This is a genomic window from Shewanella oncorhynchi (assembly GCF_012584455.1).
Classification (GTDB): domain Bacteria; phylum Pseudomonadota; class Gammaproteobacteria; order Enterobacterales; family Shewanellaceae; genus Shewanella; species Shewanella oncorhynchi.
The window spans coordinates 296,126-353,796 of the sequence record NZ_JABAEB010000006.1; the positions used below are offsets into that span (position 1 = coordinate 296,126).

The 57,671-nt window shown below is 45.3% G+C and carries 50 protein-coding genes (2 of these 50 running past the window's edge); 30 read left to right on the forward strand and 20 right to left on the reverse strand.

Going from position 1 to position 57,671, the window contains the following annotated elements; translation table 11 throughout:
• A protein-coding gene (locus tag HGO26_RS12060) for a Glu/Leu/Phe/Val dehydrogenase dimerization domain-containing protein (RefSeq protein ID WP_028759730.1) crosses the window boundary here: on the reverse strand, positions 1-332 show its beginning. It extends 703 nt beyond the left edge of the window; the window shows 332 of its 1,035 coding nt (coding positions 1-332); it begins with the start codon at positions 330-332; its stop codon lies off the left edge, out of view.
• Positions 333-612: 280 nt separating this feature from the next.
• Between HGO26_RS12060 and HGO26_RS12065 the strand changes: the two genes are divergently transcribed.
• Complete coding sequence (locus tag HGO26_RS12065; RefSeq protein WP_011789106.1) at positions 613-1,062, forward strand: DUF4826 family protein; 450 nt, start codon at positions 613-615, stop codon at positions 1,060-1,062.
• Positions 1,063-1,238: 176 nt separating this feature from the next.
• On the opposite strand, the gene HGO26_RS12070 is transcribed toward HGO26_RS12065, so the two are convergent.
• The 6 genes from HGO26_RS12070 to rluE form a co-directional block, all read right to left on the reverse strand.
• Positions 1,239-2,378, reverse strand: coding sequence for a ribosomal protein uL16 3-hydroxylase (locus HGO26_RS12070; protein ID WP_168825410.1), 1,140 nt, complete (start codon positions 2,376-2,378; stop codon positions 1,239-1,241).
• Positions 2,379-2,530: 152 nt separating this feature from the next.
• The gene (gene purB, locus HGO26_RS12075) at positions 2,531-3,901 is read right to left on the reverse strand and encodes an adenylosuccinate lyase (RefSeq protein WP_113940534.1); all 1,371 of its coding nucleotides are present in this window, start codon (positions 3,899-3,901) and stop codon (positions 2,531-2,533) included.
• A gap of 29 nt (positions 3,902-3,930) precedes the next feature.
• Positions 3,931-4,548, reverse strand: a complete 618-nt coding sequence (gene hflD / locus HGO26_RS12080; protein ID WP_131523325.1) for a high frequency lysogenization protein HflD — start codon at positions 4,546-4,548, stop codon at positions 3,931-3,933.
• 3 nt (positions 4,549-4,551) lie between these two features.
• Positions 4,552-5,670: a tRNA 2-thiouridine(34) synthase MnmA gene (mnmA, locus tag HGO26_RS12085; protein ID WP_168825412.1), complete on the reverse strand. Its 1,119-nt coding sequence runs from the start codon at positions 5,668-5,670 to the stop codon at positions 4,552-4,554.
• Between the two features lie 309 nt (positions 5,671-5,979).
• Positions 5,980-6,474, reverse strand: a complete 495-nt coding sequence (locus tag HGO26_RS12090; RefSeq protein WP_168825414.1) for an NUDIX hydrolase — start codon at positions 6,472-6,474, stop codon at positions 5,980-5,982.
• A gap of 45 nt (positions 6,475-6,519) precedes the next feature.
• Positions 6,520-7,305, reverse strand: a complete 786-nt coding sequence (rluE, locus tag HGO26_RS12095) for a 23S rRNA pseudouridine(2457) synthase RluE (RefSeq protein ID WP_211085895.1) — start codon at positions 7,303-7,305, stop codon at positions 6,520-6,522.
• A 343-nt stretch (positions 7,306-7,648) separates the two neighbouring features.
• On the opposite strand from rluE, the gene HGO26_RS12100 reads away from it, so the two are divergent.
• Positions 7,649-9,874, forward strand: a complete 2,226-nt coding sequence (locus HGO26_RS12100) for an NADP-dependent isocitrate dehydrogenase (protein WP_168825418.1) — start codon at positions 7,649-7,651, stop codon at positions 9,872-9,874.
• A gap of 320 nt (positions 9,875-10,194) precedes the next feature.
• Here the strand turns inward: HGO26_RS12100 and cspD are convergent, their stop codons facing one another.
• Entirely contained in the window at positions 10,195-10,401 is a 207-nt protein-coding gene (cspD, locus tag HGO26_RS12105; protein ID WP_006081937.1) for a cold shock domain-containing protein CspD, read from the reverse strand.
• A 194-nt stretch (positions 10,402-10,595) separates the two neighbouring features.
• Here cspD and clpS point away from each other — a divergent pair, with 194 nt between their 5' ends.
• Positions 10,596-10,904 (forward strand): ATP-dependent Clp protease adapter ClpS, encoded by a 309-nt coding sequence (clpS, locus tag HGO26_RS12110; RefSeq protein ID WP_006081936.1) that lies wholly within the window; start codon positions 10,596-10,598, stop codon positions 10,902-10,904.
• Positions 10,905-10,947: 43 nt separating this feature from the next.
• Positions 10,948-13,215, forward strand: a complete 2,268-nt coding sequence (gene clpA / locus HGO26_RS12115; protein WP_028759739.1) for an ATP-dependent Clp protease ATP-binding subunit ClpA — start codon at positions 10,948-10,950, stop codon at positions 13,213-13,215.
• 116 nt (positions 13,216-13,331) lie between these two features.
• On the opposite strand, the gene infA is transcribed toward clpA, so the two are convergent.
• The 3 genes from infA to aat form a co-directional block, all read right to left on the reverse strand.
• Positions 13,332-13,550 (reverse strand): translation initiation factor IF-1, encoded by a 219-nt coding sequence (gene infA, locus HGO26_RS12120; RefSeq protein ID WP_006081934.1) that lies wholly within the window; start codon positions 13,548-13,550, stop codon positions 13,332-13,334.
• Positions 13,551-13,632: 82 nt separating this feature from the next.
• Positions 13,633-14,343 (reverse strand): arginyltransferase, encoded by a 711-nt coding sequence (locus HGO26_RS12125; RefSeq protein WP_168825420.1) that lies wholly within the window; start codon positions 14,341-14,343, stop codon positions 13,633-13,635.
• Complete coding sequence (gene aat / locus HGO26_RS12130) at positions 14,330-15,043, reverse strand: leucyl/phenylalanyl-tRNA--protein transferase (protein ID WP_113940541.1); 714 nt, start codon at positions 15,041-15,043, stop codon at positions 14,330-14,332. Before aat ends, HGO26_RS12125 begins: the two co-directional genes overlap by 14 nt.
• A gap of 54 nt (positions 15,044-15,097) precedes the next feature.
• On the opposite strand from aat, the gene HGO26_RS12135 reads away from it, so the two are divergent.
• Entirely contained in the window at positions 15,098-15,568 is a 471-nt protein-coding gene (locus HGO26_RS12135) for an outer membrane lipoprotein (RefSeq protein ID WP_028759742.1), read from the forward strand.
• Between the two features lie 70 nt (positions 15,569-15,638).
• Positions 15,639-16,391 carry a Nif3-like dinuclear metal center hexameric protein gene (locus HGO26_RS12140; protein ID WP_168825422.1) on the forward strand — a complete coding sequence of 251 codons (753 nt, stop codon included), beginning with the start codon at positions 15,639-15,641 and terminating at the stop codon, positions 16,389-16,391.
• 158 nt (positions 16,392-16,549) lie between these two features.
• On the opposite strand, the gene HGO26_RS12145 is transcribed toward HGO26_RS12140, so the two are convergent.
• Together HGO26_RS12145 and metG are read right to left on the reverse strand one after the other, a co-directional pair.
• Positions 16,550-17,506 (reverse strand): AEC family transporter, encoded by a 957-nt coding sequence (locus HGO26_RS12145; RefSeq protein ID WP_168825424.1) that lies wholly within the window; start codon positions 17,504-17,506, stop codon positions 16,550-16,552.
• 271 nt (positions 17,507-17,777) lie between these two features.
• Positions 17,778-19,847 (reverse strand): methionine--tRNA ligase, encoded by a 2,070-nt coding sequence (gene metG, locus HGO26_RS12150; RefSeq protein WP_168825426.1) that lies wholly within the window; start codon positions 19,845-19,847, stop codon positions 17,778-17,780.
• Between the two features lie 160 nt (positions 19,848-20,007).
• Between metG and apbC the strand changes: the two genes are divergently transcribed.
• The 9 genes from apbC to HGO26_RS12195 all read left to right on the forward strand — a co-directional run bounded on the left by apbC (position 20,008) and on the right by HGO26_RS12195 (position 27,089).
• A complete protein-coding gene (apbC, locus tag HGO26_RS12155; RefSeq protein ID WP_006081927.1) occupies positions 20,008-21,123 on the forward strand; it encodes an iron-sulfur cluster carrier protein ApbC in 1,116 nt (371 codons plus the stop codon).
• A gap of 11 nt (positions 21,124-21,134) precedes the next feature.
• Positions 21,135-21,773: a uridine kinase gene (udk, locus tag HGO26_RS12160; protein WP_028759746.1), complete on the forward strand. Its 639-nt coding sequence runs from the start codon at positions 21,135-21,137 to the stop codon at positions 21,771-21,773.
• Positions 21,774-21,804: 31 nt separating this feature from the next.
• On the forward strand, positions 21,805-22,386 hold the full coding sequence (dcd, locus tag HGO26_RS12165) for a dCTP deaminase (RefSeq protein ID WP_028759747.1): 582 nt from the start codon (positions 21,805-21,807) through the stop codon (positions 22,384-22,386).
• A 5-nt stretch (positions 22,387-22,391) separates the two neighbouring features.
• Complete coding sequence (pabC, locus tag HGO26_RS12170; protein WP_168825428.1) at positions 22,392-23,201, forward strand: aminodeoxychorismate lyase; 810 nt, start codon at positions 22,392-22,394, stop codon at positions 23,199-23,201.
• On the forward strand, positions 23,198-24,235 hold the full coding sequence (mltG, locus tag HGO26_RS12175; protein WP_168825430.1) for an endolytic transglycosylase MltG: 1,038 nt from the start codon (positions 23,198-23,200) through the stop codon (positions 24,233-24,235). Before pabC ends, mltG begins: the two co-directional genes overlap by 4 nt.
• A 22-nt stretch (positions 24,236-24,257) precedes the next feature.
• Positions 24,258-24,884 carry a dTMP kinase gene (gene tmk, locus HGO26_RS12180; RefSeq protein ID WP_028759750.1) on the forward strand — a complete coding sequence of 209 codons (627 nt, stop codon included), beginning with the start codon at positions 24,258-24,260 and terminating at the stop codon, positions 24,882-24,884.
• Positions 24,878-25,834, forward strand: a complete 957-nt coding sequence (gene holB / locus HGO26_RS12185) for a DNA polymerase III subunit delta' (RefSeq protein ID WP_168825433.1) — start codon at positions 24,878-24,880, stop codon at positions 25,832-25,834. The genes tmk and holB overlap by 7 nt, the downstream gene beginning before the upstream one ends.
• A 6-nt stretch (positions 25,835-25,840) precedes the next feature.
• The gene (locus tag HGO26_RS12190; protein ID WP_028759752.1) at positions 25,841-26,167 is read left to right on the forward strand and encodes a PilZ domain-containing protein; all 327 of its coding nucleotides are present in this window, start codon (positions 25,841-25,843) and stop codon (positions 26,165-26,167) included.
• Between the two features lie 133 nt (positions 26,168-26,300).
• On the forward strand, positions 26,301-27,089 hold the full coding sequence (locus tag HGO26_RS12195; protein WP_168825435.1) for a YchF/TatD family DNA exonuclease: 789 nt from the start codon (positions 26,301-26,303) through the stop codon (positions 27,087-27,089).
• 241 nt (positions 27,090-27,330) lie between these two features.
• Here the strand turns inward: HGO26_RS12195 and rsmF are convergent, their stop codons facing one another.
• Positions 27,331-28,776 (reverse strand): 16S rRNA (cytosine(1407)-C(5))-methyltransferase RsmF, encoded by a 1,446-nt coding sequence (rsmF, locus tag HGO26_RS12200; protein WP_211085897.1) that lies wholly within the window; start codon positions 28,774-28,776, stop codon positions 27,331-27,333.
• Positions 28,777-29,000: 224 nt separating this feature from the next.
• Here rsmF and HGO26_RS12205 point away from each other — a divergent pair, with 224 nt between their 5' ends.
• Entirely contained in the window at positions 29,001-30,227 is a 1,227-nt protein-coding gene (locus HGO26_RS12205; protein ID WP_131523339.1) for a nucleoside recognition domain-containing protein, read from the forward strand.
• A 141-nt stretch (positions 30,228-30,368) separates the two neighbouring features.
• Here HGO26_RS12205 and HGO26_RS12210 read toward each other — a convergent pair whose 3' ends face one another.
• The 3 genes from HGO26_RS12210 to HGO26_RS12220 are packed head-to-tail and all read right to left on the reverse strand — an operon-like array spanning position 30,369 to position 34,246.
• Positions 30,369-33,008 (reverse strand): PqiB family protein, encoded by a 2,640-nt coding sequence (locus HGO26_RS12210; protein ID WP_168825439.1) that lies wholly within the window; start codon positions 33,006-33,008, stop codon positions 30,369-30,371.
• Complete coding sequence (locus tag HGO26_RS12215; protein ID WP_105252657.1) at positions 32,995-33,612, reverse strand: paraquat-inducible protein A; 618 nt, start codon at positions 33,610-33,612, stop codon at positions 32,995-32,997. The genes HGO26_RS12210 and HGO26_RS12215 overlap by 14 nt, the downstream gene beginning before the upstream one ends.
• Before the next feature lies 1 nt (position 33,613).
• Positions 33,614-34,246, reverse strand: a complete 633-nt coding sequence (locus tag HGO26_RS12220; RefSeq protein WP_168825441.1) for a paraquat-inducible protein A — start codon at positions 34,244-34,246, stop codon at positions 33,614-33,616.
• A gap of 206 nt (positions 34,247-34,452) precedes the next feature.
• Here HGO26_RS12220 and HGO26_RS12225 point away from each other — a divergent pair, with 206 nt between their 5' ends.
• The 14 genes from HGO26_RS12225 (at position 34,453) to HGO26_RS12290 (ending at position 56,483) form a co-directional block, all read left to right on the forward strand.
• Positions 34,453-34,752, forward strand: a complete 300-nt coding sequence (locus HGO26_RS12225; RefSeq protein ID WP_105252655.1) for a YebG family protein — start codon at positions 34,453-34,455, stop codon at positions 34,750-34,752.
• 17 nt (positions 34,753-34,769) lie between these two features.
• Positions 34,770-35,228, forward strand: a complete 459-nt coding sequence (locus tag HGO26_RS12230) for a GAF domain-containing protein (RefSeq protein ID WP_028759760.1) — start codon at positions 34,770-34,772, stop codon at positions 35,226-35,228.
• Positions 35,229-35,508: 280 nt separating this feature from the next.
• Positions 35,509-36,138: an RNA chaperone ProQ gene (gene proQ / locus HGO26_RS12235; RefSeq protein WP_028759761.1), complete on the forward strand. Its 630-nt coding sequence runs from the start codon at positions 35,509-35,511 to the stop codon at positions 36,136-36,138.
• 28 nt (positions 36,139-36,166) lie between these two features.
• Positions 36,167-38,212, forward strand: a complete 2,046-nt coding sequence (gene prc, locus HGO26_RS12240) for a carboxy terminal-processing peptidase (RefSeq protein ID WP_028759762.1) — start codon at positions 36,167-36,169, stop codon at positions 38,210-38,212.
• 84 nt (positions 38,213-38,296) lie between these two features.
• On the forward strand, positions 38,297-40,846 hold the full coding sequence (pepN, locus tag HGO26_RS12245) for an aminopeptidase N (RefSeq protein WP_168825443.1): 2,550 nt from the start codon (positions 38,297-38,299) through the stop codon (positions 40,844-40,846).
• Positions 40,847-40,889: 43 nt separating this feature from the next.
• Complete coding sequence (locus tag HGO26_RS12250; RefSeq protein ID WP_028759764.1) at positions 40,890-41,105, forward strand: DUF2835 domain-containing protein; 216 nt, start codon at positions 40,890-40,892, stop codon at positions 41,103-41,105.
• 338 nt (positions 41,106-41,443) lie between these two features.
• A complete protein-coding gene (locus HGO26_RS12255) occupies positions 41,444-43,486 on the forward strand; it encodes a DUF1302 domain-containing protein (RefSeq protein WP_105252651.1) in 2,043 nt (680 codons plus the stop codon).
• A 13-nt stretch (positions 43,487-43,499) separates the two neighbouring features.
• On the forward strand, positions 43,500-44,864 hold the full coding sequence (locus tag HGO26_RS12260) for a DUF1329 domain-containing protein (protein WP_105252650.1): 1,365 nt from the start codon (positions 43,500-43,502) through the stop codon (positions 44,862-44,864).
• 53 nt (positions 44,865-44,917) lie between these two features.
• Positions 44,918-45,934, forward strand: coding sequence for a WD40/YVTN/BNR-like repeat-containing protein (locus tag HGO26_RS12265; RefSeq protein ID WP_168825445.1), 1,017 nt, complete (start codon positions 44,918-44,920; stop codon positions 45,932-45,934).
• A gap of 36 nt (positions 45,935-45,970) precedes the next feature.
• Positions 45,971-48,286, forward strand: a complete 2,316-nt coding sequence (locus HGO26_RS12270) for an efflux RND transporter permease subunit (protein WP_168825447.1) — start codon at positions 45,971-45,973, stop codon at positions 48,284-48,286.
• Between the two features lie 264 nt (positions 48,287-48,550).
• Entirely contained in the window at positions 48,551-53,395 is a 4,845-nt protein-coding gene (locus tag HGO26_RS12275; RefSeq protein WP_028759769.1) for an NAD-glutamate dehydrogenase, read from the forward strand.
• A gap of 63 nt (positions 53,396-53,458) precedes the next feature.
• The gene (gene pyrD / locus HGO26_RS12280; protein WP_028759770.1) at positions 53,459-54,478 is read left to right on the forward strand and encodes a quinone-dependent dihydroorotate dehydrogenase; all 1,020 of its coding nucleotides are present in this window, start codon (positions 53,459-53,461) and stop codon (positions 54,476-54,478) included.
• Positions 54,479-54,679: 201 nt separating this feature from the next.
• Complete coding sequence (locus HGO26_RS12285) at positions 54,680-55,213, forward strand: cell division protein ZapC (RefSeq protein WP_006081901.1); 534 nt, start codon at positions 54,680-54,682, stop codon at positions 55,211-55,213.
• An 823-nt stretch (positions 55,214-56,036) separates the two neighbouring features.
• Positions 56,037-56,483, forward strand: coding sequence for a GNAT family N-acetyltransferase (locus HGO26_RS12290; RefSeq protein ID WP_006086284.1), 447 nt, complete (start codon positions 56,037-56,039; stop codon positions 56,481-56,483).
• A gap of 315 nt (positions 56,484-56,798) precedes the next feature.
• Here HGO26_RS12290 and HGO26_RS12295 read toward each other — a convergent pair whose 3' ends face one another.
• The 3 genes in view from HGO26_RS12295 to HGO26_RS12305 are tightly spaced (at most 24 nt apart) and all read right to left on the reverse strand, a layout consistent with a single transcriptional unit that may run on beyond the window.
• Positions 56,799-57,134: a YdbL family probable chaperone protein gene (locus tag HGO26_RS12295; RefSeq protein WP_106650697.1), complete on the reverse strand. Its 336-nt coding sequence runs from the start codon at positions 57,132-57,134 to the stop codon at positions 56,799-56,801.
• 24 nt (positions 57,135-57,158) lie between these two features.
• Positions 57,159-57,377, reverse strand: coding sequence for a YnbE family lipoprotein (locus HGO26_RS12300; protein ID WP_028759774.1), 219 nt, complete (start codon positions 57,375-57,377; stop codon positions 57,159-57,161).
• A gap of 13 nt (positions 57,378-57,390) precedes the next feature.
• On the reverse strand, positions 57,391-57,671 hold the end of the coding sequence (locus HGO26_RS12305) for an intermembrane phospholipid transport YdbH family protein (RefSeq protein WP_168825449.1). Its footprint extends 3,139 nt past the window's final position; only the last 281 of its 3,420 coding nucleotides appear in the window; the start codon falls outside the window, past its right edge; it ends in the stop codon at positions 57,391-57,393.

The following is a 57,671-nucleotide window of genomic DNA, read 5'->3' on the forward strand; positions in this document are numbered from 1 at the left end:
TAGTAGCGGCCACCTAGGCTGTTAATCAAACGGCCAAAGGCGCGGAATAGGGCTTCGCGATCTTGTCTTTTCGGATCGGCAATGATCACTGATTTGCCACCGCCCATGGTTAAACCTGCTAGGGCATTTTTATAAGTCATGCCACGAGAGAGGCGTAATACGTCAGTAAGGGCTTCATCATCCGATTGGTAGTTCCACATCCTACATCCACCCACGGCAGGACCAAGGTTAGTGTTATGGATGGCGACAATGGCCTTTAAGCCACTTTCTTTATCATGACAGAATACAACCTGTTCATGTTCGTCAAAGGATACATGATTAAATACAGCCACGTGAATTTCTCCGCTATACACAATGAAAAAGCCGACGAGGTGAGCCTCTATCGACTGCTTGTTATATTTATTGCAGAACCATAGCATTTAGCGATACTCTCAACCATGCATAATGACCGAATAAATACATTATTTGTGGCAATTTAGCTTTCCACTTTACGTAAACGTAAGCTTTGCGATTAAGAATGGATTGTACTGAATTTAACGTAACGAATAGAATGAATCGCGTACTGATCCCAAGAATTAGGTTCGCGTTATAACAATAAGATAGGACGGAAGTATGACTGAACAAGCTGTCGACCAAACTCAACAAAATTTATCAGCTGAAGAAATAGAAAAGCTGCGTCAAGAGTGGGTCAGAACTCAATTTCAAAAAGCCAATCGTTTTCTCGCTGAAAAAGGCGTGATCCCAAGCAAAGTCCTAGCCGATGAAAGCCGTTATCTTGCGCCTTATATGGCGATTTGGAAGATGGAATCAAAGCGTCCAAGCAACAAAACCTATTGGGTGATGTCAGGTGATTTACCGTCGGATTTTGTCGATGTGAAAGTGGCGGCTACGGCCCGTGATGCCGTGCGTCATTTCTCTATGATGTGGCAAATGCAGGCGGAAAACTTAGTGCGTTCGGGTGCAACCCGTGATGCCACTCAGGCTAAATTTGCTCAACTATTAGTATCGCGTGCCGAGAGTTTATATCGTATGCACAACGACGATAAACTGTGGAATGCTTAAACTCAAATGAGTTGAGGATTGTATTTAGATAGTATTGAGTTAATACAGTCACTTGTGTTGATTGATACTGATAATTGAAATAACAATAAGGCACTCAGTTGAGTGCCTTTTTTATACTGACTTTTATGTTGATTTCCTATGTTAAGAACAAGGTCATCGAACAAAGTCGATAGGGCTTATTCTTCGCTGTCGCTCAAGTAGTAGAAACCTTGATTGATGAGTTTCAACAGTAGGGCTTGGACTTCTTCATGCTGACATATTTCAGCCGCTTCATCGGCGTTTAAGCTGACGTTATCGCTCAACTGTGCGATTACGTCTGCCGGTGTTTGGGGCAGTTCGTGTACATCACCATTGATGAATAATCGCGGCGTGGCGTCATTTTCAAGGCGCAATACTTTCAAACCACCGATACGGCTCACTCCAGCACCTTGGGCGAAGGCATCTTGCAAATCTTCCATGCTGTAAGCTTCTTCGCCTTCACACAAATCAAGCTCGAAACGGTTTTGACTGAGTAGCTTACCTAACACGATTTGGTAGCTATTGGGATCTTGGCTCAGCTGACTCAAGAGTGACATTATGCCCACTTGATGATCTTGGCTGACAATACCCGCTGAACTCGGTTCAGTTTGCGATGTGAAACGCTGCTGACCTAAGTTATTGTCGAGCAAATAATCGGCGACTTCACTGACTAATTCTTGCTGGCTAGGAGCGCGGAAACCAATCGAGTAACTCATTGCCACAGTTAGGGTTTCGCCGCAGTGTGGGAAACCAGGTGGAATATAAAGCATGTCGCCTTTTTCTAACACTACATCGATAATGGGTGTGAAGTCTTCAACCAGCGGCGAGTTGGGATTGCCACCGCGGCGTTGTTGCGGGGTATTGTCACCCACAGTCCAGCGACGCTCACCTTCGCCTTGAATGATAAACACATCGTAGTTATCGACGTGCGGGCCGACACCGCCACTTGGGGTTGCAAATGATGCCATCAAGTCATCGAAGCGCCAGTCAGGTAAAAAACGCAGCGCTTCAACTAATGGTTGCGAATCTGGGTACCAATGGTTGACGGCTTGCACTAATAATTGCCAATGGGTTTCGCCATAGCTGTCGTAATCTTCAAACGGACCTTGCCCCACTTCCCAATCATTGTCTTTGGTGACAACGATACGTGAAGAGATTTCTTCTTCACAGGCAAGGCCAGCTAATTCATCGGCGCTGATAGGATCTTCAAATTGCGGAAAGGCTTTTTTGATCAACAGGGGTTTCTTTTGCCAGTATTCACTAAGAAACTGGGCGATATCGAGATTGAGTGTATACATAGTGTTAAAAAAGGCGACCACATCACGGTGATGTGGGTCGCCTTAATCCTTATTTCTGTTTAAGAAAGAGTATTGTCCGTCGCCAATTTCAGTTAATAACTAATTTCAGTCAATAGCTTAATATTAGTTAATCGCCAATTTTAATTAATAACTTACTTCAGTTCGTCGACAAACGTTTCGGCACGACCAATGTAGTTGGCTGGCGTCATTTTCTTCAGTTCAGCCTTCACTGAGTCTGGTAATTCAAGTCCGTCAATAAACACTGACAGTTGCTGCGCGTCGATACGTTTACCGCGCGTCAGTTCTTTTAATTTTTCGTATGGCTTTTCAATACCATAACGACGCATTACCGTTTGTACGGGTTCTGCTAACACTTCCCAGTTGTGATCTAACTCATCACGCAGATGCGCTTCGTTAACTTCTAACTTGCTGATGCCTTTTAAGGTCGCTTGATACGCGATCAACGCATGGGCAATACCCACACCTAAGTTACGCAGTACAGTCGAGTCAGTTAAGTCACGTTGCCATCTTGATAACGGCAGCTTAGACGCTAAATGTTGCATCAGGGCGTTAGCGATACCTAAGTTACCTTCAGAGTTTTCAAAATCGATTGGGTTAACTTTGTGCGGCATAGTCGATGAACCGATTTCACCGGCGATAGTGCGTTGTTTGAAGTGACCTAGGGCGATGTAACCCCAAATATCACGGTCAAAGTCAATCAGCACAGTGTTGAAACGGGCAACTGCATCAAATAATTCGGCAATGTAATCGTGTGGCTCGATTTGCGTCGTGTAGGCATTCCAGTGCAAGCCAAGGCTAGTCACAAAACGCTCAGACAGCTCATGCCAATTAACTTCAGGATAGGCTGACAGGTGAGCATTGTAGTTACCTACGGCACCATTCAGTTTACCCATGATTTCAACATTGGCGATTTGTTTGATTTGACGTTCAAGGCGCACTGCGACGTTCGCCATTTCTTTACCGAGCGTCGAAGGTGACGCGGGTTGGCCATGGGTACGTGACATTAATGGCACAGAGCGATATTCAATCGCCAGCTTTTTAATTGCCGTCAGTAACTCATTGCAGTAGGGCAGTAAAACATGCTCACGAGCTTCAGTCAGCATTAAACCGTGGCTTAAGTTGTTGATATCTTCAGAAGTACAAGCAAAGTGAACAAACTCACCCACAGCGGCTAATTCGCTATTGCCTGCGATTTTTTCTTTAATGAAGTATTCAACCGCTTTTACATCGTGGTTAGTGGTGCTTTCGATAGCCTTAACACGCAGCGCATCTTGTTCGTTGAAATTGTCTTTAATGCCATCGAGTACGGCGATAGCTGACGCGCTCAATGTTGGCACTTCGCTAATGTCTGGACAGTCGGCTAACAGTTTTAGCCAATTGATTTCAACCTGAACACGGTACTTGGTAAGACCGAACTCGCTGAAAATCCCTCTCAATGACGCGGTTTTACTACCATAACGACCGTCTACCGGAGAGATAGCAGTTAGTGCGGAAAGATCCATGTGTAGCTCCTTGATGAACGCTAATTTTATTATAGGGTAAGACTTTTCTTGGCTGTATCGACTATGGCTTTGCGGGCGAAGACTAAGTGTCGACGTTTACCGCCCAACTGACGCCACAGTACTGCGCTGCGTATAGCGGCAAGCAGCAGAGCACGAATTTTATGTTGTACAATAGGGCGCTGCAAACACACAGGATTACCCGATATTTGGATTTTTGGCCCTAAATTACTGATGATGTCACTGTAAATGCTGGCAAGATTGGCAACAACTTGCTCATCTGTGATGGCAAAATGATGTAGCTGGCGATTCACTTGATTAATACGTTCAGCCAACATGCCTAAGCCACTGTTAGAGCGCACGAGTTTACGCTCAAGGGCAAGCACGCCCACTAAATAGCGGGTGATTTCAACATCTTTTTGGCTGCTGTCACCGAGCTGATTCAGGATCAGTTTATAGCCTTTTTGCAATACGATTTTATCTTGGTAGACATCGGCCGTATTGTCAGGATTGGTGACGAGAATGGTGTTTAAGCTCGCTGCGAGCTCGGCATTATCCAATTCGCCATGGCGCGCTAAATGTTGAACTTGGGCAATGGCTTGCAGTATGCCTGCAAACGCCATAGTCCGATTAATGAGTTGCTCGTTCACGCGTTACCCTCGGATTAATTGATCTATGATGCCGCCACCTAGGCAGACCTCACCATCATAAAATACCGCAGACTGTCCAGGCGTCACCGCCGCAACAGGTTCATCGAAGACCACGCGCAAGGTGTGTTCATCTGTGTAGGTTAATGTACAAGGCACATCTTGTTGGCGATAACGGGTTTTCACTGCGATATGACAACCATCGACAGGCCCAGTTCTATCTACCCAATGCAGTTGGTTAACTGTCATGCCGGTCGACATCAAACGGGGATGGTGTCCGCCTTGACCCACGATCAATACGTTACGCTCAAGATCTTTATCGACCACATACCAAGGATCGTCATTGCTGTTTTTCATGCCGCCAATGCCTAAGCCTTTACGTTGGCCTAAGGTGTGGTACATGAGTCCTTGGTGCGTGCCTATGACTTCACCTTCTGGGGTTTCAATATTGCCAGGCTGCGCCGGTAAATAAGTCCCTAGAAATTCAGTGAACTTGCGCTCACCGATAAAGCAGATGCCAGTACTGTCTTTTTTGTCATGGGTGATTAAGCCCATTTCTTTGGCAATTTCACGAACTTGATATTTTTCGAGCTCACCGACAGGGAACAGGCTTCGGGCAACTTGCTCGTGGCTTAAGGTGTAGAGGAAATAACTTTGATCTTTATTGCCATCAACGCCGCGGAGCATTTGCGTACTGCCGTCGCTGTTATCGCTACGGCGAACATAGTGGCCCATTGCGATGTAATCGGCGTCGAGGATTTCGTCGGCAAATTCTAAAAATGCCTTAAATTTTATCTCTTTGTTGCACATGATATCGGGATTTGGCGTGCGGCCGGCTTTATATTCGGCGAGGAAATACTCAAATACATTGTCCCAATATTCGGCAGCAAAGTTGACTGTATGTAGCTTGATCCCGAGCTTGTCGCATACGGCTTGGGCATCTTTTAAATCTTCTGCGGCCGCGCAGTACTCGTTGTTGTCATCTTCTTCCCAGTTCTTCATGAAAAGGCCTTCAACCTGATAGCCTTGCTGCATAAGCAAATAGGCTGAAACAGATGAATCTACACCGCCGGACATGCCGACAATGACTTTTTTTCCTGTATGAGTGGGTTCGATTGATGTCATAAATCCTAAAAACCATTGAGTATGTGTATTGGCTAGGTGGATGAATTTAAGCCGCGACATTGAGCGCGTAACAAAAATACCTAACCTAACTAAAAATATGGGCTAACTAAAAATCCAAGCTCGCTTTACATCTAGGTGCCGTGTGCTGCTGATTGCTAAATCAAACTTTGCCAGCGCTATCAAATAAAATGAGTCCGCAAACTGTCAGTAAACCTCGCATTTACGGCCAACTATTTATTTGCTGTACAAGGCCTCTGCAGTAGCACACGCATTAAGCTTAGCCAGCCGTTTATGCGGGGCGGTATTCTATCACGCCTTGCTCGCTTGGGCTATCGTGAGGCGGTCACTATTGAGTAAGCTAAGGGGATAAGTTTGGCCATTTTGTGCCTGATTGAGATAGTCTTTTAAGCAATCGAGTACTAAGGGACTGCGCAGTAAAGAGGACTTGGCTTCTATCTGCGCAAGACTTAACCAATGCGCACTATGGATCGCTTTATCCTGCGGCGCAGGTGAGGGCATATCATCTAACTGCACAAAAAAAGTAAAGCGCACAAAGGCTAAGTCTTCACTGGCGCTGAATTGATAAATGCCGACGAGTCCTTGGGGTTTGAGTGAAAGGCCCGTTTCCTCAAGCACTTCGCGCTCACAGGCTTGGATTAAGCTTTCATTCGCTTCTAAGTGACCCGCTGGCTGATTAAAGCGCTGCTCTCCTTCAATCCACTCTTCCACCATCAGATATTTGTCCAGTGAAGTCGCATGAATAATACAAGCGACGGTCACATTGGGTTTATATCTTTGACTCATGGAGCCTCCTTTGAGTGGATTTGAATGAAGAAAGTAGGCTGAAATTTAGACTTCATCACCGAGACGGATACATTTGTGCTCACCCGATGGCAAATTATCTAGACTCCATTGGCCTATTTTATAACGGATTAATCTTAAGGTCGGAAAACCGATATGCGCTGTCATGCGTCTGACTTGGCGGTTGCGGCCTTCATGAATTTGGATTTCTAGCCAAGTTGTTGGGATATTTTTGCGCTCTCTCACCGGTGGATTACGTGGCCAAATGTCGGGTGAATCCATGATTTTGACTTTAGCAGGCAGCGTCATACCATCATTTAATTCAACACCTTGGCGCAGTTTTGTCAGTACATCTTCCGTCGGAACGCCTTCCACTTGCACCCAATAGGTTTTAAAGGTTTTCTTTTTTGGCTCTGTCAGCCTTGCCTGTAATTGACCGTCATTAGTCAGCAACAACAAGCCCTCACTGTCTCTGTCTAAGCGGCCTGCGGCATACACGTCAGCAATGGGAATGTAGTCTTTTAGGGTTTTACGACCTTGTTCATCGGTAAACTGGCAAAGTACATCAAAAGGCTTATTAAACAGCACGATAATTGGTGCGAGCGTTTGACTCTGCACCGGTTTTGCCGCCGCAATTGCGCGTCGATTAGGATTTTTAAAGGGTTCTTTCTTTAAACTGCCATTGGCATTTCGTGCTGGCGCCACTTTGCTATCTACGGCGGTAGCGCGGTTGGCAGGGCCTCTGCTGGCGGGCTTAGCGGGTTTAATCGGGCTCTTGGCTGGGGAACTTGCGCTGGCATTGGCACCTTTAGGTTGAAACTTGTTTTTGTTCATACTTTTGCTAACAGGAGGTTGAGACACGCTTACCTGACTTGATTGAGTCGTTAATGTGGTCATAGTGTACTTGGCATTCGCCGTTAGTGGAATTTGAATATTATTGCGAATGCTCTATGATGTCGGCCAGAAAATGTGATCTGTGCCTAAATGTTTATTAGGTTTTAATGAGTCGTTGTAACAAATTTTAGCTTGCGCGCAAAGACAGAAGGGCATTGAGAATTTGAAAGGTGAGGGCGTGGTCGATTGCCTTGATTGATATTTTCCCTGTGCTCAGATTTGTTCGCCATGCTATAAAATTATTATAAAAAATATTAAATTTTACAATAATGTAGGATGTAACATGAAAGATAACTCATCAACAATTATTTACACTGAAACAGACGAAGCGCCAGCTCTGGCCACCCTCTCACTCTTACCTATTATCAGAACGTTTACCGACGCCGCGGGCGTTGCGGTTGAAACCCGTGATATCTCGTTATCGGGCCGTATTATTGCCAGTTTCCCTGAGCAACTGACCGAAGCACAAAAGATTGGCGACCATCTGACTGAGCTTGGCGAGTTAGCGAATCAGCCAGAAGCGAACATCATCAAGTTACCGAATATCAGTGCTTCGATCCCACAATTAAAAGCCTGTATCCTTGAACTGCAGCAAAAAGGTTACGACATCCCTAATTATCCGGATGAGCCAAAAACCGACGCTGAAAAGTCAATTAAAACACGTTACGACAAGATTAAAGGCAGTGCGGTAAACCCAGTATTGCGTGAAGGTAACTCAGATCGCCGTGCCCCATTATCGGTGAAAAACTTCGCCAAGAAAAACCCGCATTCCATGGGGAAATGGGCCAAAGATTCCAAGTCACACGTTGCCCACATGACTGACGGTGATTTCTACGGCAGCGAACAGTCTGTTACTTTATCTGATGCGGGCAGTGTGAATATCGTGCTGACCCAAAAAGATGGTCAAGAAGTAGTACTCAAGTCCAGTCTTAAGTTGCTGGCTGGCGAAATCATCGATGCTGCGGTGTTGAGTAAAAAAGCCTTAGTGAGCTTCTATGAGCGTGAAATCGAAAACGCCAAAGCAGAAGATGTGCTGTTATCGCTGCATCTGAAAGCCACTATGATGAAAGTGTCTGATCCTATTATGTTTGGTCACGCTGTGAAGGTATTCTTCAAGCCAGTATTTGACAAACATGCGGCGCTTTTCGCTGAATTAGGCGTAGATGTTAACAACGGTTTTGGTGATGTTTATGCCAAAATAGCGACATTACCTGCTGATAGCCGCGCCGAAGTCGAAGCCGATATCGCCGCCGTTTACGCTGCGCGTCCCGCATTGGCTATGGTTGATTCTGACAAAGGTATCACCAACTTACACGTGCCAAGCGACATCATTATCGATGCGTCTATGCCTGCTGCGATTCGTTCATCTGGCCAAATGTGGGGACCAGACGGTCAACTGCATGACACTAAAGCCATGATCCCAGATCGTTGTTATGCCGGTATCTACCAAGAAACGATTGCTTTCTGTAAAGAGCACGGCGCTTTTGATCCTAAAACCATGGGCAGCGTGCCAAACGTGGGCTTGATGGCGCAAAAAGCCGAAGAGTACGGCAGCCACGATAAGACCTTTGAAATTCCTGCTGACGGTGTGGTCAACGTTGTTGATGCCAGCGGTAAGGTATTGATGAGCCATAACGTCGAAGCGGGCGATATCTGGAGAATGTGTCAAGTTAAAGACGCACCAATCCGTGATTGGGTTAAACTGGCCGTGCGCCGTGCCCGTTTAAGCAATACTCCAGCGGTATTCTGGTTAGATAGCAAACGTGCCCACGATGCGCAAATCATTGCAAAAGTGCAGCAGTATCTGCCAGAGCATGATACTGATGGCTTAGACATCAGCATTATGTCTCCAGAAGACGCGACGCGTTTGTCTTTGGCTCGCATCAAAGAAGGCAAAGATACCATTTCAGTTACGGGTAACGTTCTACGTGACTACCTGACTGACTTGTTCCCCATCCTCGAGCTAGGCACCAGTGCCAAAATGCTGTCAATCGTTCCATTAATGAACGGCGGCGGTCTATTTGAAACAGGTGCTGGCGGTAGTGCACCTAAACACGTGCAACAGCTTGAGAAAGAAGGTCACTTACGTTGGGATTCGCTCGGTGAATTCTTGGCTCTGGCAGCGTCTCTTGAGCATTTAAGCCAAACCGTGGGCAATCCAAAAGCCCAAGTGTTAGCCGATACGTTAGATCAAGCCATTGGCCAATTCTTAGATAGCAATAAATCGCCATCAAGAAGAGTCGGTGAGCTGGATAACCGTGGCAGTCATTTCTACTTAGCCATGTACTGGGCACAAGCCTTAGCAGAGCAAACGGGCGATGAGCAGTTACAAGCTCACTTCATTCCGTTAGCGCATGCGCTAGCGGCGAATGAGCAAGTGATTGTGGCTGAATTAGCGACGGCACAAGGTGCACCAGTCGATTTAGGCGGTTACTACCGTTTAGATGCGGCTAAGGCTGAAAAAGCCATGCGCCCAAGCGAGACGTTGAACAAGCTGTTGATTGCTTAATCCCGCTCGTTATCACTTTTAGATGGCGTGCGCGTCAGTGTGGCCATCTAAGTTGATGTAAAGTTGTAAGTCATTAGACTGATTTTAAAAAAGGGTCTGCATTGCAGATCCTTTTTTATACCCTAAATTTGCTGTCGAGACCGATGATAAAATCTTTTTGCTGGGATGTAATGGGTGATGTGCGGCGATTGAACTTGAATTAAATTCATGCGAAATGATGATGAGCGATGCAGTATTAAGTGGTGAGAATTGATGAAACACGCAGCAATAAAAAGGCAGGGACAAGTCCCTGCCTTTTTGATCATTGGCCTCACCAAACGTTATTTTGTTGGTGAAATGGCTGAAGCGTGCATCCCTTTTGGACCGGCTTCTACTTCAAATTGAACGGGTTGGCCTGCTTTTAGAGTTCGATAGCCTTCCATTTCAATGGTAGAATAGTGTGCAAAAACGTCCTCACCACCTTGATCAGGGCAAATAAACCCGAATCCTTTGGCGTTGTTGAACCATTTAACAGTTCCGCTTGCCATACTTCCACTTCCTTCTGTTGTCTACTTACCAGTAAGATAGTAAAACCTGTATAGACGGGTATTCGTTCACCGTCTGCACAACAGAATGTAAGGAGTAAATGCGGAAGTCAAGCTAAAATTAACAAAGGGGTAACAACTGATTAATTTGAACGGATCAATTGGAAGAGGCCAACACGAGAGGCTAGTATTAAAAAATGGCAAAGATAGGAAATATTGAACACGTTGAAGAACGTGTCGAATCAGAGTTAATGCCGCCTTCGATGTATAAGGTGGTACTCAATAATGATGATTACACCCCAATGGATTTTGTGATTGAAGTTTTGCAGGTTTTCTTTCGCAAGAACGAGCAGGAAGCGACCGATATCATGTTGACGATCCATCACCAAGGAAAAGGGATTTGCGGTATTTTCCCGTTTGGGATTGCAGAAACTAAGGTGATACAAGTAAATCAATTTGCAAGACAAAACCAACATCCGTTACTGTGTTCGTTAGAGAAAGCATAAAACTGCTTTACTCTGTAGTCTGTTGTTAATTTTGGGGGTGCTTATGCTGAACAAAGATCTGGAAGTCACCTTAAATCTGGCGTTTCAGCAAGCCAGAGACGCGCGTCACGAGTATATGACAGTGGAACATCTGTTATTAGCTCTGATCGACAATCCTGCGGCTCAAGAAGCGTTAATCGCCTGTGGAGCGAATCTAGATAAACTCAGAGATGAAGTGGCAAGCTTTATCCAACAAACAACCCCAATCATTGCCGATATTGATGATGACAAAGAAACTCAGCCGACGCTTGGGTTCCAGCGAGTGCTGCAACGGGCAGTATTCCATGTGCAGTCATCGGGTCGCAATGAAGTGAACGGCGCTAACGTGTTAGTCGCCATTTTCAGTGAGCAAGAATCCCAAGCTGTGTATTTACTGCGCCGCTGCGACATTAGTCGCCTAGACGTAGTGAATTTTATTTCCCATGGTTTCGCCAAAAATGATGATGCTGAGTCACATCAAGATCAAGAACGTGTTGAAGATCAGGGCGAAGGCAGCGAAGAGCGCAGTATGTTGTCGCAATTTGCGTCCAACTTAAATCAACTTGCAAAGCAAGGGATCATCGACCCACTGATTGGTCGCGACCAAGAAATTGAGCGCGCGATTCAAACCCTGTGCCGTCGCCGTAAAAATAATCCACTGTTAGTGGGTGAGGCGGGTGTAGGTAAAACGGCGATTGCCGAAGGGTTAGCGTATCGCATTGTCAATAAACAAGTACCCGATGTAATGCTTGAAGCGACAGTGTATTCCTTAGATTTAGGTTCACTGCTGGCGGGAACTAAGTATCGCGGCGACTTTGAAAAACGCTTTAAGAACCTGTTAAAAGAACTGGCGGCGGATAAGCATGCCATCCTATTCATCGATGAGATCCACACCATTATCGGTGCGGGCGCGGCCTCTGGCGGCGTAATGGATGCCTCTAATCTACTGAAACCTTTGCTATCTAGCGGCAATTTGCGTTGCATGGGCTCGACTACTTTCCAAGAATATCAAAGTATTTTTGAGAAAGACCGCGCACTTGCACGTCGTTTCCAAAAGGTGGATATCAATGAGCCTTCAGTGGAAGAAACCACTAAGATTTTGATGGGGCTTAAGTCTAAATACGAAGAATATCATGGGGTTCGTTATACTCAGGCCGCGATCAGCAGCGCTGCAGTATTGTCGGCCAAGCACATCAACGACAGGCATTTACCCGATAAAGCCATCGATGTGATTGATGAAGCGGGTGCGCGTATGGTGATGCTGCCTATGAGCAAACGTAAAAAGACCATAGGCCAGGCCGAGATTGAGTCGATTGTGGCGAAAATGGCACGTATCCCTGAGAAGTCGGTATCCGCTACTGATAAGGACTTACTGCGTAACCTTGAGCGTAACCTTAAGATGGTGGTCTTTGGCCAAGATAAGGCCATTGAGAGTCTGAGTTCGGCCATTCGCTTATCGCGCAGTGGCTTAGGTGCTGACAGAAAACCTGTGGGGAGCTTCTTATTCGCCGGTCCAACCGGTGTGGGTAAAACCGAAGTCACTAACCAACTGGCCAACTGCTTGGGGATGAAACTGGTGCGCTTTGACATGTCTGAGTACATGGAAAGCCATACAGTGTCACGCCTGATTGGTGCGCCTCCTGGTTATGTGGGTTATGACCAAGGTGGCTTGCTCACGGATGCTGTGATTAAAAATCCGCACTGTGTCGTGCTATTGGATGAAATTGAGAAGGCCCACCGTGATGTCTATAACTTGCTGTTGCAGGTGATGGATCACGGTACTTTGACCGATAATAATGGTCGTAAGGCTGACTTCAGACATGTGACTTTGGTGATGACTACTAACGCGGGTGTACAGGAGACTATTCGTAAGTCGATTGGCTTTACCCAGCAAGATCACACCCAAGATGCATTATCTGAAATTAATCGAGTATTTTCGCCAGAATTTCGAAATCGTCTCGATTCCATCATTTGGTTCAATCATTTGGATATGACGATTATCGCCAAAGTGGTCGATAAATTCTTGGTGGAATTGCAGGCACAGTTGGATGCAAAACACGTTACTTTGGAAGTCAGCGACGAAGCCAGAACCTTGTTGGCCGAGAAAGGCTACGATAAGAACATGGGCGCACGTCCAATGGCTCGGGTCGTGACCGAATTGATCAAACGTCCATTGGCAGACGAGATATTATTTGGTGTCTTAGAGTCAGGTGGTGTTGCGCATGTGGATGTGAAGGAGGGCGAGATTGTCATTCGTACCGAACGTCACGAAAAAGCCACAACAAAAGCTTAACGCTTGATTATCCATTAGTTTTAGACATAAAAATGGCTGCAATTGCAGCCATTTTTTTCATCTTTCGCAAACAAAAAAACCCGGCCTTGCCGGGTTTTTAAATCTAAGAGGCTATATCAGCGTGCGCGGAAGACAATGCGACCTTTGGTCAGATCATAAGGAGTCAGCTGGACGGTTACTTTATCGCCAGTGAGGATCCGGATGTAGTTTTTACGCATTTTGCCTGAAATGTGGGCTATCACCACATGACCATTTTCAAGCTCTACACGAAACATTGTGTTTGGCAAGGTTTCAAGGATAGTGCCTTGCATTTCAATGTTGTCTTCTTTCGCCATTAATTAATTATCCCATTAGCCTTCGAATATAAAAAACGGGCGTATCATGCCCCAAATTTCCCCCGCTGTAAAGGGGAAGTACTTAGCAACCTTGGGAATACTCCCAGCCCGTCGGTGTCAGAATTTGATAAGGGCGATACAAACGCTTGTAAGACATCTTACGGTTTTCATCTATTTGATATCCGAGATAAACAAATTCTTTATTCATGAGTTTTGCCAGTCGACACTGAATTAAAATTAACAGTGCGCCGAGGGAGCGATGTTCTTCGTCGGGGTCAAAATAGCTGTAAATTGCCGAAAGACTATTGGGCAAACTATCAGTGACCGCAACTGCCAATAATTTATTTCCATCATAGACTTCGATAAACGTTGGCGGTAACCAATGGCAAAAAAGAAAGTGATTATATTGATCTTCACTTGGGGGAAACATGGGGCCGTCAAAATGTCGTCCACGAATGTAATGTTCATATAGCGTATATTGCTCGGCGGTTTGCTCCGATGTTATACGCCAAGTCAGATCTTGGTTTTTTGCTAAAGTGCGTTTTTGGCGTTTCGATGGGACAAATTCATGGGTTGGTACACGGATTGGTTGGCATGCACTGCATCTAGGGCAACGTGGTTTGTAGATAGAGCTACCACTGCGGCGAAAACCCACTGCGAGCAAACGCTCAAATAAAATGGGATCGAGCGTATCTTCTTGGATGACGAGTAGCTGCTCCTGCTGGCCATCAAGGTAGCTGCAGGGAAATATTTGACTGATACCGATAGCGATCGATGCTTTACTCGAGTTCAAGGATGACCTCTTTAGTGGCCCAAGTATTTGGGTCCACGGGATTGTTTCTCAGTTCGCTCAGTAACGTTATAAAATCAATGCGTTTAATAGCTTTAGCTCCCAAACTTTCTAGGTGGGGATTCATCACTTGTGCGTCGATGAGTTTGAATCCCATCTTGAGTAAATGTTGTTGCAGTGCTGCAACGGCGGCCTTGGACGCATTGGTTTTACGGTGAAACATGGATTCGCCACAAAATACTTGGCCGATCGCTAAGCCGTAAAGCCCACCGATTAAACGTTCACCTTCCCACACTTCAATGGAGTGGGCATGACCTGTGTGATGCAATTCGCGATAGGCCATTTGAATTTCTTGGGTGATCCAAGTGCCGCTCTGTTTTTCTCTTGGCTGCGCGCATCCCGCCATCACATCGGTGAAAGCGTGATTGATAGTGATCCTCCAAGGTTGCTTTTTTAAGTACTTACGCAGGCTGGTGCTGATGTGAATTTCACCTGGAATAAACACGGCGCGGGGATCCGGTGACCACCATAGGATGGGATCGTCAGAATTAAACCAAGGAAAAATACCGTTGTAGTAAGCAGAGAGTAAACGTTCAGGACGTAAGTCGCCGCCGATAGCCAATAAACCATTAGGATCGGTTAAGGCGTGCTCGGGCGAAGGAAAAGCGTCAAATTCGTGATTCAGGAAAGACAGTGACTTCACAATTGAGTATGATTTAGTTATAGACCTTATTATTAAGTTAGCGGAAATTCAGATATGTGGAAACCTACTCTAGCAAGCTTTATGTTTATTTTTGCTTTTATCATCAGTCCCGCTAATGCTGGCTATGATCGCAATCAAGCCGTGCCAGTTGAGAAAGTACTCTATGGCGATATCACTTCGGTACGTAATATCACCGAAACCCAGTTAATTGAAGACCGTAATCAAGGTTGGAAAACCTTCGGTGGCGCCTTAGCGGGTGGGGTGATTGGTAATCAGTTTGGTGGCGGGTCGGGTCGAGATGTTGCGACGATTTTAGGTGCCTTGATTGGTGGGGGTATCGGTAACCGTTATGGCAGCGGTACTAGCGTGCAATCGTTTAAGCTGGTGGAACTGATGATCAATCAAGAAGATGGTACTCAGGTCATGGTGATCCAAGATTACGATGCTGGCATGACGTTTAACGCGGGTGACAGAGTTCGAGTGGTGTACCTGCAAGGTGGCGTGCGTGTTGATATCGCGATGTAAGCGATTGTCTCATCTTGAATAAGTGCTCATCTTCAGTAAATGGTCATCTAGAGTAACGGACGGTAATGCAATGACACGGACAGAACTAAGCCAATATTTAGCCGATTTTTTACATGTGTCGGCCTTTAAGGATTACGCACCCAATGGGCTGCAGGTAGAAGGCAAGGATGAGATCCGAACCTTAGTCACGGGCGTGACAGCTTGTCAGGCCTTGATCGATGAAGCGATTCGATTAAACGCCGATGCGATATTGGTTCATCACGGCTTTTTTTGGAAGAATGAGCCTGAAGTGATCACAGGCATGAAACAACGCCGAATTAAGGCGCTGCTCAAGCATGATATTAGCTTGTTTGGGTATCATTTACCCTTAGATGCCCACCCAATGCTCGGTAATAACGCGACTTTGGGGAGACAGCTTGGGATCATCGACGCAGAAGCCATCGAAGAGGTGGCTCAGGGGCTACTGTGGCGTGGAAAACTTGATCTTGCAGTCAGTGCTAGCGAATTTTCTCACACCCTTGAGAATGCGTTAGGCAGAGCCCCACTGCACATTGGTGATCGCGATGCTAAGCTCCAACATGTAGCTTGGTGTACTGGTGGCGCACAGGATTATATCGATGTTGCGGCGAGTTTAGGTGTGGATGCGTTTATCAGTGGTGAAGTGTCCGAGCGAACGTTCCACAGTGCGGTAGAGCAGGGCATACATTATTTTGCGGCGGGGCACCATGCGACAGAACGTTTTGGCATTCAAGCCTTAGGCCGTCACCTCGCCCGCGAGTTTGATCTCGTGCACCATTTTGTGGATATCACCAATCCGGTCTAATCCATTCATAAAGCGGCTTATGATGACAATCTAACTGTTTTATTCCTAAACGAAAGGCGAGCATGGCTCGCCTTTTTTATTGTGGTTTTATTGTTACTTATAGTCACTCAAATCCGTTCCTCTAACTGATTGTGCAATCAGCTCTTAGCCTTTAGCTGCTAGATTAGCTCCAAAGTGGACAATACAAAGATGCCTAAGGTGCACGTGATCAGCGAGCAGACCGTGGTTAGCGCAATAATATTGGCCGCAAGGGGCGCATTGCCACCCATGGCGCGCGCCATCACATAGCTTGCGGCTGCGGTGGGTGCAGAACTCATTAAAAAAACCAGTGCTAACTCAATCCCTCGATAACCCAACAGCAAGGCCCCAATAGTGATAAAAAGCGGGGCAAAGATCAGTTTCAATGCGGTCGAGAACCAAGTTGTATGCTTTTCATGTTTGAGTGAACCAACATCGAGCGAACCGCCGGTACACAGTAGCGCTAATGGCAGGGTCATATTGGCGAAGTATTGTCCCGCATCGAGCACCATTTTCGGTACTGGAATAGCAAGCAAATAGAACAACATGCCTGCCATAATGGCAATGATCAACGGGTTTTTGGTGATGGTCTTGATGATCACGCCAAATGCACGTTGGCTGGATTCTTCGCCTTTAGGGCTTAGGCAAATAACCGCTTGAATGTTATACAGCAGCGTCATCGAGGCAACATAGACCGCGGCTAAGGCAACACCAGAACTCCCATAGGCGTTGGAAACATAAGCTAAGCCGATAATGGCGGTATTGGCCCTAAAACCCCCTTGAATGATCACTCCTTGGTCTTTGTGCTTGGGAAATAGCCGCCCAGTTGCATAGGTGGAGAGTATAAAAAACAGGAAATTGGCCGCTAAACCATAGCCAATCAAGGGTGCACTGGAGGCGAGATCGTGATTTGAGCTAATGATGCTAAGGAACAGCAAGGCTGGCAGCGTCACGTTAAAGACTAATCTTGATGCGACATCAATAAAGTTTTCATTGATGATTTGGGTGCGTTTTAGGATCACACCGAGCGCTAACATCAAACAGATGGGGCCCGTAATCGAGGCCGAAAACAGCAACTGCTCAACGATATTTCCCATAACGACTCCTCGAGTGATTCATTTAGCACTGCGTCGATTTTAGACTTGTCACTGATATGAATGTCACATTGCCGTGAATGCCTTGTCGATAGAAATACGAGTTTTAACTCGGTCTCTTAAACCACTCAGTTAAAATTAAATGGCTTAAACTCAGTCTTTTAAAAGAATGAGTGACACTTGCGACCACGAATCGGCTCAAACAATCGATATCAACAAATAAGGCCACATAAAATGCGGCCTTATTGATTTTTCGAGCACTATCTAGCACAGATTACTTAACCCGCATGCCAGGCTGTGCGCCTTCATGGGGTTCTAAAATCCACAGGTCGCTGCCACCAGGGCCAGCGGCCAAAACCATGCCTTCTGACATACCAAAACGCATCTTACGTGGCGCTAAGTTAGCCACCATCACAGTCAACTTACCTTCGAGATCTTCTGGCGAATAGGCCGATTTGATCCCTGCAAACACTTGGCGTGTTTCGCCACCGATGTCGAGCTGCAACTTCAGTAACTTGTCAGCGTCAGCAACATGCTCGGCTTTAACGATGCGAGCGATACGCAGGTCGATTTTAGCGAAATCATCAAAGTTGATGGTCTCACTGATAGGATCGTTAACCAGAGGCTCACTACTAACCGATGAAGCTTTAGCTGTTTTTTCAGGCGCAGCCGTCTTTGGTGCATCGGCCGTGACTTGCAGGTTATCCTTGGAATCAGCAACCATAGCATTGACTTTATCGAGCTCAACACGTTGCATCATGGCTTTGAATGGAGCTATTTCATGACCCGCTAAATCTTGGTTCAATGCATTCCAAGTGAGCGGTAGTTGGAAGAAGGCTTCCACATCTTGGGCTAAACGTGGCAATACAGGTTTGAGATACGTCACGAGAATACGGAACAGATTCAAGGCATTTGAACACACTTGATGGGCCGCTTCCTGTTGATCGTCGTGTTTTACCATTTGCCAAGGTGCTGCATCGGCTACAAAACCGTTAGCAATATCCGCCAGTGCCATGATTTCGCGCATTGCTTTGCCGTATTCGCGCGACTCGTAAAATTCGGCAATCACCTCTTGCTTGGCTAGAAACGCCTCAGTCAGTGTGGTGTCGTTAATTTTCGCTAGCTTGCCATCGAAACGTTTAGTGATAAAACCTGCAGTGCGCGAGGCTAAGTTCACTAGCTTACCGACTAAGTCTGAATTCACGCGCTGGGCGAAATCTTCGAGATTTAAATCTAAATCGTCGATACGGCTGCTGAGTTTGGCGGCGTAGTAGTAACGTAAATATTCAGGATCTAAATGATCTAAATAGGTACGCGCCTTAATGAACGTGCCTTTCGATTTTGACATCTTAGCGCCGTTGACCGTCACATAGCCGTGGGCATAGACGCTGTTTGGCTGGCGGTAACCTGAGCCGTGTAACATGGCTGGCCAAAACAGACTGTGGAAGTAGACTATGTCTTTACCGATGAAGTGATACACCTCGGCGGTTGAATCTTTGCCCCAGAATTCCTCAAAGCTCAGCTCAGGGCGTTTGTCACAGAGGTTTTTGAACGAACCCATATAACCGATAGGCGCATCTAGCCAAACGTAGAAATACTTGCCTGGCGCATCGGGAATTTCGAAACCAAAATACGGTGCATCACGGGTGATATCCCATTGCTGCAATCCTTGCTCGAACCATTCGTCGAGTTTATTGGCCATTTCGACTTGCAGGGCACCAGAGCGAGTCCACTCTTTTAGCATGCCTTCGAAGGCGGGCAGGTCGAAGAAAAAGTGCTCAGTGTCTTTCATCACTGGTGTCGCACCCGATACTGCTGATTTTGGATTGATGAGCTCAGTTGGGCTGTAAGTCGCGCCGCAGGCATCACAGTTATCGCCGTATTGATCCGGTGACTTACACTTAGGACAAGTGCCTTTTACGAAGCGGTCTGGCAGGAACATGGATTTCTCAGGATCGAACAGCTGAGAAATACTCTTGCTCTTGATATAGCCATTCGCACGTAGCTTGAGATAAATATCACTCGCCAGTACGCGGTTTTCATCGCTGTGGGTGCTGTGATAGTTATCGAAGGCGATATTGAAATCGGCAAAATCCTGCTGATGTTCTTTGTTCACTTGGGCAATCATGTCTTCTGGCGCTATGCCTAATTGCTGTGCTTTAAGCATGATTGGCGTGCCATGGGCGTCATCGGCACAAATATAGTGGCACTCATGTCCACGAAGTTTTTGATAACGCGACCAGATATCTGTCTGTATGTATTCCAGCATGTGACCTAAATGTATCGGTCCGTTTGCATAGGGAAGTGCGCTGGTCACGAGAATTTTACGTTGTGAAGTTGCCATCTTGTCTCAAATATCGTGGTGGGCCAAAAATATTGGTAGAGATACTAACCGATTACAGGATGATTTTCATCAAAACCTGAGCCAATTGAGCTAAATCTGCGCTAATGTTTTCTGCATTATCTGGTACACTTGGGCAAATTTATTGGTGGGGGTAATTCTTTTGTCTTCAACTCAAACTGATTATCGTCTGAATGACGATCTTCTCGGGCCAGTTCTGGCTATTCTCGATTCATTTGTTGACCCGTATCTCGCGAAAGGGTTAGTGAGCGCAGGATGCGTAAATAAGCTGGCATTGGAAGGTAAGCGTTTGCAGCTTGGCTTAGTCTATCCATACCCTTGTATGACTCAGTATCGCGACACTGTCATGGCGCTGACGAATAAGTTAGCGGTGCTCGATGCTATTGATGAAGTCGAGTGTGAAATCGATTTTCAACCTAAAGCTTATTCAGCGTTATCTTCTATTGCGCCGATTGCCAATGTGAAGCAAGTGATTGCCGTAGCCTCAGGTAAGGGCGGCGTGGGTAAGTCAACCACAGCGGTGAACTTAGCTTTGGCATTAGCGGCCGAAGGTGCGCAGGTGGGTATTCTCGATGCGGATATTTACGGCCCGTCAGTGCCTATGATGTTAGGTATTCCTAATTTCAGACCGCTTTCCCCAGATGGTAAACATATGACAGCCGCCAGTGCCCATGGTATTGCCGCGCAGTCGATTGGTTTTATGCTCAGTGGTGATGAAGCTGCCGTGTGGCGTGGCCCAATGGCCGCGGGCGCGTTAGCCCAGTTACTGAATGAAACCCAATGGCCAGAACTGGATTATTTAGTCGTTGATATGCCACCTGGCACAGGGGATATTCAGCTCACGTTATCGCAAAAAGTTCCTGTGAGCGGCGCCGTTATCGTGACGACACCGCAGGATATCGCGCTGGCCGATGCCAAGAAGGGCATCAATATGTTCCAGAAAGTGAACATTCCTGTGCTGGGTATTGTCGAGAACATGAGTTTCCATTTATGTCCTGAGTGTGGTCATAAAGAACATCCATTTGGAACTCACGGCGGCAGTAAAATCGCTGAACGCTATCAAGTTCCACTGTTAGGCGCTTTGCCGCTGCACATTAATATCCGTGAAGCCATGGATAATGGTGCGCCGACCGTCGTTGCCGAACCTGACAGTGAAGTCGCAGCTCTTTATCGGGAAATTGCCCGTAAAGTGGGCGCAGAATTGGCTTTAAAGCAAAGCCAGAAAACAGTTTCTATTAGTGTTTCAGATGACGAGTAAGGTTTAAGGGTATGAATTCTCAGCAGTGTGTCATTATTGCAATTGCTGGCGCGTCAGCATCGGGCAAAAGTTTAATTGCCAAAACGATTTTTGACGAATTGCGCCGCGATTTAGGCACAGATCAAATTGGGGTAATTAATGAAGACGCGTACTATCGCGATCAGAGTCATTTATCCATGGATGAACGGGTATTAACGAATTACGATCATCCAAAAGCGCTGGACCATCAACTGCTGTGCACGCATTTACAGTTGCTCAAGTCTGGCGAAGCTGTTGATATCCCTTGTTATAGCTATACAGAACATACACGCACTGCAGAAACCTTAAAGATGACACCGAAAAAAGTGATCATTTTAGAAGGTATCTTATTGCTGACCGATCCTAAGTTACGTGCCCTGATGGACGCGAGTGTGTTTATGGACACGCCGCTGGACATTTGTTTCCTACGTCGCTTAACTCGTGATGTGGCCGAGCGGGGCCGTACTATGGAGTCTGTGATTTCACAGTACAAGAAAACCGTGCGTCCTATGTTCTTACAGTTTATCGAACCCTCGAAACAATACGCCGATATTATCGTTCCCCGTGGCGGCAAAAATCGTATTGCGACCGATATTTTAAAGACTCGTATCCAACATTTACTGGCAAAATAACGACATAAAAACTCAAGGAGTAATAGGCAAGATGCGCTTAACCGATATCGAAATTGAACAGGCCCTTGATAACGGCACTATCGTAATAGAACCTCGCCCAGGCATAGAAGCTATTTCAGGCGTCAGTGTTGATGTGCGCTTAGGTGGACAGTTTCGCGTCTTTAAAGATCATACCGCGCCTTTTATCGACTTGAGTGGTCCAAGTGCTGAGATGCAAGCGGCGCTCGATCGGGTGATGAGTGAGATTATCGAAATCCCCGATGGCGAAGCATTTTTCTTGCATCCTGGCGAATTGGCTTTGGCTGTGACTTACGAGAGCGTAACTTTACCTGCTGATATCGTCGGTTGGCTTGATGGCCGTTCGTCTCTAGCGCGTTTAGGCCTGATGGTACACGTAACGGCGCACCGTATCGATCCGGGTTGGCAAGGTAAAATTGTGCTCGAGTTTTATAACAGCGGCAAGTTACCTTTAGCTTTGCGTCCACGCATGACTATAGGTGCGCTTAACTTTGAACGCTTAAATCATGCGGTTGCACGTCCTTATAACACTCGTAAGAGTGCCAAGTACAAAGATCAGCAAGAAGCGGTGGCTAGCCGTATCAGTCAGGACTAATACGCGTGTTCTGGGTGAATGGCGCATCGCAGGCAAGTGTCGACCCTTCCGATCGAGGGCTTGCCTACGGTGATGGTCTGTTTGCAACGATGCGAACGGACGCTGAGGGGATTATGTTTTTTGAAGCCCACCAAGCCCGTTTAACCGCAGGCGCAGCAAGGCTTGGATTTCAATGGCAAATGAGTGAAGCATTGCAACAGCAACTGAATACCTTAGCCATTGAATATCCTCATCATTGTATTAAGTTAATCGTTTCCCGTGGTGCTGGTGGCCGTGGCTATACACCGCCAGAAACGGTTAATCCTACTGAAATCGTCTCAGTTCATACTATCCCCGGCCATTATGCTCAGTGGCAGCAACAGGGTATTAGCCTTAAAACTTCGTCGGTACGATTGGGTTTGCAGCCTCTGTTGGCAGGGATGAAGCATTTAAATCGACTCGAACAAGTCTTAATAAAATCCCACCCTTTACCGCAGGGATTTGATGACTGGTTAGTCAAAGATATCGAGGAGAATGTGATTGAATCTTCGATGGCGAATGTGTTTTTTATCAAAGATAATCGCATTATCACGCCTTCATTAGCCCTGTGTGGCGTGGCGGGTGTGATGCGCGAACAGATAATGTTGGCCTTGCTTGAACAGAACATGAATATCGAATGTTTGCCCGTTGGCGCCGAGCGTTTAATCGAATTTGACTCAGCGTTTATCACTAACAGCGTTTTAGGGATTGTGGATGTACTGGCGATAGACTCGCTCAAGTTCACTCGTGCTCCGATTACCGCGCAACTTAGACAGACACTTTCACTCACTCTATGAAAAAAATCATTATTATCGCCAGTTCAGCCCTGTTGACCTTGCTAACCTTAGTCTGTTTGGGTGCCTTTTGGGGCTATCAAACGGTTGTAGAATACAGTCAAACGCCGCTGAGTCTCAGCGAGCCTAAAGAGTTGAAGGTTGAACGCGGCACCAGTGTAAATCAACTGGCGCAGCAACTTGCCGATGACGGCGTTATTCAAGATACGTGGAAACTCAAGTGGCTGCTTAAGTTCCGCCCTGAGCTTGCCAAAATTCGCACAGGACTTTATGAAATATCACCTTCACAAACGATTACTGATTTACTCAATGATTTGATCGCTGGCAAAGTAAAAACCTTCAGTTTGACCTTAGTTGAAGGTAAAACTATTGTGGAATGGGAACAACAGCTTACCAGTGCTCCGCATTTACAAATGTCACCAGAAGCATTTGCAGCGGTATTGATGACACAAGGCGATGATTCTGGTTTGCCTGAGGGAAAATTCTTCCCCGACACTTATCATTATACCGCCGAGGCAGATGCTAAAGTCATGCTGACTCAAAGCTATAAAATGATGGAGCAGGAGCTTGCCAAAGCGTGGGCGGAACGGGCGCCGAATTTACCGTTAAAATCACCCTATGAAATGCTGATTTTGGCATCGATAGTTGAAAAGGAAACCGGCCAAGCCCATGAGCGTGAGCAAATCGCCGGTGTATTTGTTAATCGTCTTAACCTAGGTATGCGTCTGCAAACCGATCCGACCGTTATTTACGGTATGGGCGATCGCTATAAGGGCAATATCACCCGCAAAGATTTAGTTGAAGAGACGCCTTTTAATACTTATCGCATCTTTGGATTGCCGCCGACGCCGATAGCTGCACCGAGTAAAGCCTCATTGATGGCCGTGTCTAAGCCCGCCAGTGTGAGTTACCTTTATTTTGTATCGCGCAACGATGGCACCCATGTGTTTTCAACCACGCTTGAAGAACACAATCATGCTGTAGACGTCTATCAGCGTAAGACAAAACCAGCGACGCCAGAAAAATCACCAAAGTAAAAATGCAGAGAAAGAAAATCCAATGTCAGTTTTTGCAAAATTTATCGTTATTGAAGGCTTAGAAGGCGCAGGTAAGTCGAGTGCGATTAACCTTATTCGCGACTTTATTGAAAAACATACGGGTAAAGCACCGATTTGCACCCGCGAACCGGGCGGTACACCATTGGCTGAACGTATCCGTGATTTAGTTAAGATTGCCGATGCGAACGATCCCCTGTGTGATGAGGCCGAGTGTTTACTCATTTATGCTGCCAGAGCTCAGTTAGTTGCCAATGTCATAAAGCCCGCGCTTGCGCAAGGGCAATGGGTATTGGGTGATAGACACAATCTATCGTCATTAGCTTATCAAGGTGGTGGACGAGGGTTAATGCCGTTAGTGGAAGCGGTGAGCACTGCAACACTAAAGGGATTTAAACCCGATCTTACTTTGTACTTAGATTTAGATCCTAAGCTTGGGCTTACCCGCGCAGCTAAACGTGGTGAGCTTGATAGAATTGAGCAACAAGCGATTGATTTCTTTGAGCGCGCACGCGCTACATATCTCAAACTTGCCAGCGAAGATGACAGTATTGTGGTTATAGACGCGAGCCAAACTATGGCCGAAGTGCACAAAGATATCTTAGCCGTGCTTCAGGCGATGGTATGGTAGCCGAGTCCGGATTTACGGCTGAGCAATTACCTTGGCTCGAAGGGCCAAGACAGGCATTTTTAGCTCAATTAGCGCGTCAAAAAATACCTCACGCACAACTCGTGGGCATTGATTCAGCCTATGGCGGTGAGTTGCTGAGTGTGTTTATGGCGCGCGCGGCTATGTGTTTGCAGCCAACGCCTGTGGGCGCGTGCGGTTTTTGTAAGTCTTGTCAGCTCTATGATGCGGGCAATCATCCTGATTTTTATCATATCGCCGCCGATGGCAATCAAATTAAAGTCGATCAAATTCGTGAGCTGTGTAAGCGTCTGACAGCCACCGCACAGCAAAGTGGCAGGCGTGTAGCGATTATCCACCACAGCGAGCGTCTTAACTCCGCTGCCGCGAACGCACTCCTTAAAACCCTTGAGGAGCCTGGTAAAGACACCTTACTGATTTTGCAGTCGGATACGCCTGCACGTTTGATGGCGACGGTTAGCAGTCGTTGTCAACGCATTCCTTTTGTCGTTCCGAGTCGAGAGGTCATCAAAAACTGGCTTGCCCAGCGATGTGGTATTCAAGAGGATGTAACTTGGTGTTTGAGTGTGGTGGGTGGGCCGTTAAAGTTGGCTGAGAGCTTGCTGTCTGAGAGTAGTCAACAGAGTCGGTATCAATCCCTGCTACAATTTCGCAAAGATTGGGCACAAAGTTTGTCGTCTGGTCATCTGTGTGCTAGTTTGTTAATAATAAGTGAACAACAAATAATTGATGTTCTTAAGGTTTTGTACCTACTTATACGACAGGTTTTACTGAAAAATAGCCATCAAGATGCGTTTGTTCATGCGCAGCTCGGGAATTTGGCGGCTAAGATCATGGGAATGTGTCATAGCTTAAGCACAATGCCGAGCGTCAATTATCTGGCCCTGTGTCAAAGTTATGTCTTAGAATATAGAGAGATAACAAATAAGTAATATGCCATGGTAGATCTCGTCGTTAATTTTGATACTTTACATCAGTTATATCGTGCCTATATGCCTTTTATTAAGCCGGCAGGATTATTTATTGCGACCAGTGAAAGTCATTATCTTGGCCAACCGCTGACGATTGCGTATCGTTTACCCGGCGCAACCCTCACTAATGAATTTCGTGGTGTTGTGGTGTGGATTAATCCCTTAGGAGCGTCGGGTGGCCGCCCTGTGGGGATTGGCATTAAAATTATTTCTGAGCCAGATAGCCATAAACACCATATCGAAAAGTTACTGTCCCGCGAACTCGCCTCTGGCGATTTAACCTGTACTATGTAGGTTAGCCTGCATTATTGCTCTGGTTTAAACGTCTGCTCACTGCCTAAACTGGCTATTTACTTCTGTTGAATTTGACCTCGATCTCTTGGCTGGGTATCCTTGTCGTCCTTTGTTACTCTGCTTGGAAATCCTTGTGCTTATTGATTCACACTGCCATCTCGATCGCCTCAAAGCGGCGCCTGATCAACAAACCTTAGTACAGATTCTTGCTAATGCTAAAGCCCGTGGCGTGGACTATATGTTGTGCGTCAACGTGCGCCAGCAGGGATTTGAATTGATGCGAGATAAAGTTGCAGCCTTCGAACAGGTATTTTTGTCATCGGGTGTGCATCCATTAGACGTTAAAGAAGGCCTCGATGTTGAGCAAATTCGTCGCTTTGCCACCGATCCTAAAGTGGTCGCGATTGGTGAAACGGGGTTAGATTATTTTTATGCAGACGACACTAAGCTCTTGCAACAGCAATGTTTTGAGCAGCAGATTGCCCTTGCGGTCGAAGTGAATAAACCTTTAATTGTCCATACCCGTGATGCACGTGAAGATACGATCAATATGCTTAAGCAGGGTAATGCGGATAACGTTGGCGGCGTGCTGCATTGCTTTACCGAGAACTGGGAGATGGCGAAAGCGGCGATTGATCTCGGCTTTTATATTTCGGTTTCAGGCATAGTCACTTTTAAAAATGCGGGTGATCTGCGAACCGTTATTCGCAAAGTGCCTCAGGATCGTCTGCTAGTTGAAACTGATTCGCCTTATTTGGCGCCGATCCCACACCGTGGACAAGAGAATCAGCCTGCCTATGTGCGCGATGTGGCTGAGTTTGTGGCAGAGCTTAGAGGTGAGCGTTATGAAGATCTTGCTGAATACACCAGCAATAACTTCTTTAATTTATTCAAAGATGCAGCGCGTTTAGTTGGCCGTTAGCTGCAAGTGCTTTGAATCACTTTATGCGATTGTGTGATTGTTAGCGTGCGGGCATAAAAAAAGGCCCAAAACGATTAAAGCTGTTTGGGCCTAGGGGAATGGCTCATTGAAGAGCCGTGCGCTACAGCTGAAAGCGCCATGCAGTGCGCTTTACAATAGACTCAGTGTAGTCGAGCTTTTGTCTTATAGTCGCGCTCACTTTCCCCTTTTTTAGGTTATTTATCGCTAAAAAACAGCGAAATTATAACGATTTTGTCTGTTCTGGTAGCAGTAACACTTTATCTTTCACTAAGTCTCTGGGTAGGTTGTTTTTTAACTTATTGCCTAAATGTTTCGCCATGCCTAATGGTGCACCGCCATAACAGACGATCACTTCACCTTGAGCTTTCACTGCGGTGTTTAGGGCAATATCTCGCCCCATCAAATACTCTTTCGCTTCAACATCGCTCACATCGACCGTTTTTGCGGTTGGGCTGAGCTGTTTTCCTGCTAATGCAATAATCGCTTCATGGCGGACTTTAAAGCCGTGTTTACTGTTATCAGCGAGTTTAATGCCAATACGCTGAAAGCGCATACGGCCAATAAAAGCGTTGAATTCATGCGGAAATAGCCAGAATTCATCATCGCGAACCATGATGAGTTCGTCCGGTAAGCTGATGCCTAAATCCTGCTGAAAATAGTCTTTTATCCCTTGGGCTTGTTTCGCTGATGCGGGCGTGAAGGGGAAGTTTTTCTGCAGTTTAGGCTCAGGCTGTAAACGCGGCACTGAGGCGGTTTTTGTCAATTTAGCGACAAAGAAACCTTCACTGTCGTAAATCTGTGGCCAGACATGTAAGAAGCCTTCGGGCGTTGTAGCTTGATCTGCACCATCAAATAAATCGCTTAAGGATTCAAATTGCACCGTATCGCCGTAGACTTGCTTTAAATACTCGCACACGCCTTGGTTTTCGAGGCGGTTTAAGGTGCAGGTTGAGTAGACCAAACTGCCACCGGGTTTCAGGGCGAGAAACGCCGATTCGATTAAGGCTTTTTGGGTTTCGCTAATCGCCAGCACATCGTCTAGGCTCCAGTGTTTTAGAGCATCGGCGTCTTTACGCACTGTGCCTTCACCGCCACAGGGCGCATCGATAAGCACGGCATCAAAACTTTCGTACAGGTATTCGCCAAATACACGGCCATCGAAATGGGTGAGGGCGCAGTGGCTCGCGCCCATGCGCAGCACATTAGCGTGCAATACTTTCACGCGGCTCGCCGAATACTCATTAGCCACTAATAACCCTTGGTTTTGCATCAATGCGGCCATTTGCGTGGTTTTTGAACCGGGTGCGGAGGCGAGATCGAGTACGCACTGCCAATGTGCATTCGGTGTAAAAAGTGCGGTCGGCGGCAACATAGAGCTGGCTTCTTGAATGTAGAATAGGCCCTGAATATGCTCTAAGGCATTGCCGAGCTGTTCTTCTTCGTCATAACTGATCCAAAATCCGTCTTCACACCAAGGAATAGGATCGAACGTCCAGCCCTTAGGTTGCATCAGGGTCTTAAAGTCGTCGCTGCTAATTTTTAAGGTATTGACCCGAATAGAACGTCTAAGCGGCCTGTCGCAAGCGGCAATAAACTCGTCCATGGATAAATGGGCGGGGAGTTCTTGGGTGATTGTATCGATAAAATTTTGATTTAATTGGACCATTGATTTCATTGAACCATAGGAAAATAGACTGTGTATCAACTGGCGCGAGTATATCATAATCCCTTATTGGGTCTGAGATTTTCTCCCGAGCAGCCAAGGCTGCTATTGTGATTTAATGTTTATGCTCTGACGATTTCAGCGATATTGGAATGAGTCGCCATAAAGCTGGCACTCAGTAGCCATGAGCTAATAGAATAAAAACAAATAAAAATAAGGGGATTAGCGTGCTGAATCGCGTGTGGTTGGCTTTTTTTATCACAGCATTGCTTGCAATAGCAGTGCAGTTATTCAATGGACATATAGAAGTATTATCGGCTTCGGTCGCGGCTTTATTTGCAAGTGCTAAGCTTGCCGCTGAAATTTCTCTTGGGCTGATTGGCGTGCTTTCCCTCTGGATGGGATTGATGCAGGTAGGGGAAAAGGCTGGCGTTGTCGGTGCTATTGCCTTTGTGTTTGAGCCATTACTGCGCCGTTTGATGCCTGAAGTGCCCAAGGGGCATCCGGCCTTTGGCAGTATCACGATGAATTTAACAGCGAATATCTTTGGGTTAGATAATGCCGCCACACCACTTGGTTTAAAGGCGATGCATGATTTACAGAGTTTAAATCCGCTAAAAACCGTGGCGACCAATGCGCAAATCTTATTTTTAGTACTCAATACTTCCTCTGTGACCTTAGTGCCTGTGACGGTATTCCTTTACCGTGCCCAGCAAGGTGCCGCTGCGCCTGCGGATATTTTCTTGCCGATTTTACTGGCTACTTCGGCATCGACATTGGCGGGCTTGCTGGTTGTGGCGTTAGTGCAGCGAATTTCATTATTAAACTCAGTGGTGCTCGGTTATGGCGCCTTGATGCTCTCAGGGTTAGTGGCGAGTGGTTTTTATCTGATGACCTTAAGTGCTGAGGCCATTGGCACTGTGTCGACTGCAATGGGCAATGGTATTTTGCTGTTATTGGTATTTACCTTCGTGATTGTTGCGGGCATCCGTAAGGTGGCGGTTTATGATGAGTTTATTGAAGGGGCGAAGGCGGGTTTTGCCCAATCCATCCAATTGATCCCTTATTTGCTCGCCATGCTATTAGCGATTGGTTTACTGCGTGCATCCGGCGCCTTGGATTATCTGTTGCACTTGATTGCCACTGGTGTGCGGATATTAGGTTTTGATACGCGTTTTGTCGATGCTATGCCGACCGCGCTGATGAAACCTTTTAGTGGCTCAGGCGCCAGAGCCATGATGCTTGAGACAATGGATCACCACGGAGTAGATTCCTTTGCGGGTCGATTAGCGGCGATTTTTCAGGGTAGCACTGAAACCACTTTCTATGTTCTCGCTGTGTATTTTGGTTCTGTGGGTATTCGCCATGGACGCCACGCCTTGGCTTGCGGTTTAACTGCGGACTTTGCGGGGATCAGCGCCGCGATTGCTGTTTGTTATTGGTTTTATGGATAAGTGGGCTAGAGTATTGAGCGATCTAGAATGTCTCAATAACATTGCGAGAGAAGCTAAAAATAAATCAGGCGCATTATGCGCCTGATTTATTTATAAGAGCTTTAATATTAGTGCGTTGGTGTAAGTATTTTGATGAAAAAATTACTGGGCTGGTGCCCATTGCTGCCATTCGTTTTCGGCTTTGTGTTGTAATCTTAATACTGTGCCAGTCGCTAAATGATTACCCTCTTGAGTCGTGTCCTTAGTCGCCACATTGATGCCGCCAGCGAGTAAGGTTTCCAGCGAGCCCGCTTCGATTTGGGCACCAGAGAAGAGGCCTACATCGACTTTAATCCCTGAGGCATCCCAGAACTGACTGCTTTGATTCACTAAGTGACTGTACTGTGCCTCGATATGGGCCTGCATCAATACACTATTCCCCTGTGTCGATAGGCTATAACCGTCGATTTGACCGACTTTAATCCCTCGGAAGAAGATAGGTGTGCCGACTTTCATTGAGCCTAGGCTAGTATCTTCTAGAATGAATTTCAGCGCATCTTCGGCAACATTGGCATAGCTGCTGGCAGCGAGGTTGGCAACAAACTGGGTCGATTTTTGACTGCTTGTACCCGGCAGTACACCGATATAAGGGCCAGTGATCAAGGTTTCTGGCGCTTTAATTCCTGCTAGAGAAATTTGCGCATCCACTAGATGATATTCACAGTCGCTGCGGCTGAAATGTTCGGCGTATTCGCCGTAGAGATAGGCCGTTGCAGTGAGTGTATTGAGATCGGCATTGAGCTTCACCTGCGACACTTCACCCACTTGATGACCTTGATAGCGAATCGCTGCCTTGGCCGCCAGTTTGCTTGAGGCGGGTAGGGTGAGGCGAATTGCCTGCGCCTGATTTAATGCCAGCAGCTTGCTCTCATAGAGTTTTAAGTTAGCTGCATTGCTGGCTTTGTCATTGCTATCAAGTAATCCCAGACTGATGCTGCCCTTTAATGCTCCTTGAAGCGGCGCGACCGCAACATCAATGCCCGCAAGACTGGCACTGATATCCACGGCGCTGTTACGCCAGAATACTTTTGGCTTTTTCAGCAAGGGTTGAAACTGTTTGTCGATAGCGAGCTTGATAGCGAAGTCTTCGGTTTTGCTTTGCCAGTTCACTGAGTCAACTGTGCCAATTTGCATTTTTTTATAGTAAATCGGTGAGCCTTGGCTGACATCGGCGCCATCTTGACTGATTAACGTTAAATGCACTTGCTGCTGACGATCATAAAAAGCTGTCGCGGCATCCACAGAGCTAAAGAGGGGCAGAGCGCTGTTAGCAACTAAAGGTGTGTCGCTATGACCTTGGATCAAGCTAACTGCACCTTGAGTGAGTGTTGTAAAATCCCTTGCTTTGACTGAGACCCCGTCTAACGATGCGTTTACCGTTAATGCTGACTCAGGCACAAAATAGCTGTCGCTGCGTATTAGACTGGCAAACTCAGGTTGTAGCTCGAGTTGGTATTCCACCGCCGATAAATCTTTGGTTAACTTAACTGCAAGCACTGAACCAATGGGGATTTGCTTGAAGCGAACTTGAGCGCCCGCTGAAATGCCCATGTTTTCGGCTGAGGTTAAGGTCAAGAAACGCTTCTTCGATTGCAGTAAATCAGGCGCTTTGGCTTGTAAGGCAAAGCTGCTTGGTACCGCGCTTTTGGTGTTGATGCCTGGCAGGAAGTTGATCACGCTACCTGTCAGTAAGCGTTCTGGATTCTTAATGCCTGAGAGGGAAATATCAGCACCTTCAAGCCAAAACACGCCGTCGTTAGTTAACAGTGAACCGTATTGAGGTTCAAATTTAGCCACGGCTGTAACACCATTGGACGTGAGTTGTTTACTTAAAATACTGCCAATATTGATGCCGCGATAAACGATACGAGTGCCTTTGTCGACACCGTTAGCGTCAGCCATGGTCAAGCTTATTTCTATGCCGCCAAGGGCGGTGGTTTCTGAATCATAAAGCGAAAAAACGTCACCGTTTTTAGCTATGTCTGCTTTATCGTCAGAGCTGAAACTCACGCCGCCAGCCAGAATGGACGCCAAACTCTCTGAACTGACTCTAACCCCAGTTAGTGAAGCATCAATTTTGACGCCAGAAACATTCCAAAAGTGAGAATTTTTCTTCACTAATCGCGCGTATTGCTCTTGAATGAAAGCGCTGATAATGACTCTTTGATTGCCATCTAAACGATAGCTGACCACGCTACCCACAGGGATTTGGCGGAAAAATATTGGCGAGCCAACATCGAGTGAACCGAGTTTATCGGAGGTCAATTCGACCATCACACCTTCTGAGCCGATTTGCATCGGCGGCGGTTGGCGTTCTGCTTCAAAAAAGGTCGAGGCATTACCTTTTCCTGGTTGGATAGCAATATAGTTACCCGAAAACAGCGCATCTAAGCCTTCAACACCTGTAATACTTGCTTTAGGTGTGACAAGCCAGAAGAGGGTTTCTTTATTCAAGAAAGGCTTCGCGCGGTAGTCCATCATGACTTTGACGTTCACGCCTTTGAGATCTTCATCTATGCCAATGTCTTTCACTTTACCGACAGTCAAACCTTGGTATTTGACTAAGGTTTTACCTACATCAATCCCAGTGGCGCTCGGAAAGTGAATTTGAATTTCAACCCCCGATTCTTTAATGCTCTTAATGCCCAGCCAAGCACCTAATGCCAACGCGACAATAGGAAGCAGCCAAATGGGCGAAAAGAGTTTTTTCTTTACAACTTTCGGCGATTCAATTTGTGTCATCTTGAGGTTCCAATCGATCCCAGAGTAAACGAGTGTCTAAAACTTTTGCGGCTAACTGAGTTAACAGAATCACCAAGGCAAATGCGGTAGCCGCAGGCGCGGGTTTCGCGTCGAGTAATTGTCCCATGTTCACTAATGCCACTGTGATTGAGATGACAAATAAATCGAGCATTGACCAGCGGCCAATCCATTCGATGATGTGAAAACCCACCATCAATTTCTTTTTTGAAATCGGAATGTCAAAGCTGATCGCACACAGATAAATGGATAAGCCGATGATTTTAATCCATGGTACTAAAATACTGGCGGTAAACACTATGATGGCAATAGGCAGCATATCTGAATGCACTAAATGCAAAATGCCCGAAAAAATCGTGTCGTGCCGCACTTGGCCTTGGTTGGTCAGCATAGTGATAGGGTAAATGTTGGCTGGCACCAGCAAGATGGCAGCGGTAATCAACAAAGCCCAACTTTTTTGCAGGCTGGAATAGTCTCTGACGTGCAACTCAGTTTCACAGCGCTGACAGTGCGTGAGTTCACTGCTGTTGAGTTGGCGACACACTTTACAGAGACATAGGCCGATATCTTTACCTTGTTGTTTCATATCAGCTATGACCTTCCAATAACGTCCACATATGTTCTAAGTCGTATTCTCTTTGTAGAAACAAGGTCACGAGAAACAGCATAGTGAAGCAAAATGTGCCCATACCAAAATAAATGTCCGAAAAATCAGATAGCTGAAATGATGAAACTAAGAAGCTGATCACATAAATTTCCAGCATAGTGAGCTGCGATAAGATACCATGAAATTTTAATAACTGCTTCAATGAGTTACGCCAAAAAAGGCTATTCAATCCCCATTTCACAATTAAAATCTGTGTCAATATCGATAACAGTAATAAGCCTGGACCTATCACAGCTGCGGCAAGTACGGCGACACCTACAACCCAATAGCCTTGGTCAAATACTGCAAATGCCCCTTGGAAAACCGTGGTAGTACGAATACTGCCGAAAAAGTGGATCTCGAGTACGGGTAAAAAATTAGCAGGGAAATAAAACACTAATGCCGAAATACATAGGGCTAACATACCATTCACAGAGCAGTATGGCGTGTCATAAAGTGCAGTGCTGCAACGAGGACAGATTGCTCTAACGCCGCTAGGCAAGGCACGTTTGCGGACTGCTAAATCGCAGGAGCGGCATAGGGTTACTGAATTTTCTGCTGCGTTTTCATGCATATAAAAATATATATTAGCCTAATAGGAGTAATAACAGCGAGATCGGTGCAAAGTGTCGTGCTAGTTAGCTGTTAAGCCACGTCTAGCGCTTTATAATCTTGGCAACGAAAGTACGCTAATAATATCAGATTAATCAGAACACTTGCATCACAAGTTCAATCTATGTCACTCTAGTTACTGTATATAAAAACAGTGCGAGGGCAGTCATGGCAGTAATAACACAGTTTGTCGTGGTCAGAGAAGGGGTTGAAAAGATGACATTCACATCTAAGAAGGAGGCTGATGCCTACGATAAGATGCTCGATATCGCCGATAACCTTATCCCCTTCATTCAAAAAGCTGATTTGGGTATAGATGAAAGTGTGGGTGAAAAGCTCGCATTCTATTTTGCTAACAATAAAGATGAGCTGACGAACTTGCTTAAAGGCGCCGTTCAGGTTAATAGTACGCCAACGAATCCGCCTGCAGCGAAAAAAGCGGCTAAAAAGACCGAAGCAGCAGAATAAAATTGTTAGGAAATGTAATGAAATCGAAATTTTATGAGTCACTTAACCGTCAAGCCTTGGCCTTGTTGGAAGGGGAAGACGACCTTGTTGCGGCGATGGCGAATTTTTCAGCCTTGCTCAATGATAATTTAACTGAGCTGAACTGGGTGGGATTCTACGTTATGCGTGGCGAACAACTAGTATTAGGCCCGTTTCAAGGTAAAGTGGCTTGTACACGCATTCCGTTAGGAAAAGGTGTGTGTGGTACTGCAGCATTCACTAATCAAACTCAGCGAGTGGCTGATGTCCATCAATTTGATGGTCATATTGCCTGTGATTCTGCCAGTAATTCTGAAATCGTTGTGCCAGTTCGTGCGCAAGGTAACGTGGTTGCCGTGCTCGATATTGACAGTCCTATCTTCGATCGTTTCGATGAAGAAGACCAAAAGGGGCTGGAATTACTGGTTAAAAGTTTTGAAAACTGCCTATTTGATTAATTTGCGTACAATAACGCATAATTCATAGTCGCAATCGGTGGCGTGCGCCTTATAATATGCGCCTGCACGCATTAAGCTGGTTTGATTGGCATGCAATGAATAAGCTTAGTGTTTTGAGCTGTCAAAATTTGTTAAGGTATATTTTTTAACTTTAGTAAACGCGGCTAGGATGCTAATTTGTACGTTGACTCAATATTGAGTTTAACGAAGATAAACGACATGTAAGAAGCTGATATATATCACCTCGAATCGATGTCCCTTTTTGACTGTGGAAGTAATGATGGAATCAACAGAAAAGTTGACCGACACCAATGCAATTTTGGCGTATTTGTATGAAACATTTCCTTTGTGCTTTATTGCTGAAGGTGAAACTAAGCCATTAAAAATCGGATTGTTTCAAGATTTGGCTGAAAGGTTGGCTGATGATTCTAAAGTCAGTAAAACTCAGCTCAGAGTTGCCTTGAGACGTTACACCAGCAGTTGGCGCTATTTAAAGTGCGTTAAAGCAGGCGCACAACGCGTAAACCTGGATGGCGAACCTTGCGGCGAGTTAGAGCAAGAGCACATTGATCATGCTCAAGCCATGTTGAAAGAGAGTCAGGATAAGGCCAAAGCGAAACGTGCAGCACTTGCACCTAAGCCCGCGGCGAAGAAAGCACCTAAAAAGGTGGCCGTTCCTCAGCGTCCTAAAACTGAGCGTCCTGCTAAGCCTGCACCAAAAGCTGCAGCGCCAGTCGTCAATTATGTTCAAGCACAATTGACTGATTTAACGAAAAAACAACGCGTCAATGTTAAATTAGGTATGACACCCGTAGCCGGTGTGATTACTGACATTAACAAGGAAGATATTCATGTTCAGCTTGATAGTGGCCTAACGATTAAAGTTAGAGCAGAACATATCCTGCTGTAATCATTTATTAAAACGGAGTAACTTGTTGATGCGAAAACTCACTTTGGCTACCTCGATCGCCACTGTTTTTGTCGGATTCTCGGCTTGGGCCGTACCACCCACGATTCAAATCAGCGAGTTACCCACTCTCAAGCAGGAAGCGCAACATAAGGTTGCGAGCAAAAGGGTAACGGACTTATACACTCGTTCGCACTATCATAGATTCAATCTTGATGACGCCTTTTCTGCGCAAATTTTTGATCGTTATCTACAGCAGTTGGACTATCGCCGCAATGTGTTAACCCAAGCGGATGTCGATAGTTTTAAACCTTATGCTACCCAATTCGATGACATGCTCAGTTCTGGTGAACTTGAGCCTGCCTATAAAATGTTTGATATCGTCCAAAAGCGCCGCTATGAAGGCTTTGTCTATGCTTTATCTCTATTAGATAAAGAGATGGATTTTTCTGCGCCCGGTGATGCCTATGAGTACGACCGCGATGAGGCCGCATGGCCAAAAGACCAGACAGAAATTAATGAGTTATGGCGTCAACGTGTTAAATACGATGCACTAAATCTTAAACTCACAGGTAAGAAATGGCCTGAGATTGTTGATATCCTCCAAAAGCGTTACAACAATGCTATTAAACGGTTGATTCAAACTAACAGTGAAGACGTGTTCCAAGGCGTGATGAATGCCTTCTCCCGTAGCATTGAGCCACATACAAGTTACCTTTCACCACGCAATGCTGAACGTTTCCAAATGGAAATGAACTTGAGCCTTGAAGGTATTGGTGCTCAACTGCAACTCGAAGACGATTACACTGTCATTAAAAGTTTAATTACTGGCGGTCCTGCTGCGGGCAGTGAAAAACTGTCGCCGGAAGACAAGATTGTCGGTGTCGGTCAAGAAGGCGGCGAGATTGTTGATGTGATTGGCTGGCGTTTAGACGACGTGGTCGACCTGATTAAAGGTCCTAAGGGCAGTAAAGTTGTACTGCAAATTTTACCGAAGAAAGGCGGTTCGAATGCGAAGCCATTCGATGTTACCTTAGTTCGCGATAAAATTCGCCTTGAAGACAGAGCGGCAACCTCTAAGGTGATTGAACCTAAAGACGGCGAGTATGCAAATCGCAAAGTCGGTGTGATCCAAATTCCTGGTTTCTATATGAATTTGTCGCAGGACGTTGAAAAAGAGCTAGTGAAGTTAAACGACGCCAAAGTAGAAGGCATAGTCATCGACCTTAGAGGTAACGGTGGGGGTGCATTAACGGAAGCCGTGCTGCTGACGGGACTCTTTATCGATATGGGCCCTGTAGTGCAAATTCGTGATGCCGATGGACGAGTGTCTGCGCATCGTGATAACGACGGTAAAACCAGTTATGCAGGACCATTGACTGTGATGGTTGACCGTTACAGTGCTTCAGCCTCTGAAATTTTTGCTGCCGCATTGCAAGATTATGACCGTGCATTGATCGTCGGTGAGTCGAGTTTTGGGAAAGGCACAGTACAGCAGCATAAGAGCCTAGGCCGTATCTACGACATGTATGAGAAGCCAATTGGCCATGTGCAGTATACGATTCAAAAGTTCTACCGTATTAATGGTGGTAGTACACAGATTAAAGGTGTGACCCCCAACATTGCTTACCCAAGTGCGTTGGAGCCGGGCGAGTACGGTGAAGCTGAAGAGAAAAATGCTTTACCTTGGGATAAAGTGCCTATGGCGCAATATGGCACGCTTAATGATGTTACGCCTGAGTTAGTGACTAGCCTTGAATCTAAGCACCTTAACCGTATAAAAAACAGCGTAGAGTTTGCCTATATCAATCAAGATATTGCCGACTTTAAAAAGCATCACAAAGAGAAAACTGTGTCTCTGGTTGAAAGTGAGCGTATTGCTTCCCGCGAAGCCGATGAGAAAAAAGTCCTCGACAGAACAAACGAGCGTCGAGTCGCCAATGGTTTAGCACCGGTTAAATCAATGGAAGACATTAAAGACGACGCTGAATTGCCAGATGCATTTTTAGACGAAACCGCTTATATCACCTTAGATATGGCTGATGTGCAAAAAATGGCTAAAACTAGTGCTAAGTAGGCACTAGTCGAGTCGATTTATCCGATATCAAAACGCGCTTATGGCGCGTTTTTTCTTATTTAGATCAGCGTTAAAGGGATCGAAATGACACAAGCTCAAGCAAAATACTTAAAAGATTATCAAGCGCCACTTTTTACGATAGAGACTATCGATTTAGCTTTTAATTTGGCAGGCAATGAAACCCAAGTGCAGGCGATCAGTCGTATAAAACGCACTTCAAAACATGCACAAGCCTTAGTGTTGGATGGCGAAGATTTGACCATTTTTTCGCTGACAGTCAATGGTGATGCTGTGCCTTACCATGTTAGTGCAGGTCAATTAGTTTTAGAAACTGAGCTTGATGAGTTTGAGCTGAACATTATCACTAAGCTCGATCCTGAAGCTAATTCGAGCCTTGAAGGGCTCTATATGTCCGATGGTGCCTACTGCACGCAATGCGAGGCAGAGGGCTTTCGACGTATCACTTATTTCCTTGATCGCCCTGATGTATTAGCTAAATACACAGTTCGTATCGAAGCCGATAGCGCCGCATTCCCGTTTTTACTGAGTAACGGTAATTTGATTGATCAAGGTGAGTTAGATGGCGGACGCCATTATGTTTGCTGGCAAGATCCATTTCCAAAACCAGCGTATTTATTTGCCTTAGTCGCTGGCGATTTTGATCTATTGCAAGATGAGTTCATTACTCGCAGTCGCCGTAAAGTGATCCTGCAAGTGTTCGTTGATAAAGGTAATTTACATAAAGCACACCATGCGATGGCATCACTTAAGAAATCCATGGCATGGGATGAGAGCCGTTTTGATCTTGAGTATGATTTAGATATTTACATGATAGTGGCCGTCGACTTTTTCAATATGGGAGCGATGGAAAACAAAGGCTTAAATATCTTTAACACTAAATATGTGCTCGCAGATACCTTAACGGCCACCGACGAGGATTATCACGGCATTGAATCGGTTGTAGGCCATGAGTATTTCCATAATTGGACAGGAAACCGCGTAACGTGCCGCGATTGGTTCCAGTTAAGTTTGAAAGAAGGCTTAACGGTTTTTCGCGATCAAGAATTTAGCTCAGATTTAGGCTCTCGTGCTGTGAATCGAATTCACGCAATTAAAGTGATCAAGAATCAGCAATTTGCAGAAGATTCTGGCCCTATGTCCCATCCTATTCGTCCAGAATCTGTCATTGAGATGAATAATTTCTACACTGTGACTGTGTATAACAAGGGCGCTGAAGTCATCCGCATGATGCACACTTTGCTCGGCGAAGAAAAGTTTCAGGCGGGAATGAAACTGTATTTTAAACGCCACGACGGCCAAGCTGTCACCTGTGATGATTTTGTGGCGGCAATGGAAGATGCCAGCGGAGTGGATTTAACCCAATTCCGTTTATGGTATAGCCAAGCCGGTACGCCGATTGTGACTGCGATGGACAGTTTTGATGCGCAAACGGGCGTTTATCAATTGACCCTTAAACAAAGTCTAGTGAACTGTGCATCACCGCTGCATATTCCGTTTAGCTTAGAGCTCTTAGATGCGAAGGGCCATTCTTTAGTGAATGAGATTCTCGATTTTACTCAAACTGAACAAGTGTTTAGCTTTGATGGATTCACTCATAAACCCGTCGCTTCGTTACTGCAAAACTTTTCCGCTCCCGTCAAATTACAATATCGATTCAATGTGGATCAACTCGTTCACTTGATGCGTTTTGCTAGCAGCGAAGTGGCGCGTTGGGAAGCCTCTGTGACCCTAGTGAGTCAAGCTATTTGGCAAAATGTGGCGAGTTTACAACAGCAACAAGCTATGGCTCTCGATCCCCGTGTGCGCGATAGTTTTAAAGGTGTGTTGTTAGATACTGAGCTTGATCCGGCATTGATCGCCGAAATATTAGCGATACCTACGGCTTCGGCTTTGATTGAGCAAACAGAGAATGTTGATCTAGATGCGTTAGCTTTAGCACGTGAATTTGTACTAATAGAGCTCGCTTCACATAGTGAAGATGAATTGATTGCGCTATATCGTTCTTTAGTCGCAGTAGAGAGTACGCAGGCAAGAGCCCTTAAAAATCAGTGTTTAACTTGGTTAGCTCGGGTGTCGGATGAGGCCGAGGGGTTAGTGATTTCTCAGTTCGATAACGCCAGTAATATGACGGATTCTCTTGGTGCGTTGACGGCAGCCAATGTTGGGAATTTACCTTGTCGTGATGAACTGATGACGACATTTGAGCTACGTTGGCAGGATACGCCATTAGTGATGGATAAATGGTTTATGTTGCAAGCGACCCGTGATGCAGATGATGTGATTGAGTGTTTGCGTCAGTTGCAGCAACACAAGTGTTTTAGTATGAGCAATCCAAACCGAGTGCGTGCTTTAGTGGGCAGTTTTGCTGCCGGTAATATTTATCAATTCCACCGTAGAGACGGTAAGGGTTATGCTTTCTTAACCGAATGCTTAATGACCCTTAATAAGCTCAATCCGCAGGTTGCGGCCCGTATGGTGACGCCATTGATCCAGTATCATAAATTCGACTTAGGCCGCCAAACTTTGATAAAAGCCTGTTTAGGGCAACTTTTGGCTTTGCCTGACTTATCTAAGGATATGTACGAAAAAGTCTCTAAAGCATTGGCAAAATAGCAGTTTGTTGGAGGAGGGCAGCAGTCTGTGCTGTCCTGATATTATGGAACTGTATTTCAAACTATCGATCAGCTATCGAGATTTCTTACCTTATTATCAAGGGCTTGCCGATAAAGTCGAGGTTCGTGAAACTCAAGGGCGGATTTTGTGGATTAATGGCCGTCATTTTAGGCGTTTTTTAACCGAAAATGGCATTCAAGGCTATTTCAAATTGGTTTTAGATGACAAGGGACAATTTGTTTCATTAAATCGAGTTTAGTCTTAATTTGTTTATCTTTGCTTAGAGCAATTACTTTAAACGGTCGGCTGATTACTAAGCTCGCTTTGTGATATTTTATTTTTAAATATGTTAATGAATTATATGATTTTTTAATGTGTTTTTATGTTTCATTCCTATTCCGCTTTTCGCTAATTTAAATCTCTCCTTTTTAGTTATCGGTACAAATGTACCTACATGCTTAATTCTTTAGAAAATTTTCTCTAACTGCGCCTTGCTCAAGGGGATTAATTGCTGTAACAATGATGTTACCTGTGAGCTAACAAGATGTTGGTTGTAATTCCTAAAACAAAGAATCCAGCAGGGTACGGAGAGCTAAAATGAAAATTGTTAAAAATAGTTTTAACAAATCGGCGCTTGCTTTGGGGGTGGCGTCGGCATTGAGTTTGTTAATGATCCCAAGCGTTAATGCAGTATCTTTTAATTGGGGAGAGGTTGAGGGCACATTTGACTCAACTTGGACTGCTGGTGCGAGCTGGCGTGTAGGGGAGCGCGATTGGGAAGGTCAAATTGGTAAGGTTAATCAACCCCAATTCGATTGGTCTAATTACAGCGCATTTGGCAATACTAAATACACTTCTGCTGAGATTTGGGCCCAGCCCGGATCGTATTCCAGTAACAATGACTTAAGTAATTTACTTTATTCTCAAGGCGATACTACGTCCGAAATCGTTAAAGGTTTGCATGAATTGTCATTGAAATACAAAAACTACGGTTTATTCGCTCGTGGTATGTATTTCTATGATCGTAAACTCAATGACGGTAATTATGATTTTAATGATCCGATAACGGGCAAAGAGTTTGACCCTTGCGAAGATAACCGTGCTTCAGAAGTTCAATGTAAAGATATTCGCTTACTCGATGCGTTTGTGTATGGCAACTTTGACCTCAACGATGGCGCTAATCCATTATCTATTCGTGTAGGTAATCAAGTGGTGTCATGGGGTGAAAGTACACTGATTGCCCATGGGATCAGTGAAATCAACGCCGTTGACTTGAACATACTTAATGCGCCAGGCGCTGAACTAAAAGAAGCGTTCAGACCTCAAGGTATGGTGTGGGCTTCCCTTGGTTTGACGGATTCATTAACGGTAGAAGCATTCTATCAATATGATTGGCAACCTATTTGGGTACCAACACCGGGTTCTATTTTTGCGACTAACGATTTTGCGGGTTTCGGTGGTTACGCTCAAAACGCTCAGCTTGGGTTTAATGCTAACCCTGACATCAATTTAGACTTTGTGATGCAAGAATACGAGCGTTTAGCGGGCATGATTGCCAGCGGCCAATCTATTCCGACACAGCAATTGGTTTCTATGGCCTTAGCTTACCCAACAAAAGTGACGCTAGTGCAGGATGAGGCAGAGCCAAGCAATGATGGCCAATATGGTATTAAGCTGGGTTATTACGCGCCTTCACTGGGTGAAACCGAATTTGGTTTTTATTTCATGAATTACCATAGCCGTCGTCCTCTTATCAGTGGTACAGCCGCCGATTTTAGCACGGGTGCACTTTTGTCTGATCTGGCGACCATAGGTCAAAACTCGGGTAACATTGATCGTGAATTGTTGCTCAATTTGAAGAGTTTCTCTAAGGCGCAAATCGTTTATCCAGAAGATATCAAGCTTTACGGTTTCAGTTTCAATACCTTGGTTGGTGATACCTCTGTCGCGGCTGAAATTGCCCATCGTCAGGATGAACCACTGCAAATCGATGACGTAGAATTATTGTTTGCCGGTATGCCACAGCAGTTAGCTAACGCTGGTCTTCGTCCAGATCTCGATGGTATTTCACAGATTAAAGATGTTAAGCCGGGTGAAACCGTGGATGGCTTTATCCGTCTTGATACCACTCAGGCGCAGATGACTTTCACCCATTTATTTGGTCCAACGTTAGGTTTAGATAACTTGACTATGTTGGCCGAAGTGGGTGGCGTGTGGATCCATGATATGCCAGGTTTTGATGAGCTACGTCTCAATGGTCCTGGTACGTCACGTTCTGGCGGCAACCCAGATATGCCCGGCATCATTCAAGCCTTGCACAATGGTCCTGAAACTAACCCGTTCCCAACCGACTTTGCTTGGGGATATCGTTTAGTTGGAAAGGCGGATTTCAACAACGTATTTGCTGGGGTCAATATGTCTCCACGGGTGATTTTCTCCCATGACGTTGATGGTATTACACCTGATCCTATGTTCCTGTTCACGGAAGGACGTAAGTCTGTCGCGCTAGGCGTTAACTTCGACTATCAAAACCGTTGGGGTGCAGATATCTCCTATAACAATTTCTTTGGCGGTGTCGGTACGACGAATGCGATGGCAGATCGTGATTATGTTTCATTCAATATCAAGTATTCGATCTAAAAGGACTCAAACAATGAAGAAACTGACGATATTGGCGAGTGCAGTCATGCTGGCGTTCGCAGCGCCAGTCGCTATGGCTAAGATATCAGAAGCTGATGCGGCAAAACTTGGCAATGAACTTACCCCTTTAGGTGCTGAAAAAGCAGGTAATGCTGATGGTTCTATTCCTGCGTGGGATGGTGGTATCACTCAGCCTGTGGCGGGTTATACCAAAGGGATGCATCACCCAGATCCTTTCCCTGAGGATAAGATTGAATTTACTATTACCAATGCTAACAAAGCGCAATATAAAGATTTTTTAACGCCGGGTCAGATGAAGTTGTTCGAACTTTATCCTGATACCTACAAGATGAATGTGTACAAGACTCGCCGTAGCGCCTCTGTACCACAGTTCGTTTACGATGCGACTAAAGTTAACGCGACTCGTGCTGAACTGATTGCACAGGGCAATGGTATTTCTGGCGCGGCTATTGGTATTCCATTCCCGATCCCTGCAAATGGTTTAGAAGCAATTTGGAACCACATTTTGCGTTTTCGTGGTATCGATATCGAAACTTCCCGTAGCCAAGCTGCACCGACAGCCGATGGTAGCTATAGCTTAGTCGAAACGGCTGAGGAAATTCGCTTCGAATATTCTCGTCCAGAAATTACCTTAGATCAGCTTAAAGCCAGCAATACGCTGTTCTACTTTAAGCAAGTGGTGACTCAGCCTGCACGTTTAGCTGGTACAGCCTTATTGGTTAAAGAAACCATGGATCAAGAGGCGCTTCCCCGCCAAGCTTGGACCTATAACACAGGTCAACGTCGAGTACGTAAAGCGCCGAACGTGGCTTTTGATACACCGGGTACAGTGTCAGATGGTCTGCGTACGACAGATGATTTCGATATGTTTAACGGCTCTCCTGTGCGTTACAATTGGGAACTAGTTGGCAAAAAAGAAATTTATATCCCGTACAACGATTACAAACTGCATTCGGATAAGCTGAAATATGACCAAATATTGAAACCTGGTCATGTGAATCCTGAATACGTTCGTTGGGAAAAACACCGCGTATGGCAAGTGAGGGCGACGCTGAAAGATGGTATGCGCCACATTTATAAAGTGCGCGATATGTACCTTGATGAAGATTCATGGCAAGTGTCAATCGCCGATCTCTACGACAACCGTGATCAGTTGTATCGTGTGGCCGTTGCACATGGCTTGAATTATTACGAAGTACCTGCACAGTGGGATACTTTAGAAGTCTTCCATGATTTGCAATCCCGTCGTTATCTCGCCATGGGCTTAGACAACCAAAGTGGCATGTATAACTTCGATGCCAAACTGACTGAAGCTAACTTTACCCCCGATGCATTGCGTCGTGAAGGTATCCGTTAATAGGCCACGTACAAAGGGGCGCTTAGCGCCCCTCATTAGTTAAGGAAGTTTGTATGTCGTTTCGCATCCTTCAGTGTGTCGCTGTATTAAGTTTCGGTGGCGCTTTTTTTCCTTTTACGTTATCTGCAACGCCCTCTGATCCGATTTTTTCTCAAGTTCAACCTCTTGCTGCTTCATCTTTGATTTTAGATATTGCCAACGTAGGCGCAGGTTTAGTGGCTGTGGGTGAACGTGGCCATGCTCTGGTGTATGACGGCAGTTGGCATCAAGTGGCAACGCCCGTGAGTTCACAGCTGACCAAAGTCTTTTTTCTCAATGAAAAACGCGGTTGGGCTGTAGGTCATGATGCAACCATTTTACAGACTCAGGATGGCGGTCAAACTTGGCAGTTACAAATGCATTCGCCAGAGATTGAAAAGCCTTTCCTCGATGTGGTGTTTTTAGACGAAAACAATGGTATTGCCATTGGCGCTTACGGTTTGTTTTATCGCACCAACGATGGCGGTGCCCAGTGGCGCGAGGAGTTCCATGAGGAGCTTTTAGCTGAAGAAGATGTGGCTTATTTGGCGGAGTTAAAAGGCAGCGATCAATTGGCCTATTTGAGTGCGCGCGCTTCATTATTGCCGCACTTTAATCGTATTTTAACCTTAACCGATGGACGTTTATTATTGGTTGGCGAGCTGGGCTTAGTTGCTGTTTCTGGCGATCAAGGTAAAACATTTACGCGTACCAATTTTGATTACGATGGTTCTATGTTTAACGCCGTAGAAACGAAAAATGCTGTGTATGTGATGGGCCTTCGCGGTCATATATTCAAAGCTGATGTGAGTTTAAGCCAATGGAATCAAATAGAACTGCCTGTGCAATCCTCAATCAACGGTGCCATGGTTGTTTCTGACGACGCGCTATATTTAGTGGGTAATGCGGGGATAGTGATCAAGCTAAATGAGGACGACACTAGCAGCATCGTGACTCGTCGCCAAGGGGAAAACTTAGTGTCTATTGCGAAGGATAATCAAGGGAATATGTGGTTATCTGGCAGCCAAGGGCTGTTTATTCTTAAGCCATAAAATTTTAAAACTACAATAAATAATAGGGCCGAGAAGATGTTAGAAAAACTGGTCAACGGATTTGAGTCATTTTTGTTTCGCAATCGCGCATGGGTCGTCGGCATTTTTGTGTTTTTGACGTTGTTTTTTGGCTATCAGGCCAGTCAACTCAAAATGGATGCGGCTTTTATTAAAAATATTCCACTGCAGCACAGTTATATGCAGACCTACCTGAAACACCAAAAAGATTTTGGTGGTGCCAACAGCATCATGGTGGCGGTTGAGGATACCAGCGGTAATATTTTTAATGCTAACTATTTTGATACCTTAAAAAACGTGCATGATCAGCTGTTTTTTATTCCAGGGGTTGACCGTGCGCAGGTGAAATCAATTTTTTCGCCTTCCACTCGTTTTACGGAAGTCGTTGAGGATGGTTTTGCTGGCGGGCCAGTTATTCCAGCGGATTTTTCAACTTCAGTGTCTGGGTTAGAAACGGTTCGCGATAATATTGAAAAAGCAGGGATTGTCGGCCGATTGATTGCTAACGATTACAGTGCGGCTATGGTGTCGGCTCAATTAATGGATTTTGATCCACAGACGGGTAAACCGCTTGATACCATTGCTTTTGCTGCACAATTAGAAAAAGAGCTTAGGGGCAAGTTCGAAACCGATAAGGTTAAAATTCACATCATAGGTTTCGCCAAAATGGCCGGGGATGTGGCTGATGGCGCTAAGGGCGTGTTGCTGTTCTTCGTGATCGCGATTTTGGTCACTGCCATCATGGTTTACCTCTTTTCTAAATCCATCATCTTGACCATGCTGCCACTGGTCTGCAGTTTAACGGCTGTGGTCTGGCAGCTTGGTTTATTGACTGTGATAGGTTTCGGTCTCGATCCTATGTCGATTCTGGTACCGTTTTTAGTCTTCGCCATCGGTGTGAGCCACGGGGTGCAGATCATCAACGCTGTACGGCGCCGAGTGCTCGACGGGCAAACGACAAAAGCGGCTTCGGCGTCGGCATTTCGTAGTTTATTAGTGCCGGGTGGTGTGGCATTACTGTCTGATACTGTTGGTTTTGTTACCCTGTTATTTATCGATATTGGGATTATTCGCGAACTGGCGATTTCCGCCTCGCTCGGTGTTGGCGTGATCATTTTCACTAACCTTATCCTGTTGCCTTTGGTGATTTCTTTTAATGAAATCAAAGTCAATAAACACGCAGAACCGACCGCTGAAGAAGTGCGAACTGAGGCTATTTGGCGCTTCATGGCGCGTTTTGCGACGCCTAAATATGCTGTGGTAGTCATTATTGCCACTGTGGTGTTGTATTTTGTGGGTCTGCAACAAGCCAATCAGATGAAGATTGGTGATCTACAGGGCGGCGCGCCAGCGTTACATCAAGATTCGCGTTATAACCTCGATACCTTCTTCATCACCGATCATTTTTCTATCACCACAGATGTGATGACTGTGATTGTTGAGGCAGCACCTGAAGCCTGTACTTACCACGATGTGCTCACTCAAATTGATCAGTTTGAATGGTTAGTACGCAATACCCCTGGGGTGGAGTCGACTGTGAGCCTGGCGTCTGTCGCTAAAAAAGTGAATGCAGGCTTCAACGAAGGTAATCCAAGATGGGAAGTGTTGCCGCGTACAACGGCGAGCTTAGTACAGGCCATTGGCCAAATTCCCACAACTTCAGGTTTATTAAATGGCGATTGTTCTGTCATGCCTGTGTATCTGTTTATGAAAGATCACAAGGCCGAAACCATAGAAACTGTGGTCGCTAAGGTCAAAGCCGTCGCCGCGAAAATGGACAACGAGAAGTTGCAGTTTAAACTGGCGTCGGGTCCTGTGGGTGTAATGGCAGCGACTAACGAAGCGGTGGCTGAGGCACAGTTACCTATGATGATATACGTCTATGGTGCCGTGTTTGTACTCTGCTTAATCAGTTTTAAATCTTTTAAAGCCACTGTGGCGGTCATTATTCCGTTATATGTCGTGTCGACACTGGCACAAGCCTTGATGACTCTGCTTGATATTGGCTTAGCTGTCAGTACCTTACCTGTTATTGCACTGGGGGTTGGTATTGGTGTGGATTACGGTATTTATATCCTCTCGACTATGTCGTCTAAGCTATCAAATGGTATGCCAGTGCAACAGGCTTACTATGAGGCGTTGGTCGAACGGGGTAGTGCGGTGATCTTTACGGGTCTGACATTGGCGATTGGTGTGAGTACTTGGTTCTTCTCAGCACTTAAATTCCAAATGGACATGGGAATATTGTTAACATTCATGTTTGTGGTAAATATGCTCGGTGCCATAATTATCCTACCTGCATTGGCCGCCATTTTCTGGCGCCAACCTAAGTAGAGTCTACAAATGGGGAGCTAAGCTCCCCATTTACTTTTGAATACTTAGTCTGCTTTATCGATTGTTTGGTCATTTGTCATTCCTTGTTTACGCCAATACTGGATTTCAAGAGGATGTACCACTAAAATTTTCCTCGAAATACAGCGGTTTTAGTAATAAACTTCGCGCGACGATCTAGATCACATTAATTTATCTGCGATTGTTAAGCCGAAGCATCCAAATAATGAAAAAAGCGCTGCCATAGACGCTTAAGGAAACAGCAACATGGCCTTGAAAGATGCAATGCCTTCAGTACTACTTGAAAATGTAGTCAGTTTAATTCACGCTAAAGTCCCTAATTCACAAGCCAAGCAAGTTGAACAGTTCGCCACCTGCCTTTATGCCCACATGTCGAAAGACGATCTCAATGCGCGTAATGACAGTGATTTATACGGTGCGGTTCTCAGTTTATGGAACGCCCTGAACAAAACACCAAAAGGTAACACTCATCTGAGAGTGTTCAATCCTAGCCAAGCCAAACACGGCTGGCAATCTACTCACTCGATCATTGAAGTTATCCAACCTGACATGCCATTCTTGGTCGATTCAGTTGGTATGGCATTGAATCGTATGGGTATTACTGCTCACATGATGTTGCACACTCCACTGGCGATTGAGCGTTCAGAAAGTGGTGTGACGAATGTTACTTATCTTAATAAAAGCCCTGAAAGCACTGAGCATGTCGCCGTATTTTTGATTGAAATTGACCGTCAAAGCAGCACGGTCGATATCAAAGCATTAGAGCGCGAAATTCAGTCTGTGCTTGCCGATGTCGCTTCATCAGTCAACGACTGGGAAGTCATGTCTGCCAAGTTGGCTGAGATGATTAAGGAATTGCCAAAACGTCCGTTCCCGGGCGATAAGCAAGAGTTAGAAGAAGCGATTAACTTCCTGACTTACTTGAATAATCATCACTTTACGCTATTAGGTTACCGTCAATACGATTTGAAACGTGTCGAAGGTGACGTTGAGTTAGTGCCTAATATCGCCTCTAGTTTAGGTTTGATGAACAAGCACACTAAAGCACAACCTGAGCAAGGTTTGTTGTTATCTAGCTTCTCCGATAGTGCCCGCAAAGAAGCCTTAGATCACAGCTTACTGATCCTCACTAAGAGCAGTGCTAAGAGCCGTGTACATCGTCCAGCTTATGTCGATTATATCGGTATTAAGCGTTTCGATAAGAAAGGCAATGTGATTGGCGAAGATAGATTTATCGGTTTATATGCGTCAAACCTTTATAACCGTAGCCCACGTGAGATCCCACTGCTGAATGAAAAAGTGCAGCGTGTGTTAGATCGTTCAGGCTTGACCCCACGTTCACACGACTATAAAGCCCTGCTAAACATCCTTGAGAATTTACCTCGTGACGAGCTAATTCAAGCCAATGTTGATGATTTATCGCACATGGCCCATGGCGTGTTAGAAATGCAAGACAGAGACAAGCTGAAACTCTTTGTACGCAAAGATGGCTTTGGCCGTTTCTTATCCTGTTTAGTGTACGTTTCTAAGGATCGTTACAACACTAAACTCCGCCAAGATACTCAACGTATTCTGGCCCAGCACTTTAACAGCAAAGAAGATGTAGAGTTTACGACTTATTTCTCCGAGTCGACGCTAGCCCGCACTCACTACATAGTCAAAGTTGATAACAATAATATGGATGTAGATGTGGCTGCCATAGAGAACAACTTAATAGAAGCGGCACGTTCGTGGGAAGATAAGTTAAGCACTGCGCTTAACAGTGCACTCGGCGAAGAAGCTGGCACTCATCTGACTAAGCGTTATTTCAATGCGTTTGAGCAAAGCTATAAAGAAGACGTATTGCCAAGTTCTGCCGTCGTCGACATGCAACAGCTCGAAGCACTGGATGACGAACACAAGCTCGGCATGTTGTTCTATCAACCGCAGGAAGCGGCGCTGAACGACAATAAAGTGCGTTTAAAGCTATTCCATAAAGATGAGCCTATTCATCTTTCTGACGTGCTGCCAATGCTCGAAAACTTTGGTCTGCGCGTGATCAACGAGCGTCCATATGAAGTCACTACTTCAGACGGTTCTACCTTCTGGATCTTAGACTTCTTGATGACAGTTAAAGTCGTCAACACAGATAACATCGCTGATAGCCAAGACAGATTCCAAACTGCACTGTCACAAGTGTGGCAAAAGAAGTTAGAAGATGACGGCTTCAACCGCATTATTCTGGCGTCAGGTTTAACGGGCCGTGAAGTCTCGGTATTGCGCGCGTATGCGAAATACATGCGTCAAATCGATGCGACTTTCAGTCAGTCATATATTGAAGAAACCTTCGGTCGTTACCCACAAATCGCTGATTTGTTGGTGAAGATGTTCATCCGTAAATTTAACCCTAAACTGAAAACCCGTACTCTGGGTAAGTTTTTGGAGCAGATCAATTTACGTTTAGACGAAGTGTCTAGCTTAGATGATGACCGTATTATTCGTCGTTATTTAGACTTGATTAACGCCACTCTGCGTACCAACTTCTACCAACTGGATGCCAAAGGCGAATCTAAGAGTTATATCTCGTTTAAATTCATGCCTTCACTGATCCCTGAAATGCCACGTCCACTGCCGAAATTCGAAATATTCGTTTATTCGCCACGGGTTGAAGGTGTGCATTTACGTTACGGTAAAGTGGCTCGTGGTGGTCTGCGTTGGTCAGATCGTCGTGAAGACTTCCGTACCGAAGTATTGGGTTTGGTAAAAGCACAGCAAGTGAAAAACACTGTGATTGTGCCTGTGGGTGCTAAAGGTGGCTTTGTTTGTAAACAATTGCCAACGGAAGGCGGCCGTGAAGCTTTCTTCACCGAAGGTCAAGAATGTTACCGCATCTTTATCCGTGCCTTGCTCGATATTACCGATAACATTTTGAACGGTGAAATCGTCCATCCATTGGATGTGGTTCGTCACGATGAAGATGACCCATATTTAGTGGTAGCAGCCGATAAAGGCACAGCGACATTCTCTGATATCGCGAACTCGATTTCCCTCGAATACCGCTTCTGGCTCGGTGATGCATTCGCATCGGGTGGCAGCAACGGTTATGACCATAAGAAAATGGGTATTACGGCCAAAGGCGGCTGGGAATCGGTTAAGCGTCATTTCCGCGAAGTCGGTATTGATTGCCAAACTACAGACTTTACCTGTTTAGGTATAGGTGACATGGCGGGCGACGTATTCGGTAACGGTATGTTGTTGTCTAAGCACACTAAACTGGTTGCAGCCTTTAACCACATGCATATCTTTATCGATCCAAATCCGGATACGGCATTAAGTTATGATGAACGGGCGCGTTTATTCGCTCTGCCACGTTCAAGCTGGGAAGACTACAGCAGCAAGTTGATTTCTAAAGGTGGCGGTATTTTCCTCCGTTCATCTAAATCCATTCCATTATCGGCAGAGATGAAGCAAATGTTGGCCACAGAGAAAACCTCTATGACCCCAACTGAGCTGATGAAAGAACTGTTGAAAATGCCAGTGGATTTGATCTGGAACGGCGGTATCGGTACGTATGTGAAATCTTCACGTGAAACCCACGCTGAAGTCGGCGATCGTGCCAACGATGCTCTACGTGTCAACGGTGGCGAACTGCGCGCTAAGATAGTCGGCGAGGGCGGTAACTTAGGTTGTACTCAGTTAGGTCGTATTGAATATGCGTCTAATGGCGGTCGCATCAACACTGACTTCGTGGATAACGTTGGTGGTGTGGACTGTTCCGACAACGAAGTGAACATCAAGATTTTGCTGAACGCTATGGTGACTGAAGGTGAACTGACGCTTAAGCAGCGTAACCGTTTACTGGAAGAAATGACTGAAGAAGTCGGCCAAATCGTACTACAAGACTGTAAAGATCAAACTCGTACTATCTCCGTCACCCAAGTGCGTGGTGCTGAGCAGTTAAAAGAGCAGATCCGCTTTATCCAGTATCTGGAAAAAGAAGGCAAGTTAGACAGAGCGTTAGAGTTCTTACCGTCTGACGATGAGCTAGCTGAACGTTTAGCCAGTGGTCGTGCATTAACGCGCCCAGAGCTATCAGTATTGGTTGCTTATGCGAAAATGGTGCTGAAAGAGCAATTAGTGACGCCAGAAATCACTGAAGATACTCTGTTAAGCCAACTGCTTATCGCGTATTTCCCGAAAAAACTTCAGGAAAAATACAGCGACAAAATGGCAACCCATCCACTGCGTGGCGAAATCATTGCGACCTCACTCGCCAATGAACTCGTCAACGACATGGGCTTGAATTTTGTTCAACGTATGCAAGATGAGACTGGTGCCTCAGTTGCCGACGCGGCAATTTGTTACACTATGGCTCGCGAAGTATTTGGTTTAGCTGAATTAACTAAATCGATCACTGACTTAAACGGCATAGTTCCGGCTGTGGTTCAAGGTGAAATGCTGCATCAGTTACGCCGCAATATGCGTCGTGCTAGCCGCTGGTTCCTACGTCACCGTAACCGCTCTTGGAGCATCGAACAAACCGTTGCCTTCTTCAAACCGGTATTTGAACAAATTAAAGATAATGTTCATTTATATCTGGTCGAAGAAGAAGCTAAAGGTATCCAATCTGAGATCAATGCTTTGGTCAAAGAAAACGTACCACAAGCTGTTGCAACGATTGTGGCTAACATGAGCACCTTGTTCTCTGCCTTAGACATTGCCCAAATTGCGCAAACAGAAGATAAGACAGTGGCATTAGTGGCTGAAACTTACTTCAAACTCGGCGCCCGCGTTGAGCTGCACTGGTTCTTAGAACAGATCAGCGCTCAACCTGTAGCGAACCATTGGCAAGCACTGGCTCGTGCTGCCTTTAGGGAAGAGTTAGATTGGCAACAACGTGCATTGAGTTCAGTGGTCTTAAGAACCTGCAGTGCAACCTGTGATGCCGAAAGTGTGATTTCTCAGTGGATTGAGATAAATCAAGGCTTATTGGAAAGATGGTTCCATATGCTAGCTGACTTTAAAACGTCGCAAATCCATGAGTTTGCTAAGTTCTCTGTCGCCCTACGTGAACTTAACCTTCTGATCCTTCATTGCGAAGGCCAAAAGTAAACTTATTATAACAATCAGAAGCCCTGGCGATCGCCGGGGCTTTTTTTAGGTCGAGGAAAGTACATGTTTTATAAAATCGCACAGAAAGTCATGTTTCAGATGGATCCTGAGCGAGCTCACCATCTTGCTATAGGCAGTTTAAAAGTGACCGCCAATAGCCCGTTAACATGTCTATATGGACAAACGATTGCACCCGCTCCTGTCAGCTTTATGGGGTTGACCTTTCCTAACCCAGTGGGACTCGCTGCCGGTATGGACAAGGACGGCGAATCGATTGATGCCTTTCATGCGATGGGATTTGGTCATATTGAAGTGGGTACAGTTACCCCAAGACCACAGCCTGGTAACGATTTACCCCGTCTATTTAGATTAAAGCCTGCCAAAGGCATCATTAATCGCATGGGGTTTAATAATAAGGGTGTCGATAATCTGGTCAAAAATTTGATCGCTAAAAAGACCAATATCATGGTTGGCGTCAATATTGGCAAAAATAAAGACACGCCAGTAGAACAAGGTAAAGACGATTATTTGATCTGCATGGATAAAGTTTATCTCCATGCGGCTTATATTGCGGTGAATATTTCATCACCCAATACCCCAGGATTACGATCGCTACAATATGGCGATCTATTAGATGAATTATTGAGCGCAATTAAAACCAAGCAACTTGAGCTGGCCGAAAAGCATAAAAAATACGTGCCCATCGCGCTTAAAATTGCTCCAGATTTAACCATCGAAGAAATTGAAAATATCGCGCAAGCTTTGATTAAAAACAAATTTGATGGCGCAATTGCGACCAATACCACTTTAACACGTGATGGTGTTAGCGGTCTTGCCAACGCCAATGAAAGCGGCGGCTTAAGTGGCAAACCTTTAACTGAGCTGTCTACTAAAGTGATTAAGCAATTGGCAATTTGTTTGAAAGGGCAGATCCCGATCATAGGTGTGGGCGGTATTAATAGCGCTGAAGATGCCTTAGCCAAATTCGATGCGGGCGCCACTATGGTTCAGATTTATTCAGGTTTTATTTATCAAGGTCCGAAGTTAATTAAAGAAATAGTGAATGCATACCGCTTGAAATAATGATCTTAGGATTAATATAACGATCTAAAATAAGATCTTATCCTTTAACAGCGATCTAAAATGATCCCTAGATCGCTGTTAAGATCTTACAATAGATCGACTAAGTAACTGTTAAATAATTTGTATTTTATTATTTTTTATTTTGATATTGGATAAAATATCTACTATTATGTCCCAGTGTTCAAATATTGGGTCACCGTTATGTTATTAATGCCGCAAAAAGATTGGCAATGGAAATATAACGATTCGTATGGTGTATTAGGCGTATCGTTAGGTTCCGAGATAGAATTTCTGACGTCTTATAAAGCAAAATTACTCATTCCAGATGCCTTATCAAGCATGGAGTTTAATATTGCGCACGCCAAATTCTATATGAGCTTACTCGATAGATTACCTAAAACCCTGTCTTTGTCCGATGCTGCAATTGTTCAAATTGCGCTCAATGCCACCGCAGCCCATTTTATGCTGACACCGCAAATGCCTAAATCATGGTTTTTTGATACCAGTGATGTCTGTGTTTATAGCGATGTAGGTAAAGTCTTTGAACTTAAATGCCAAAAGCAAAGAGTGCTCGCCCTCGTGGTTGAAAATACCCTACAGTCCGCGCTAGTGATGTTATTGTCACCTGAATGTGTTTTGTCGGGTGCAAAAACTATGGTGCAGTTTGAAACCATCAAAGTGATGCATAATCGCTTACACCCACTACGTGCACAGCGCCACGTGGTTGCGGCATAGCGTGTTTGCAGATCAATAGTCATTATTGGTTTTTGATACTCACTACTAGGCTCTAATTCGCTTAAATCTCCATGGCATTTGTGTGCTATTCGTACTCTTTTCTGTTAAGAAAGCCTTTTTTCTAAGATTAGTCACGTGGATTTTCAACGCCTTTTTATTTAATGCTACCCAATGATAATTTGTGAGTCTGATTACTCTCAACTCGGCTCAGCTTTTTCTATCAAATAGAAGGAGAGTGACGAGGCCAAGAAGTACGCAGAGCAGTTTGGTGAGCACAATATTCCGCCATGGGTTGCCAGCATCATAAAGTGAACTGATTCCTTACTGATAATAAGCTCACTTGATCCACATAGATCGGTTTGCCATGGCATTTACTCGGCGACTCGCAGCGAGTCCTCCGTGGATGCTCGACCGCCCCGTCCATGGGGCGGACGGTCGTCTCGCCAATCACCATGGCGCACCTTTTAGCATTTGCGTAGTCTGGGGGTTCAAATGGCGAGAGCTTGCATTTGATGATGGTTTTAAATTTTCGTTTTTTCAATGGAAAATATCGAGCAAGAATATCGCTTTGTTGTTCATGGCAAAGTTAATGTATTAATAATACTATTTTTGGGGTATCCGTTAATTTACATACCGTGCCAACCAGTTTCTCGTATATAAAGTCTCTTTTTTTACATAATAAAGTGATTGAAAAATCATCAGAATGGATGCTAAGTTTCTGGCCTATTCAAATTATTTATTCGGAATGTTCGAAACCTAACTATTTCTTGCTAGGTTTTTACGAGGAGTCTGGGTAATAAACTGTTATCTGTTTGGTGGAAAGATGGAATATAACGAAGTCAAAAGTAGCGAAATTCCGATAGACTTATTGCTCGAAGCAGACCCTTCAGAAGTTAACATTGCAACGTATTTATCTGATTCTTGGTGTTTTACTGCATCAGATAAAGGCCAAATACTTGGTGTTTGTGCCGTTAAATCTCAGAATTCGACTCTTGCTGAAATCTACAATGTTTCTGTGTACCCAGAGCATCAAGGCCGTGGTATAGGCTCTGAATTATTGAAATTTACTCTAGCAAATTTACCGATGAAAGGTATAAAAAGAGTTGAGCTTGGTACAGGTACATTTGGCTATCAACTGACATATTATCAACGTTTCGGCTTTCGCGTAGAGTCAGTGGTAAAGGACTATTTTCTACTCAACTATCCTGAACCTATTTTTGAAAATAGCATCCAGCATAAAGACATGTTAAGGCTTTACGTACTGATTTAGTTACTTAGATTACACGCGCTTCAAGAGGGACTGTCAACGTGTGGCGTTTTCAGTTCAAATTGGATGTTGTGTTTGAATGAGGTTACCCGATCCGATGCACTGCATGGATTTGTCGATGTGATTAAGCACAATCACGTAAGTGATCGTTCATGATGGTCGAGCTTATAGGTATGTTTTTTTACTAGGAAATAGGACGGCGAGTGACAGGAATTAGTGTGCATAATCAAACTCCACCAATAAAAACGCCTGCAATTGCAGGCGTTTTGTTTATATTTATTCGTTTTGCTTTTACGCGCTAGAGCCTTAGAAAGTGGACTACTTTTTAATCCATTTGCCTTTGGCATCTTGCACATAGTTGCCTTTATCTGTGGCGGCTATGGCTTTTTCGCCTGCGAGTTTAGCAACATCGGCTGGGGATAGTTTGTTCTTCTTGGCGATGGTTTCGTAGTGGGCGCGACGTTTGTTATTTACGTCGTCCATCACGGCTTTGGCTTCGGGATTGGCTTGCACTAATCCTAAGTAGCCGTTGGCTTGTTCGCCTAAATAGCCCTGTGATTTAGCTTCTTGAAGTGACATAGCAAAGGCGCTTAGGCTTAAGAAGCTGAGGGTTAATAGCAATAATAACTTTGTTTTTAGTCGGATTGATTTCATGGTGATTCCTCAATTCTTATTTAATTAGAACAGCTTATCGTCTGACAGGAGTTGGTCTAATTCCTTATCTACTTTGATCCGTATCTCATGTTCAATTTTCACATTGAGATTGATAACGATAGGTTTATCTGGCGGTTCTATTTTGACTGTGGGCGTACAGCCCTGCAATGAGGCTAGGGCTACCAATGCGATAAGCGCGCTTCGGGTACCTATGCTAATTTGCTGTAATTGAATTATCTTCACTGAGGTTTCCTTGTTACTTCACTGATTTTTCGATTCTGTCCTGCAAGTCATTACCAATTTGCAGACTTCTAAATAATTGCAGCATGTTCTCTTCGTGGGAGTAATTCAAGTGGATAGGGCGTTCAATCCCTTCACCGCGGCCTTTCACTTCGACGAGTAGTTTAGCATCACCGGCTTGGTCCATATCAAAGCTGCTTGATAATTGGCTGTATTGTAAGTGTTCTAACGTCGAAAAGACAAAGTCTAGATACGGTTGGGATTGGCGCATCTGCTCAACGGCGGGGTTGCCCGAGA

What these genes read in the sequence shown, in the direction of transcription:
- HGO26_RS12065 (WP_011789106.1), top strand. Translation starts at nt 613, where the DNA reads ATGACTGAACAAGCTGTCGACCAAACTCAACAAAATTTATCAGCTGAA.
- HGO26_RS12070 (WP_168825410.1), bottom strand. Translation starts at nt 2,378, where the DNA reads ATGTATACACTCAATCTCGATATCGCCCAGTTTCTTAGTGAATACTGG.
- purB (WP_113940534.1), bottom strand. Translation starts at nt 3,901, where the DNA reads ATGGATCTTTCCGCACTAACTGCTATCTCTCCGGTAGACGGTCGTTAT.
- mnmA (WP_168825412.1), bottom strand. Translation starts at nt 5,670, where the DNA reads ATGACATCAATCGAACCCACTCATACAGGAAAAAAAGTCATTGTCGGC.
- HGO26_RS12090 (WP_168825414.1), bottom strand. Translation starts at nt 6,474, where the DNA reads ATGAGTCAAAGATATAAACCCAATGTGACCGTCGCTTGTATTATTCAT.
- rluE (WP_211085895.1), bottom strand. Translation starts at nt 7,305, where the DNA reads ATGAACAAAAACAAGTTTCAACCTAAAGGTGCCAATGCCAGCGCAAGT.
- HGO26_RS12100 (WP_168825418.1), top strand. Translation starts at nt 7,649, where the DNA reads ATGAAAGATAACTCATCAACAATTATTTACACTGAAACAGACGAAGCG.
- cspD (WP_006081937.1), bottom strand. Translation starts at nt 10,401, where the DNA reads ATGGCAAGCGGAACTGTTAAATGGTTCAACAACGCCAAAGGATTCGGG.
- clpS (WP_006081936.1), top strand. Translation starts at nt 10,596, where the DNA reads ATGGCAAAGATAGGAAATATTGAACACGTTGAAGAACGTGTCGAATCA.
- clpA (WP_028759739.1), top strand. Translation starts at nt 10,948, where the DNA reads ATGCTGAACAAAGATCTGGAAGTCACCTTAAATCTGGCGTTTCAGCAA.
- infA (WP_006081934.1), bottom strand. Translation starts at nt 13,550, where the DNA reads ATGGCGAAAGAAGACAACATTGAAATGCAAGGCACTATCCTTGAAACC.
- HGO26_RS12135 (WP_028759742.1), top strand. Translation starts at nt 15,098, where the DNA reads ATGTGGAAACCTACTCTAGCAAGCTTTATGTTTATTTTTGCTTTTATC.
- HGO26_RS12140 (WP_168825422.1), top strand. Translation starts at nt 15,639, where the DNA reads ATGACACGGACAGAACTAAGCCAATATTTAGCCGATTTTTTACATGTG.
- HGO26_RS12145 (WP_168825424.1), bottom strand. Translation starts at nt 17,506, where the DNA reads ATGGGAAATATCGTTGAGCAGTTGCTGTTTTCGGCCTCGATTACGGGC.
- metG (WP_168825426.1), bottom strand. Translation starts at nt 19,847, where the DNA reads ATGGCAACTTCACAACGTAAAATTCTCGTGACCAGCGCACTTCCCTAT.
- udk (WP_028759746.1), top strand. Translation starts at nt 21,135, where the DNA reads ATGAATTCTCAGCAGTGTGTCATTATTGCAATTGCTGGCGCGTCAGCA.
- dcd (WP_028759747.1), top strand. Translation starts at nt 21,805, where the DNA reads ATGCGCTTAACCGATATCGAAATTGAACAGGCCCTTGATAACGGCACT.
- mltG (WP_168825430.1), top strand. Translation starts at nt 23,198, where the DNA reads ATGAAAAAAATCATTATTATCGCCAGTTCAGCCCTGTTGACCTTGCTA.
- tmk (WP_028759750.1), top strand. Translation starts at nt 24,258, where the DNA reads ATGTCAGTTTTTGCAAAATTTATCGTTATTGAAGGCTTAGAAGGCGCA.
- holB (WP_168825433.1), top strand. Translation starts at nt 24,878, where the DNA reads ATGGTAGCCGAGTCCGGATTTACGGCTGAGCAATTACCTTGGCTCGAA.
- HGO26_RS12190 (WP_028759752.1), top strand. Translation starts at nt 25,841, where the DNA reads ATGGTAGATCTCGTCGTTAATTTTGATACTTTACATCAGTTATATCGT.
- rsmF (WP_211085897.1), bottom strand. Translation starts at nt 28,776, where the DNA reads ATGGTCCAATTAAATCAAAATTTTATCGATACAATCACCCAAGAACTC.
- HGO26_RS12210 (WP_168825439.1), bottom strand. Translation starts at nt 33,008, where the DNA reads ATGACACAAATTGAATCGCCGAAAGTTGTAAAGAAAAAACTCTTTTCG.
- HGO26_RS12215 (WP_105252657.1), bottom strand. Translation starts at nt 33,612, where the DNA reads ATGAAACAACAAGGTAAAGATATCGGCCTATGTCTCTGTAAAGTGTGT.
- HGO26_RS12220 (WP_168825441.1), bottom strand. Translation starts at nt 34,246, where the DNA reads ATGCATGAAAACGCAGCAGAAAATTCAGTAACCCTATGCCGCTCCTGC.
- HGO26_RS12225 (WP_105252655.1), top strand. Translation starts at nt 34,453, where the DNA reads ATGGCAGTAATAACACAGTTTGTCGTGGTCAGAGAAGGGGTTGAAAAG.
- HGO26_RS12230 (WP_028759760.1), top strand. Translation starts at nt 34,770, where the DNA reads ATGAAATCGAAATTTTATGAGTCACTTAACCGTCAAGCCTTGGCCTTG.
- proQ (WP_028759761.1), top strand. Translation starts at nt 35,509, where the DNA reads ATGGAATCAACAGAAAAGTTGACCGACACCAATGCAATTTTGGCGTAT.
- prc (WP_028759762.1), top strand. Translation starts at nt 36,167, where the DNA reads ATGCGAAAACTCACTTTGGCTACCTCGATCGCCACTGTTTTTGTCGGA.
- pepN (WP_168825443.1), top strand. Translation starts at nt 38,297, where the DNA reads ATGACACAAGCTCAAGCAAAATACTTAAAAGATTATCAAGCGCCACTT.
- HGO26_RS12250 (WP_028759764.1), top strand. Translation starts at nt 40,890, where the DNA reads ATGGAACTGTATTTCAAACTATCGATCAGCTATCGAGATTTCTTACCT.
- HGO26_RS12255 (WP_105252651.1), top strand. Translation starts at nt 41,444, where the DNA reads ATGAAAATTGTTAAAAATAGTTTTAACAAATCGGCGCTTGCTTTGGGG.
- HGO26_RS12260 (WP_105252650.1), top strand. Translation starts at nt 43,500, where the DNA reads ATGAAGAAACTGACGATATTGGCGAGTGCAGTCATGCTGGCGTTCGCA.
- HGO26_RS12265 (WP_168825445.1), top strand. Translation starts at nt 44,918, where the DNA reads ATGTCGTTTCGCATCCTTCAGTGTGTCGCTGTATTAAGTTTCGGTGGC.
- HGO26_RS12270 (WP_168825447.1), top strand. Translation starts at nt 45,971, where the DNA reads ATGTTAGAAAAACTGGTCAACGGATTTGAGTCATTTTTGTTTCGCAAT.
- HGO26_RS12275 (WP_028759769.1), top strand. Translation starts at nt 48,551, where the DNA reads ATGGCCTTGAAAGATGCAATGCCTTCAGTACTACTTGAAAATGTAGTC.
- pyrD (WP_028759770.1), top strand. Translation starts at nt 53,459, where the DNA reads ATGTTTTATAAAATCGCACAGAAAGTCATGTTTCAGATGGATCCTGAG.
- HGO26_RS12285 (WP_006081901.1), top strand. Translation starts at nt 54,680, where the DNA reads ATGTTATTAATGCCGCAAAAAGATTGGCAATGGAAATATAACGATTCG.
- HGO26_RS12290 (WP_006086284.1), top strand. Translation starts at nt 56,037, where the DNA reads ATGGAATATAACGAAGTCAAAAGTAGCGAAATTCCGATAGACTTATTG.
- HGO26_RS12295 (WP_106650697.1), bottom strand. Translation starts at nt 57,134, where the DNA reads ATGAAATCAATCCGACTAAAAACAAAGTTATTATTGCTATTAACCCTC.